59 protein-coding genes and 4 pseudogenes (1 of these 63 only partly in view) are annotated in these 54921 nt (G+C 66.7%); 27 read left to right on the top strand and 36 right to left on the bottom strand.

The annotated features are described in order from the left end of the window. The first annotated feature begins 87 nt into the window (after window positions 1–87). A complete protein-coding gene (locus CQY20_RS09710) occupies window positions 88–678 on the top strand; it encodes a Pr6Pr family membrane protein (RefSeq protein ID WP_097939877.1) in 591 nt (196 codons plus the stop codon). Here CQY20_RS09710 and CQY20_RS09715 read toward each other — a convergent pair. Both CQY20_RS09715 and CQY20_RS09720 read right to left on the bottom strand, forming a co-directional pair. Beyond that, the gene (locus CQY20_RS09715) at window positions 675–1343 is read right to left on the bottom strand and encodes a sterol desaturase family protein (RefSeq protein WP_097939878.1); all 669 of its coding nucleotides are present in this window, start codon (window positions 1341–1343) and stop codon (window positions 675–677) included. The genes CQY20_RS09710 and CQY20_RS09715 overlap by 4 nt on opposite strands. After that, window positions 1340–2059, bottom strand: coding sequence for a FadR/GntR family transcriptional regulator (locus tag CQY20_RS09720; RefSeq protein ID WP_097939879.1), 720 nt, complete (start codon window positions 2057–2059; stop codon window positions 1340–1342). Before CQY20_RS09720 ends, CQY20_RS09715 begins: the two co-directional genes overlap by 4 nt. Before the next feature lie 170 nt (window positions 2060–2229). Here CQY20_RS09720 and CQY20_RS09725 point away from each other — a divergent pair, with 170 nt between their 5' ends. Continuing rightward, window positions 2230–2550, top strand: coding sequence for a hypothetical protein (locus tag CQY20_RS09725; protein ID WP_097939880.1), 321 nt, complete (start codon window positions 2230–2232; stop codon window positions 2548–2550). Here the strand turns inward: CQY20_RS09725 and CQY20_RS09730 are convergent. After that, a complete protein-coding gene (locus tag CQY20_RS09730; protein WP_097939881.1) occupies window positions 2540–3790 on the bottom strand; it encodes a cytochrome P450 in 1251 nt (416 codons plus the stop codon). The two genes, CQY20_RS09725 and CQY20_RS09730, sit on opposite strands and share 11 nt — an antisense overlap. Window positions 3791–4027: 237 nt before the next feature. Between CQY20_RS09730 and CQY20_RS09735 the strand changes: the two genes are divergently transcribed. Beyond that, on the top strand, window positions 4028–4663 hold the full coding sequence (locus CQY20_RS09735) for a hypothetical protein (RefSeq protein ID WP_174814623.1): 636 nt from the start codon (window positions 4028–4030) through the stop codon (window positions 4661–4663). 109 nt (window positions 4664–4772) lie between these two features. On the opposite strand, the gene CQY20_RS09740 is transcribed toward CQY20_RS09735, so the two are convergent. From CQY20_RS09740 to CQY20_RS09765, 6 genes are all read right to left on the bottom strand, one after another. Next, entirely contained in the window at window positions 4773–5903 is a 1131-nt protein-coding gene (locus CQY20_RS09740) for a nitronate monooxygenase (RefSeq protein ID WP_097939882.1), read from the bottom strand. Window positions 5904–5985: 82 nt separating this feature from the next. Then, the gene (locus tag CQY20_RS09745) at window positions 5986–6240 is read right to left on the bottom strand and encodes a hypothetical protein (RefSeq protein WP_234816172.1); all 255 of its coding nucleotides are present in this window, start codon (window positions 6238–6240) and stop codon (window positions 5986–5988) included. Window positions 6241–6314: 74 nt separating this feature from the next. Beyond that, window positions 6315–6647: an aminopeptidase gene (locus CQY20_RS09750; RefSeq protein ID WP_097939883.1), complete on the bottom strand. Its 333-nt coding sequence runs from the start codon at window positions 6645–6647 to the stop codon at window positions 6315–6317. A gap of 220 nt (window positions 6648–6867) precedes the next feature. Further along, window positions 6868–7602: an HAD-IB family hydrolase gene (locus tag CQY20_RS09755; protein WP_097939884.1), complete on the bottom strand. Its 735-nt coding sequence runs from the start codon at window positions 7600–7602 to the stop codon at window positions 6868–6870. Between the two features lie 288 nt (window positions 7603–7890). Beyond that, a complete protein-coding gene (locus tag CQY20_RS09760; protein ID WP_097939885.1) occupies window positions 7891–8754 on the bottom strand; it encodes an LLM class F420-dependent oxidoreductase in 864 nt (287 codons plus the stop codon). A gap of 10 nt (window positions 8755–8764) precedes the next feature. Then, window positions 8765–9157 (bottom strand): PaaI family thioesterase, encoded by a 393-nt coding sequence (locus tag CQY20_RS09765; RefSeq protein WP_097939886.1) that lies wholly within the window; start codon window positions 9155–9157, stop codon window positions 8765–8767. 71 nt (window positions 9158–9228) lie between these two features. On the opposite strand from CQY20_RS09765, the gene CQY20_RS09770 reads away from it, so the two are divergent. The 3 genes from CQY20_RS09770 to CQY20_RS09780 are packed head-to-tail and all read left to right on the top strand — an operon-like array spanning window position 9229 to window position 12430. Further along, window positions 9229–9708 (top strand): MSMEG_6728 family protein, encoded by a 480-nt coding sequence (locus CQY20_RS09770; RefSeq protein WP_097939887.1) that lies wholly within the window; start codon window positions 9229–9231, stop codon window positions 9706–9708. A 41-nt stretch (window positions 9709–9749) separates the two neighbouring features. Continuing rightward, window positions 9750–11144 (top strand): cytochrome P450, encoded by a 1395-nt coding sequence (locus CQY20_RS09775; RefSeq protein ID WP_097939982.1) that lies wholly within the window; start codon window positions 9750–9752, stop codon window positions 11142–11144. After that, window positions 11141–12430, top strand: a complete 1290-nt coding sequence (locus CQY20_RS09780) for a competence/damage-inducible protein A (RefSeq protein WP_097939888.1) — start codon at window positions 11141–11143, stop codon at window positions 12428–12430. The genes CQY20_RS09775 and CQY20_RS09780 overlap by 4 nt, the downstream gene beginning before the upstream one ends. A 1-nt stretch (window position 12431) precedes the next feature. Here the strand turns inward: CQY20_RS09780 and CQY20_RS09785 are convergent, their stop codons facing one another. From CQY20_RS09785 to CQY20_RS09795, 3 genes are read right to left on the bottom strand one after another with little or no spacing between them, the layout of a single operon-like run. Further along, window positions 12432–12929, bottom strand: a complete 498-nt coding sequence (locus CQY20_RS09785) for a macro domain-containing protein (RefSeq protein WP_097939889.1) — start codon at window positions 12927–12929, stop codon at window positions 12432–12434. A 5-nt stretch (window positions 12930–12934) separates the two neighbouring features. Then, the gene (locus CQY20_RS09790) at window positions 12935–13330 is read right to left on the bottom strand and encodes a DUF6941 family protein (RefSeq protein ID WP_097939890.1); all 396 of its coding nucleotides are present in this window, start codon (window positions 13328–13330) and stop codon (window positions 12935–12937) included. Next, complete coding sequence (locus tag CQY20_RS09795) at window positions 13327–14259, bottom strand: alpha/beta fold hydrolase (protein ID WP_097939891.1); 933 nt, start codon at window positions 14257–14259, stop codon at window positions 13327–13329. Before CQY20_RS09795 ends, CQY20_RS09790 begins: the two co-directional genes overlap by 4 nt. A 67-nt stretch (window positions 14260–14326) precedes the next feature. Here CQY20_RS09795 and CQY20_RS09800 point away from each other — a divergent pair, with 67 nt between their 5' ends. Beyond that, window positions 14327–15196 carry a hypothetical protein gene (locus CQY20_RS09800; RefSeq protein ID WP_097939983.1) on the top strand — a complete coding sequence of 290 codons (870 nt, stop codon included), beginning with the start codon at window positions 14327–14329 and terminating at the stop codon, window positions 15194–15196. A 1-nt stretch (window position 15197) separates the two neighbouring features. On the opposite strand, the gene CQY20_RS09805 is transcribed toward CQY20_RS09800, so the two are convergent. Continuing rightward, the gene (locus tag CQY20_RS09805; protein ID WP_097939892.1) at window positions 15198–15572 is read right to left on the bottom strand and encodes an ACT domain-containing protein; all 375 of its coding nucleotides are present in this window, start codon (window positions 15570–15572) and stop codon (window positions 15198–15200) included. 31 nt (window positions 15573–15603) lie between these two features. Beyond that, on the bottom strand, window positions 15604–15963 hold the full coding sequence (locus CQY20_RS09810; RefSeq protein WP_234816173.1) for a hypothetical protein: 360 nt from the start codon (window positions 15961–15963) through the stop codon (window positions 15604–15606). A 102-nt stretch (window positions 15964–16065) separates the two neighbouring features. Between CQY20_RS09810 and CQY20_RS09815 the strand changes: the two genes are divergently transcribed. After that, window positions 16066–16356 (top strand): DUF4333 domain-containing protein, encoded by a 291-nt coding sequence (locus CQY20_RS09815; protein WP_097939894.1) that lies wholly within the window; start codon window positions 16066–16068, stop codon window positions 16354–16356. Window positions 16357–16364: 8 nt separating this feature from the next. On the opposite strand, the gene CQY20_RS09820 is transcribed toward CQY20_RS09815, so the two are convergent. Both CQY20_RS09820 and CQY20_RS09825 read right to left on the bottom strand, forming a co-directional pair. Beyond that, window positions 16365–16901: a hypothetical protein gene (locus CQY20_RS09820; RefSeq protein WP_097939895.1), complete on the bottom strand. Its 537-nt coding sequence runs from the start codon at window positions 16899–16901 to the stop codon at window positions 16365–16367. 362 nt (window positions 16902–17263) lie between these two features. After that, entirely contained in the window at window positions 17264–17920 is a 657-nt protein-coding gene (locus tag CQY20_RS09825; protein WP_097939896.1) for a glycoside hydrolase, read from the bottom strand. 393 nt (window positions 17921–18313) lie between these two features. On the opposite strand from CQY20_RS09825, the pseudogene CQY20_RS09830 reads away from it, so the two are divergent. Further along, window positions 18314–18583 (top strand): annotated as a pseudogene (locus tag CQY20_RS09830) (ArsR/SmtB family transcription factor); the annotation flags it as partial. A gap of 41 nt (window positions 18584–18624) precedes the next feature. Here the strand turns inward: CQY20_RS09830 and CQY20_RS09835 are convergent. Continuing rightward, entirely contained in the window at window positions 18625–19764 is a 1140-nt protein-coding gene (locus CQY20_RS09835; RefSeq protein WP_097939984.1) for an alkaline phosphatase family protein, read from the bottom strand. A gap of 28 nt (window positions 19765–19792) precedes the next feature. Between CQY20_RS09835 and CQY20_RS09840 the strand changes: the two genes are divergently transcribed. Continuing rightward, complete coding sequence (locus tag CQY20_RS09840) at window positions 19793–20377, top strand: M15 family metallopeptidase (protein WP_097939898.1); 585 nt, start codon at window positions 19793–19795, stop codon at window positions 20375–20377. A gap of 6 nt (window positions 20378–20383) precedes the next feature. Here the strand turns inward: CQY20_RS09840 and CQY20_RS09845 are convergent, their stop codons facing one another. Then, on the bottom strand, window positions 20384–21052 hold the full coding sequence (locus CQY20_RS09845) for an alpha/beta hydrolase family protein (RefSeq protein WP_097939899.1): 669 nt from the start codon (window positions 21050–21052) through the stop codon (window positions 20384–20386). Window positions 21053–21408: 356 nt separating this feature from the next. Here CQY20_RS09845 and CQY20_RS09850 point away from each other — a divergent pair, with 356 nt between their 5' ends. Next, the gene (locus tag CQY20_RS09850; RefSeq protein ID WP_097939900.1) at window positions 21409–21990 is read left to right on the top strand and encodes a hypothetical protein; all 582 of its coding nucleotides are present in this window, start codon (window positions 21409–21411) and stop codon (window positions 21988–21990) included. A gap of 149 nt (window positions 21991–22139) precedes the next feature. After that, window positions 22140–23786 carry an NAD-dependent malic enzyme gene (locus CQY20_RS09855; RefSeq protein ID WP_097939901.1) on the top strand — a complete coding sequence of 549 codons (1647 nt, stop codon included), beginning with the start codon at window positions 22140–22142 and terminating at the stop codon, window positions 23784–23786. 13 nt (window positions 23787–23799) lie between these two features. Here CQY20_RS09855 and CQY20_RS09860 read toward each other — a convergent pair whose 3' ends face one another. Beyond that, a complete protein-coding gene (locus CQY20_RS09860) occupies window positions 23800–24555 on the bottom strand; it encodes a glutamine amidotransferase (protein WP_097939902.1) in 756 nt (251 codons plus the stop codon). A gap of 9 nt (window positions 24556–24564) precedes the next feature. Next, complete coding sequence (locus CQY20_RS09865) at window positions 24565–25398, bottom strand: hypothetical protein (protein WP_133119055.1); 834 nt, start codon at window positions 25396–25398, stop codon at window positions 24565–24567. 372 nt (window positions 25399–25770) lie between these two features. On the opposite strand from CQY20_RS09865, the gene CQY20_RS09870 reads away from it, so the two are divergent. Together CQY20_RS09870 and CQY20_RS09875 are read left to right on the top strand one after the other, a co-directional pair. Then, window positions 25771–26559, top strand: a complete 789-nt coding sequence (locus CQY20_RS09870) for a peptidoglycan-binding protein (protein ID WP_097939985.1) — start codon at window positions 25771–25773, stop codon at window positions 26557–26559. Between the two features lie 47 nt (window positions 26560–26606). Continuing rightward, the gene (locus tag CQY20_RS09875; RefSeq protein ID WP_234816174.1) at window positions 26607–29189 is read left to right on the top strand and encodes a hypothetical protein; all 2583 of its coding nucleotides are present in this window, start codon (window positions 26607–26609) and stop codon (window positions 29187–29189) included. A gap of 3 nt (window positions 29190–29192) precedes the next feature. Here CQY20_RS09875 and aceA read toward each other — a convergent pair whose 3' ends face one another. Then, on the bottom strand, window positions 29193–31490 hold the full coding sequence (gene aceA / locus CQY20_RS09880) for an isocitrate lyase ICL2 (RefSeq protein ID WP_097939904.1): 2298 nt from the start codon (window positions 31488–31490) through the stop codon (window positions 29193–29195). A 57-nt stretch (window positions 31491–31547) separates the two neighbouring features. Then, the gene (locus CQY20_RS09885) at window positions 31548–32237 is read right to left on the bottom strand and encodes an SDR family oxidoreductase (RefSeq protein ID WP_097939905.1); all 690 of its coding nucleotides are present in this window, start codon (window positions 32235–32237) and stop codon (window positions 31548–31550) included. A gap of 405 nt (window positions 32238–32642) precedes the next feature. Between CQY20_RS09885 and ripD the strand changes: the two genes are divergently transcribed. The 3 genes from ripD to proS are packed head-to-tail and all read left to right on the top strand — an operon-like array spanning window position 32643 to window position 35490. After that, complete coding sequence (gene ripD, locus CQY20_RS09890; protein ID WP_097939906.1) at window positions 32643–33182, top strand: NlpC/P60 family peptidoglycan-binding protein RipD; 540 nt, start codon at window positions 32643–32645, stop codon at window positions 33180–33182. Between the two features lie 26 nt (window positions 33183–33208). Beyond that, window positions 33209–34033: an SAM-dependent methyltransferase gene (locus CQY20_RS09895; protein ID WP_097939907.1), complete on the top strand. Its 825-nt coding sequence runs from the start codon at window positions 33209–33211 to the stop codon at window positions 34031–34033. Between the two features lie 50 nt (window positions 34034–34083). After that, a complete protein-coding gene (gene proS / locus CQY20_RS09900; protein WP_097939908.1) occupies window positions 34084–35490 on the top strand; it encodes a proline--tRNA ligase in 1407 nt (468 codons plus the stop codon). Window position 35491: 1 nt separating this feature from the next. Here the strand turns inward: proS and CQY20_RS09905 are convergent. The 6 genes and pseudogenes from CQY20_RS09905 to CQY20_RS09930 all read right to left on the bottom strand — a co-directional run. Next, window positions 35492–35812: pseudogene (locus CQY20_RS09905) on the bottom strand (AMP-binding enzyme); the annotation flags it as partial. A gap of 80 nt (window positions 35813–35892) precedes the next feature. Further along, window positions 35893–37305, bottom strand: coding sequence for an MFS transporter (locus CQY20_RS09910; protein ID WP_097939910.1), 1413 nt, complete (start codon window positions 37303–37305; stop codon window positions 35893–35895). Window positions 37306–37338: 33 nt separating this feature from the next. Continuing rightward, on the bottom strand, window positions 37339–37926 hold the full coding sequence (locus CQY20_RS09915; protein WP_234816175.1) for a thiamine pyrophosphate-dependent enzyme: 588 nt from the start codon (window positions 37924–37926) through the stop codon (window positions 37339–37341). A gap of 48 nt (window positions 37927–37974) precedes the next feature. Further along, the gene (locus CQY20_RS09920; protein ID WP_097939911.1) at window positions 37975–38523 is read right to left on the bottom strand and encodes a thiamine pyrophosphate-binding protein; all 549 of its coding nucleotides are present in this window, start codon (window positions 38521–38523) and stop codon (window positions 37975–37977) included. Between the two features lie 28 nt (window positions 38524–38551). Further along, window positions 38552–39478, bottom strand: coding sequence for an NAD(P)-dependent oxidoreductase (locus CQY20_RS09925; protein ID WP_097939912.1), 927 nt, complete (start codon window positions 39476–39478; stop codon window positions 38552–38554). A 131-nt stretch (window positions 39479–39609) separates the two neighbouring features. After that, a complete protein-coding gene (locus CQY20_RS09930; RefSeq protein ID WP_097939913.1) occupies window positions 39610–40404 on the bottom strand; it encodes a GntR family transcriptional regulator in 795 nt (264 codons plus the stop codon). A 1112-nt stretch (window positions 40405–41516) separates the two neighbouring features. Here CQY20_RS09930 and CQY20_RS09935 point away from each other — a divergent pair. The 3 genes from CQY20_RS09935 (at window position 41517) to CQY20_RS09945 (ending at window position 45298) form a co-directional block, all read left to right on the top strand. Beyond that, the gene (locus CQY20_RS09935) at window positions 41517–43337 is read left to right on the top strand and encodes a fatty acyl-AMP ligase (protein WP_097939914.1); all 1821 of its coding nucleotides are present in this window, start codon (window positions 41517–41519) and stop codon (window positions 43335–43337) included. 109 nt (window positions 43338–43446) lie between these two features. Next, complete coding sequence (locus tag CQY20_RS09940; RefSeq protein ID WP_097939915.1) at window positions 43447–44832, top strand: pyridoxal phosphate-dependent decarboxylase family protein; 1386 nt, start codon at window positions 43447–43449, stop codon at window positions 44830–44832. A 58-nt stretch (window positions 44833–44890) separates the two neighbouring features. Then, window positions 44891–45298, top strand: coding sequence for a DUF4267 domain-containing protein (locus tag CQY20_RS09945; RefSeq protein ID WP_097939916.1), 408 nt, complete (start codon window positions 44891–44893; stop codon window positions 45296–45298). Here the strand turns inward: CQY20_RS09945 and CQY20_RS09950 are convergent. Beyond that, the gene (locus tag CQY20_RS09950; RefSeq protein ID WP_097939917.1) at window positions 45243–45872 is read right to left on the bottom strand and encodes a TetR/AcrR family transcriptional regulator; all 630 of its coding nucleotides are present in this window, start codon (window positions 45870–45872) and stop codon (window positions 45243–45245) included. The genes CQY20_RS09945 and CQY20_RS09950 overlap by 56 nt on opposite strands. Continuing rightward, window positions 45869–46741: pseudogene (locus CQY20_RS09955) on the bottom strand (SRPBCC family protein); the annotation flags it as partial. The gene CQY20_RS09950 and the pseudogene CQY20_RS09955, both read right to left, overlap by 4 nt. 169 nt (window positions 46742–46910) lie before the next feature. Between CQY20_RS09955 and CQY20_RS09960 the strand changes: the two are divergent. After that, the gene (locus CQY20_RS09960) at window positions 46911–48671 is read left to right on the top strand and encodes an N-acyl-D-amino-acid deacylase family protein (protein ID WP_097939918.1); all 1761 of its coding nucleotides are present in this window, start codon (window positions 46911–46913) and stop codon (window positions 48669–48671) included. 7 nt (window positions 48672–48678) lie between these two features. Here CQY20_RS09960 and CQY20_RS09965 read toward each other — a convergent pair whose 3' ends face one another. Next, entirely contained in the window at window positions 48679–49566 is an 888-nt protein-coding gene (locus tag CQY20_RS09965; protein WP_097939919.1) for a LysR family transcriptional regulator, read from the bottom strand. Window positions 49567–49719: 153 nt separating this feature from the next. On the opposite strand from CQY20_RS09965, the gene CQY20_RS09970 reads away from it, so the two are divergent. Both CQY20_RS09970 and CQY20_RS09975 read left to right on the top strand, forming a co-directional pair. After that, window positions 49720–50130: a cupin domain-containing protein gene (locus CQY20_RS09970; protein WP_163700222.1), complete on the top strand. Its 411-nt coding sequence runs from the start codon at window positions 49720–49722 to the stop codon at window positions 50128–50130. Window positions 50131–50149: 19 nt separating this feature from the next. Then, window positions 50150–51070, top strand: coding sequence for an NADP-dependent oxidoreductase (locus tag CQY20_RS09975; protein WP_097939920.1), 921 nt, complete (start codon window positions 50150–50152; stop codon window positions 51068–51070). On the opposite strand, the gene CQY20_RS09980 is transcribed toward CQY20_RS09975, so the two are convergent. The 4 genes and pseudogenes from CQY20_RS09980 to CQY20_RS09990 all read right to left on the bottom strand — a co-directional run bounded on the left by CQY20_RS09980 (window position 51067) and on the right by CQY20_RS09990 (window position 52851). Further along, window positions 51067–51279 carry a hypothetical protein gene (locus tag CQY20_RS09980; protein WP_097939921.1) on the bottom strand — a complete coding sequence of 71 codons (213 nt, stop codon included), beginning with the start codon at window positions 51277–51279 and terminating at the stop codon, window positions 51067–51069. The genes CQY20_RS09975 and CQY20_RS09980 overlap by 4 nt on opposite strands. Window positions 51280–51408: 129 nt before the next feature. Further along, window positions 51409–51921, bottom strand: coding sequence for a DUF899 family protein (locus CQY20_RS09985; protein ID WP_234816177.1), 513 nt, complete (start codon window positions 51919–51921; stop codon window positions 51409–51411). 118 nt (window positions 51922–52039) lie between these two features. Beyond that, window positions 52040–52168: pseudogene (locus CQY20_RS35420) on the bottom strand (hypothetical protein); the annotation flags it as partial. Then, entirely contained in the window at window positions 52168–52851 is a 684-nt protein-coding gene (locus CQY20_RS09990) for a DUF899 domain-containing protein (protein ID WP_097939922.1), read from the bottom strand. The pseudogene CQY20_RS35420 and the gene CQY20_RS09990, both read right to left, overlap by 1 nt. Before the next feature lie 76 nt (window positions 52852–52927). Here CQY20_RS09990 and CQY20_RS09995 point away from each other — a divergent pair, with 76 nt between their 5' ends. From CQY20_RS09995 to CQY20_RS10005, 3 genes are read left to right on the top strand one after another with little or no spacing between them, the layout of a single operon-like run. Further along, complete coding sequence (locus CQY20_RS09995) at window positions 52928–53260, top strand: ArsR/SmtB family transcription factor (protein ID WP_097939989.1); 333 nt, start codon at window positions 52928–52930, stop codon at window positions 53258–53260. Further along, window positions 53257–53694 carry an SRPBCC family protein gene (locus CQY20_RS10000; protein WP_097939923.1) on the top strand — a complete coding sequence of 146 codons (438 nt, stop codon included), beginning with the start codon at window positions 53257–53259 and terminating at the stop codon, window positions 53692–53694. The genes CQY20_RS09995 and CQY20_RS10000 overlap by 4 nt, the downstream gene beginning before the upstream one ends. Further along, a complete protein-coding gene (locus tag CQY20_RS10005) occupies window positions 53691–54074 on the top strand; it encodes an NYN domain-containing protein (protein WP_097939924.1) in 384 nt (127 codons plus the stop codon). Before CQY20_RS10000 ends, CQY20_RS10005 begins: the two co-directional genes overlap by 4 nt. Before the next feature lies 1 nt (window position 54075). On the opposite strand, the gene CQY20_RS10010 is transcribed toward CQY20_RS10005, so the two are convergent. Further along, entirely contained in the window at window positions 54076–54384 is a 309-nt protein-coding gene (locus CQY20_RS10010) for a hypothetical protein (protein WP_097939925.1), read from the bottom strand. 67 nt (window positions 54385–54451) lie between these two features. Between CQY20_RS10010 and CQY20_RS10015 the strand changes: the two genes are divergently transcribed. Beyond that, window positions 54452–54921, top strand: the 5' portion of a protein-coding gene (locus CQY20_RS10015; protein ID WP_097939926.1) for a maleylpyruvate isomerase N-terminal domain-containing protein. The gene runs 187 nt beyond the window's last position; 470 of the gene's 657 nt are visible here — the first part of the coding sequence; it begins with the start codon at window positions 54452–54454; its stop codon lies beyond the right edge, outside the window.

The raw sequence follows: 54921 nt of genomic DNA on the forward strand, positions 1-54921 counted from the left end.
GCGTACCGCCGCCGCAGGATCCATTGATGGCGCCGCCGCCACCGCCGGAGGGGGCGCCCCCGCCCCCGCCACCTGGATGATGGCCCCATGCGGGTGCTGCTGCGCATCTTGATCGTCGCCGCGGTGGCGACCGCGCTGATCGCCGTGGAACTGACGTCGCGGTCGGGTGTGCTGTGGCGGTTGATCACGTTCACCTATCAGGCCAATCTGCTCGCCGCGGGCTACTACCTGTGCACGCTGATCTCGCCGCGGGTCGACGCGCGGGCCGGTGTGCGCGGCGCCGTCGTGCTGTATGTCCTTGTGGCCGGGGTCCTTTGGAACCTGCTGCTGACGGAGTACAGCATGGGCTACACCCCCGCCAACATCTTGTTGCATGTCGTCGTTCCGGTGCTCGCGTTGCTGGACTGGGTGTGGGTCGGCCGCGATGCGCGCGGTATTCGATGGTGGCAGCCGTTGGTCTGGCTGGTCTATCCCGCCGTCTATGTGGCGTTGGCGTTGTTCGTCCTCAACCACGCAGGGCGCCGCGCTCCGTACTATTTCCTGGATCCCGACTCCGTCGGGATGTTCGTCGTCGCCGCGAACATCGGTCTGCTCGCGGTGTTCGTGCTCGGCCTCGGCTACGGGATCTCGGCGGTGGGCCGAGCCCGCCGGACCGCGAGGTCGGCGCCGCTGAACTAAGCGCCGAGCGCGTGCAGGTTCTTTGCGGTCGGCGAGGTCGGCACCGTGGCGGGATCGGGGTAGGTGCCCAATACCCGGTCCGCCGTGCCTGCGCTGGTAACGGTGAACCAGTAGTGCTCGTTCTTGTAGTGGTGTTGCCGGTGATTGCGCCAGATCGCCCGGTAGACAGCGTTTTTCGGTTTGTAATCGGTGTGGATCAGGTAGTGCGTCCACTCGTAGCACAGCCCGAGCGCCACGATGAAGACCAAAAACGTCAGCCCCATGCCGGCGCGCGGGAAGGCAAGCAGCGCAACGGCACTCGCGAGCGGCACCACCCACAGCAGCGCCCGCCACGGAATGAAGATCAGCCCCACCCGGCGCGGATCGATGTGGTGACGCCGATGCTCACGCGCCAGCAGCGGGTCGATGGTGAGCCGACCCACCCGCTTTGGCCGCCAATGCAGGATGAACACGTGCACCAACCATTCGAAGAAGGGGAAGACCGCCAGCATCGCCGCGGGCACGAGCGCGTCGGTGACCTGCCAGTCGCCGACGAGGACGCGCACCATGACGGCGACGATGAACGTGGTGCCGAGCACCCACGGCGACGGATATTTCCAGAAGTGGCGCGCGGCGTCGCGCAGCGTGAACGCCTTGCGTGCCTGCCTTTCGGTGGCGATGGTCATGCTGTTTCCAGGCGCTCGAACGCGGCGAGCATCGCCGCAGTGGTGGGTTCGAGAAGGTCGATCGCCGCCTGCTTGGCGGCGGCGGGATCGCCGACGGTGATCGCATCGGCGAGTCGGCGGTAGGCCTGCGGCCGACCGACTTCGGCGGCCATCACGGTGGCCAGGGCAGGCAGGGCGGGCTCGTAAGTCGCCCGAAGCGTGTTGTACATCAACCGGAACACGATGGAGTCGGCGCCGTCGACGACGTGGTCCCAGAACATCAGCGCGTGACGTTGCCGCTCGACGGGATCCTGTTCGGACTCCAGCGCTGCCACCGCGTCGTGCAGCTGTGCGGGCAGCTCTGGCTGGCGGCGTTGGGCGGCAAGTTCGGCGACCTTCGGCCCGTTGTGCAGTCGGGCCTCGAGGATGCTGCGCACGACGGAAAGATCGAGTTCACCGGCCCGCATCAGCAGCCGGGGCAGCAGGTCGAGGCCCGCGTGCCGGCGAAAATCGCGGACGGTGGTGGCATCGCCCTGGCGCACCTCGACCAGCCCCGCGGCCGACACCCGTTTGAGCGCCTCCCGCACGGCCGGACGCGACACCCCCAGCACTTCGGCCAGGCGGCGCTCGCTGGGCAGCGGCTGACCGGGCTGCATCTCGCCGCTGAGGACCTCGCTGACGATCTGCTCGAAGACATCTTCGGGCACGGAGCGCCGATTCACCGGCTGAAGGGGCATGCGACCACTCTGCCGCACTATTGGTAAGAGGTCAAGTGGTCATACCAGTGCTATCCCGCGTACAAGGTTGCTGAGAGGTACAGCTCACGCCGAAGTCGCATTACCTGGCAGGTAATTGCCTTCGTTACCGCGGCGGCGCACCGTGAAGGTGTCAGCGAAAGGAGACGGAGGTGACGAACGCCGACAGCCGAGACGGTAAAACCGCGGGTCCGCCGATTCCGCGGTGGCTGCGCTTCGTGCTGAAGTCCGACCGCGCCGGGTCGGCCTGGTACATCGGGGCCGGCTTCTTCTTCGCGCCTGCGCTGGCGATGGTGTCGCCGTGGCCGACGGTCACGGCCGTGCTGTGGGCGATCATCGCCATCGCGGGGTTGTGGCTCGGCCTGCTGGGGATCGCGATGGCGACAGGGCTGGCGATCGTGTTGAAGTCGGGGGAGGAGATCCCCGAGGACTACTGGCGCTCGATCATCGACTATCCGCGAACTACGCCGTGACCGCCGACTTGCCCGTGTAGTCGACCTGCCAGTGCTTGATTCCGTTGAGCCACCCGGACCGTAGCCGCTGCGGCTTGGAAATCGGTCTGATGTTCGGCATTTCGTCGGCGATGGCGTTGAAGATCAGATCGATCGTCATCCGCGCCAGGTTGGCCCCGATGCAGTAGTGCGCACCGGTACCGCCAAATCCCAAGTGCGGGTTGGGATCTCGCAAGATATTGAAGGTGAACGGGTCGTCGAACACCTCTTCGTCGAAGTTCGCCGACCGATAGAACATGACGACACGCTGATCTTTTTTGATCTGGACGCCGGAGAGTTCGGTGTCCTCCAACGCCGTGCGCTGAAACGACGTGACCGGCGTTGCCCAGCGCACGATTTCGTCGGCGGCCGTCGCCGGGCGCTCCTGCTTGAACAACTCCCATTGATCGGGATGCTCGGTGAACGCCATCATGCCCTGCGTGATCGAGTTGCGGGTGGTCTCGTTTCCCGCCACCGCCAGCAGGATCACGAAGAAGCCGAACTCGTCGTCGGTCAGCTTGTGTCCCTCGACGTCGGCTTGCACCAGTTTGGTGACAAGGTCGTCGCCGGGATTCTTGCTGCGCTCGGCGGCCATCTGCATGCCGTAGGTGATCAATTCGATCGACGCGGCCATCGGGTCGTTCGTCGCGAACTCCGGATCCTGGTCGCCGACCATCTGATTCGACCAGTCGAAGAGCTTCTTGCGATCCTCCTGCGGTACCCCCATCAAACCGGCGATCGCCTGCAGGGGCAGTTCGCACGACACCTGTTCGACGAAGTCACCCGAGCCCTCCGCGGCGGCCGCCTTGACGATCCGCTGCGCCCGGTCGCGAAGCTCGTCGCGTAACGACTCGATCGCCCTCGGCGTGAACGCGCGGGAGATGATCTTGCGCAAATGGGTGTGATGCGGGGCGTCCTGGTTGAGCAGAACCACCTTCCCGCGCTCCAGGCTCTCCGGGTCGGCGTCGTCGCGATACCGGGGCAGGGCCGTCTTCCTGTTGCTGGAGAAGACGTCGCTGCGCCGCGACACCTCGCGGACGTCCTTGTGCTTGGTCACCACCCAGAAGCCGTCGTCGCCGAACGCGCGGTTGCCCTTCGGCTGGGCGTTCCACCAGATCGGCGCCGCCCGCCGCACCTCGGCCAGTTCATCGACCGGCAGCCGTTCGGCGTAGATGTCAGGGTCGGTGAAGTCGAATCCTGGCGGGAGGTTGGGAGTTGGCATGGAGGGACTCCTCGTACGACGTTGTCTAGTGCCCGTATGGCATTGCTACACCACAGATGAGAGCCGGTGAAGGGGGTTTGGAAACTTCAGCTGAAGTCGCAAGTGAAACGTGTTCTGGCCGGCGTCCCAAGAATCTTCACAGCGGATTCGCCTTGGTCACTCTGGACCCAGGTGTAACAATCGGAGTGCCACGGCTGAAGCACCCATTAGCACCGGGAGAAGCGAAGGGGGCATCGGGTGAGGAAACGCGACACGGTTTTGACCCTGTCCGCCACGACCGGCGCGCTCGGCGCGGTCGCGGCGGCGATACTGGCGGCCCCGGCCGCGTACGCAGATCCCGCGATACCACCGCCGGCGCCCCCGGCACCGGCTCCGGTGCTTCCGGCGCCGACTCCGCTGCCTGCCGAGCAGTCCATCGCGACTCAGGCCGCCGGTGAGCCCGCACCCGCCGCGGTACCGGCGCAGCCGGCCGAAAGGCCCCATCTGAGCAGCCCCGAGAACCCCCCTCCGGGCTCCACCGACGTGCCGGTCGGCCCGCCCGAGAGCCGCGGGATGTCGTATCTGCGCGACCTCTGGCATGCCGTGCAGACGCAGGAGATCAGCGGGCGCGACGCGCTGCTGCTGTTGACGCAGCGGCCGCTGGATCCGAACGCGGTGCCGTTCAACGGACTGCCGCCAGGCCCGCTGGCCGCAGCACCCGCGCCTGCGCCGGAGGGCACCCCGCCGGCACCTGCGCCGGAGGCCGCACCGCCGGCACCGCTGGCGCCTGCGCCGGCTCCTGGTGAACCCGCACCACCCGCACCGCCGGCGCCGTTGGCGCCCCTGCCGCCCGCGCCTGCCGGACCCGCCGTTCCGCCGCCGCCGGCGCCCTAGCGTCCTGATCGCGCGCCGCGGCGCGTGGATATTGCGCGCAGGGTCGTGCCCTGCGCAATTCACGACCGTGGCCGCAGAGTCGACGCGGCGAATGCAGGCCCGCGGCGCCCTAAGCCGTGGCGGCCGCGTTGAGCTCGTCGAGCCGGTTGGTGGCTTCGAGATACTCCTGCACCCAGCGCTGGATCACCGTCGCGGACTTCTCCACCTTGTTGAGCTGACCGACGACCTGGCCGACAGGGTTGAACGCCACGTCGACGCTTTCGTTCGGGTACTTGTGGGTGGCCGCGACGGCCATGCCGGAAACCATGTACTGCAACGGCATTCCCAACGGCTTGGGGTTCTCCGGCTTCTCCCATGCCTCGGTCCAGTCGTTGCGCAACATCCGCGCCGGCTTTCCGGTGAACGACCGGCTGCGCACGGTGTCGCGGCTGTCAGCCTTGGCATAGGCCTGCTGCTGGACCGGGGTCTGCTCGGCTTCCTCGACCATCAGCCACTGCGAACCGGTCCATGCGCCCTGCGCGCCCAGCGCGAGAGCCGCGGCGATCTGCTCGCCGCTGGCGATGCCGCCCGCGGCCAGCACCGGCACCGGCGCGACCGCCTTGACGACCTGCGGCCACAGCACGATGGAGCCGACCTCGCCGCAGTGGCCGCCGGCTTCGCCGCCCTGGGCGATGACGATGTCGACGCCCGCATCGGCGTGCTTGCGGGCCTGTGACGGGGACCCGCACAGCGCGGCGACCTTACGGCCCTCGTCGTGAATGTGCTTGATCATGTCGACAGGGGGAGTGCCGAGCGCGTTGGCGATCAAGGTGACTTTCGGATGCCGAAGCGCGACCTCGACCTGCGGCGTCGCGGTGGCCTCGGTCCAGCCCAACAGCTGGAAGGCGTCAGCCCCGCTGTCGTCGGTCGGCACCCCGTGGTCGGCGAGGATCTTGCGGGCGAAGTCGATGTGTTCCTGGGGCACCATGTCCTGCAACGTCTTGGTCAGTTCGTCGGCCGACAGGTTGGAGTCCATCCCCTCGTATTTGTTCGGGATGACGATGTCGACGCCGTAGGTGTGGTCGCCGATGTTCTCGTCGATCCAGTTGAGTTCTATCTCGAGCTGTTCGGGCGTGTAGCCGACAGCGCCGAGCACGCCGAAGCCGCCGGCCTTGCTCACCGCCACCACAACGTCGCGGCAGTGGGTGAAGGCGAATATCGGAAACTCGATGCCGAGGTCGTCGCAGATGGGCGTGTGCATGCCAGCTCCTTGGGCGCCGTGAGCGAACTGAAACGTGTTCTAGTTTAGTACTCACCGGCCCGGCGACCGCCATACGGGGTCACTACGACTGGTCCGCACCGCCCTTGGACTCGTCGGAGAATTTCGGATTTCCGTCGTCGTCGAGCCATTCGTTGACCGCGGTCCCGGAAACCGTTCCGTCGCTGCCCGGCATGGTCACCGTGGGGCGTTCTTCGTGGTACTCCTTGGCCATTTCCTTGGCCTTCTGTCTGTGCTCGTCTGTGACTTCCGGCTTCGGAATGATTTTCTGCTCGTCTTGCTGCTGGTCCTGCTGGTCCTGCTGCGGTTCGCTTGCCACGGTGCACGCCCCTTCTGAGTCACTGGCTTGTCAATAACTTCCCGACGTGCACGCAGACTGCCCGCGCCGGCGAATTACGAAACAGCCTTAGACCGGGGAACCAACATCGAACCCGCGAGCGCGAGCGCACCGATCACCGCCAGCGGAATCGACCACGACCGTCGACTGGACACCGCGTCCTGGCACATGGCCACGTAATCGGTGTGCGGAACGATCTGATTGAGAATCGGCACGCCGGCCACGGTCTTGCTGTTGGCGGCCTCGGCCTGCGAAGTATCGGCGGCGATGGCGTTGCCGCAGCTGATCGATTGTCCGTCGCCGGTCACCGAAACCGGTACCAGCAGGGCGATTACACCGGCGACCAGAACGATCGCACCGATTAACAGGACCAGGCGTCGCGCACTCACGTTGTCTCCTCACTTCTCGACCGGGGATCGCGTGATCGCGTGATTTGGGTGCCCCGGAATCGGCTGGAGTAATTGCCCGTCGCGGCGATCGCCAAACCGCGCACCGCTACGACACGCGCCAGAAGGGCACGGCGGCGTCGTACAGTCGGCGCACCAACCCGCCGGCGGGCAGCGCCCGCGGGCGCGGCCGCTGCCGAGGTGGCGAGGCAGACCAGCGCCGTCAGCCTCGGCGCCCGGGGACCGCGACCCGCAGCACCGGCCAACCGTTGCTGGCGGCCGCGGCGGCCAACCTCGAACGCGGGTTGACCGGGCGGGGATTGCCCACCATCGACATCAGGGCCACGTCTTCGTCACCGTCGGCGTAGAAATAGCTGTCCGCCAGCTCGATGCCGTTGTCACCGCAGAACCGTTGCGCCGCATCGGCTTCCCTGACGCCCCAGATGATCGGACGGACGATGTCGCCCGTCAGCCGACCCTGTTCGTCGACCTCGAAGTGGTTGCACAGCAGCCGGGTGATCCCGAGCGCGCGGGCGACCGGTTCGGCGTGGATGGTCAACGCCGACGAGCACAGCGCCACCGTGTGTCCGCGCTGCTGGTGGGCGGTCACGATCTCACGCATGTGCGGGTACACGCGAGATGCGATGTGCCGCACAAACAACTGCTCGCCGAGTTCGTCGAGCTCGCACAGCGACTCACCCTTCAGATAGCCGGCCGCACGCACGATCAGGCGCTCGAACTGCATGCGGCCGAGCCGGTATCGAATGGACGCTTCCAGCACCCCGAGAATCTCTCCGATGCGGGCTTGCCTGCGCCGGATCCGGTCGCCGGCATGGGCCGTCGCGGTGAATCCGGACACCAACGTGCCGTCCAGGTCAAAGAACGCACCCACTTCGGGTCCGGGCGGGCTTGCGGCGATCTCGGCGATCCGCCCCGACGGCTCCACGATCATCGTCATCAGACTACGTTCTTGAACTCGAGAGCCATACCGAGAGGAGAGTGCAGGGTGATCCGCGACTCCGCGGTGTGTTCGTGCGCTGCGAGGTCGTCGGCGACGAGGATCCGTTCTCGCTGAGAGCGTTTACGGGCGATCCCAACAGCGCGACAACGTCGGTGATCCGGAAACCGGACCCAGGTCGGTTGGGCGGATATGACCGCATTGAACAACGGCGTGGTGGTTCGCCTGACTAATCCGACGGAGCGGAACCGTCGAACTGCACAGCACCGTGTCGATGAGGTAGCGCGGTCAGGGCAGCGCCGTCGCGATGCGCCGCCACTGCTCGAAGGGGTAGGCGTTGGAGTCGGCGGTCAGCACCTGGATGCAGATGTGGTCGGCGCCTGCGGCCAGATGCTCGTTGACACGGTCCATCACGGCCTGCTCGTCACCCCACACGATGATGGCGTCGAGCAGACGCTCGCTGATCGAGGTGACGTCGTCGTCGGAGAACCCCAGCCGGCGCATGTTGTTGGCGTAGTTCGGCATCGCCAAATACCGTTTGATCCAACGCCTTCCGATCGCGTGCGCTTCGTCGGCATCCTCGGTGAGGATGGCCGTCTGCTCGGGCAGCAGCAAGGGGCCCTGGCCCAGCACCTCACGGGCACGGCGGGTGTGCTGCGGGTTGACGAGGTAGGGGTGCGCGCCCCGCGAGCGATTCGCCGCCAGCTCAAGCATTTTCGGGCCGAGTGCGGCCAGCACCCTCGAAGCAACGGGCACCGGCGGCTCGGCGCTGTCCAGCGCGTCGAGGTAGGCCGCGGTCGCCGCGAGCGGTTTGCGATAGCGACCGGACTCGATCGAGTCGATCAACGGAGCGTGGCTGACGCCGATGCCCAGCAGGAACCGTTCACCGTGAGCAGCGGTCAGCGCAGCATAGGACGCCGCAACGTCGGCGGGTTCGTTCATCCAGAGGTTGAGGATGCCGGTGGCGATCACCGCGTTCTTCGTCACCGACAGCAGGTGTTCGACCGACTCCAGCACCGGGGTCTGCCCGACGTCGGGTATCCACAGCGCGCTATACCCCAGCTCTTCCAATTCCGCTGCGGCCTCGGCCGATTGCGCCTTGTCGCCGTAGCGCAGCTGATGACTCCAGATACCTACACCCGATAAATCCATGCTCTCCCTACTACCCAACTGCGGCGAAATTGACCGTCGCCGTGGCTCCGAGTTCGTTGTCATCGCTTCGGTAGATGTCGACCTGGATGACGACCGATCGCTTCCCGGTGCGCAGAATCCGCGCAACGGCGCGTGCCGGCCCGTTCTTCTCCTTGATCGGTCGCAGATAACGGATGAACAGGTCGGTGGTGGCGATGGCGTGACCGAACGGTGTGCTGCGCGCCGCCAACTGCCCGGCCGTCACGTCGGCCATCGTGGCGATCAACCCGCCCTGCAGGCCACCGGCGGTATTGGTGACGCGCTCGTCGACAGGCATCTCCATGATCACGGAGCCGTCGTCGGCGGGCACCTCCTGCAAACCGATCTGATCGAACAGCTCCCTGAGGGATCTCGGCGCCGTCACGGGCAACGACCTTACGGCAGGGGCTGCGCTCGGTGGTGTGCCCTTCTGCCCGGCCGGGTATCCCGCAACGGATGCAGACCTTCCTCCCGCGTCCGGGGTTCGTCGACACGGCGCGGCTGCTCGACATGCGCCGCCTGGGCAAGCAGCGCGTCGAGACCATCCAGGTGCTGCGCGCTCTCACGGTGCCCGGCTACGGGTGGCGGCACCACCCGGCCGCGGCGATGTGGGCCGGCTACGAGGAAGCGCTGGTCCGGTACGGCCTCGACGTGTGCGAGGTGTGGTGCGAGAGCGGCAAAGCCGACACGTGTGCGACCACGCTCGTCACCGATCTGGCCGGCGCGACGGGCCAGCGGGCTGTGCGCACCCAGGACCAGCTGGCGGCGGCCGGTGAACTGCCTCGGTGGCTGGGCGATCAGGACTTTCACCGCAGCCACCAGTCGGCGTTGGTGCGCAAGGATCCGGAGTTCTACCGGCGGGTGTTTCCCGACGTTCCCGACGATTTGGCCTACGTGTGGCCGCAGTCGGATCGGACGCGACGCGTGCCGGTCTGAACCGGGACATCGCGGCGCCGACGGGCTCGTATGCTCGGGGCATGTCCGACAGCCCACGCACCGGACTACCCCCTGGACCGCGGTTACCGGCCCTGGTTCAGGCCGCGCTGATGGCCCGGTACTGGCCGCGGTTCATCTCCGCGTGCAGGCGGCGCTACGGACGCGTGTTCACCATGCGCATCGCCACCATGGGCACGCTGGTGTACCTGGATGACCCGGGCGAGATCAAGAAGGTGTTCGCGGGCAGCCCGGCCGTCTATCACGCCGGGGAAGCCAACAAGATGCTCGGCGGCCTGCTCGGCGACAGCTCCGTGCTGGTGATCGACGACGACGCACACCGCGAGCGGCGCCGCCAGATGCTGCCGCCGTTCCACCGCGACGCGGTCGCGCGGCAAGCCGCCGTGATGGCCGAGATCGCGGCCGACAACATCGCGACATGGCCCGTCGACACCGAGTTTCCGGTCGCCCCGAAGATGTCGGAGCTCACCCTCGAGGTGATCCTGCGGACGGTCATCGGTGCGTCCGACCCTGCGCGGCTCGCTGCGCTGCGGGCGGTGATGCCCAAGCTGCTCAACGTGACCCCGTGGGCGTCGCTGGCGCTGGCGAACCCCGCGCTGCAGCGGTTCGGGCCGTGGCGCGGTCTGCACCGCCGAATCGCCGAAGCCAACCGGCTGCTCTACGCCGAGATCGCCGACCGCCGTCGCGATCCCGACCTCGCGACGCGCACCGACGCGCTGGCGATGCTCGTTCGCGCGGGCGGGGAGGACGGCCAGGACGGCACGCCGATGACCGACCGCGAGCTGCGCGACCAGTTGATGACGCTGCTCGTCGCCGGGCACGACACCACCGCCACCGCGCTGTCGTGGGCGCTGGAGCGGCTGACCCGTCATCCCGCCATCCTGGCGAAGGCGGTGCGTGCCGCCGAGGCCAGTGCGGCCGGCGACCCCGAGGGCGATGAGTACCTGGACGCGGTGGCCAAGGAGACACTGCGGATCCGACCGGTCGTCTTCGACGTCGGCAGGATCCTCACCGAACCGGTCGAACTGGCCGGCTATCACCTGCCCGCGGGTATCATGGTCGCCCCGGGTATCGGCCTGGTGCACAGCAGCCCCGGGCAGTATCCCGACCCCGACCGGTTCGACCCGGACCGGATGGTGGGCACGACGCCGGGACCCACCACGTGGTTCCCGTTCGGCGGCGGCAACCGCCGCTGCCTCGGCGCGACGTTCGCCATGGCCGAGATGCGCATCGTGCTGCGCGAGGTGCTGCGCCGGGTGGCGTTGTGCACCACCACCGCGGCGGGCGAACGGCAGAAGGTCAAGCACGTCATCCTCGTGCCGCACCGCGGCGCACGCATCCGGGTGCGGGCCGTCAAGGACGTTCCGTCGGCGGCTGCGGCAGGCGCCGGCGCGTCGTCGTGTATGCATAGATCGTGAGCGCACGCGCCGGAATCGTTGTCACGGGAACCGAAGTACTGACCGGCCGAGTCACCGACCGCAACGGGCCGTGGCTGGCCGACCGGCTCCTGGAGCTCGGCGTCGAGCTGGCCCACATCACCATCTGCGGAGACCGGCCCGACGACATCACCGCTCAATTGCGCTTCCTGGCCGACCAGGGCGTCGACCTGATCATCACGAGCGGTGGGCTCGGACCTACCGCCGACGACATGACCGTGGAGATGGTGGCGAAGTTCTGTGGGCGCGAACTCGTGCTCGACACCGAACTCGAGGAGAAGATCTTCGCCATCCTCAAGCGGCTGCGGGCCCGCTTCACCAACGTCGATTTGGACGCGGTGCGGGCCGCCAACCGCAAGCAGGCACTCGTGCCCGCGGGCTCGGAGATTCTCGATCCGGTGGGCACCGCGCCGGGCGTGGTGGTGCCGGGTAAGCCGACGGTGGTGGTGCTGCCGGGCCCGCCGCGCGAACTGCAGCCGATGTGGCACACCGCGCTGCAGACCGCCCCCGTGCAGGAGGCGATCGCCGGTCGGACCATCTACCGGCAGGAGACGGTGCGGATGTTCGGGCTGCCAGAATCGGGGCTGGCCGAAACCTTGCGGGAGGCCGAGCAGCGCATCGACGGTTTCGACCGACTCGAGATCACCACCTGTCTGCGCCGCGGGGAACTCGAAATCGTCACCCGCTATGAGCCCGACGCCGCCGATGTGTACGCCGAGCTGCTTGCGGTGCTGCGTGAACGCCATGCGCGGCAAATCTTTTCGGAGGACGGCTCGCTGATCGACGATCAGGTGGCAGCGCTGTTGGCCGGTCGCCGGATCGCCACCGCGGAGTCCTGCACCGGCGGGCTGATCGCCGCGCGGCTGACCGATATCCCCGGCTCGTCCGCGTACGTCGCCGGCGGCGCGGTGGTCTACGCCAACGAAGCGAAGTCGGAGGTGCTCGAGGTCGACCCGGCCCTGATCGAGGAACACGGTGCAGTGTCCGAGCCGGTCGCCGAGGCGATGGCGCAGGGGGCATTGCGGCGCTTCGACGCCGACACCGCGGTCGCGACCACCGGGATCGCGGGTCCCGGCGGCGGAACGAAGGAAAAACCGGTCGGCACAGTGTGCTTCTCGGTGCAACTTGCCGACGGTCCCTGCCTCACCCGCACCCTGCTGTTGCCGGGCAATCGCTCCGACGTTCGCGAGCGCTCAACCACCGTGGCCATGCATCTACTGCGTCGCGCCTTGCTCGGCGCGAAAGACCCTGCGCTGCTTGAGGATTGATTCAGGATTCGACAGCCGCGCGGAACGCCTGCTCGGCGGCGTCGCCGTGCACGGCGAAGATCACTCGCTCCAGCGTGCGCGGCTGGTAGGCCTGCACCGCACCGACCATCAGCTGCGCGGCCTGATCGAGCGGAAAGCCGCCGACACCGGTGCCGAACGCCACCAGCGCTAGCGAACGGCACTGCAGTTCGTCGGCGACGGCGAGCGTCGACCGGGTGGCCCGCTCGATGATCTCGGCCGACGTGGGCCCACCGAGTTCCATTGTGGCGGCGTGGATCACGTAACGAGCCGGCATGTCGCCCGCGGTGGTCGCGACCGCCTCGCCGAGACCGATCGGCGCCTTCTCGTCGGACTCCCGCTGCACGTCCGGGCCGCCCGCCCGAGCGATCGCGGCCGCCACCCCGCCGGCGTGTTTGAGTCGGGTGTTGGCCGCGTTGGCGATGGCGTCGACGTCGAGCTTCGTCACGTCGGCCTGCCGGACGTCGATTTCCATCGCCATATTCCCTAATCCTCGGTGACGGTGAAGCTGGCCAGCCAGTCCTCGTGCATTTCGTCGTTGATCGACACCCGCCACTGGTAGCGCTCACCGGCCTTGAGCTTGAGCGAGGGCACGGTGGCGGTGAACGGGATGGTGACCGGAGTTCCCTTGGGGTGCACCGGCTTGTGTTTGGCCTTGATCACCCCGTCCTCGGTGCTTGCGACGCGCACGCCGTCGCTGTCGACCAACTCGGCGCGGATCGGGAAGGTCTTGCCGAGCTCCGACCACTCGACCTCGACGAAGATGACGAGCGCGTGTTGGGGCACCGGGGTCGGGCTTGTCGTCCAGCCCAGACCGAGCGCGTGGATGGTGCCCGCCTGGTCCAGTTGAGCGCTTTGCGCCAGCAGCACGATGGCTCTCATGGTTGAGCGGATGCTACCCCTTCGCCGCGGTCCCAATCCTGCAGCAGCGAGCGCAGGATCTCGCGGGCGCGGCCGAGTCCGCCGAGATGGCTTTCGCCCGGCATCGAATGCAACTCGGCGTCAGGCAGCCGCGAGACCACGTGCTGGCCGTGCTCATAGGGAACGATGTGGTCGGCATCGCCGTGCCACCACCGCACGTGGACTTTGACCTCATCGAGGCGGAAACCCCAGTCGCGGGCGAACACGACGATGTCGTAGAACGGCGCCGCTAGTTGTCGCCGGCTCCCGTTGAGCAGGTCGTCGAGGAACATCGCCTTGATCTCGGGGCGCGCCAACAGCGCCCGGTCGGCCGGCGGCGACACCAAGCCGTACAGATCGACGGCCGGTCCGCCGATCGGGCGGATGAGCTTGATCAGGGTCGTGGCCGCCACGCCGATCGGGACCTTGGCCACCTCTAGCAGCGGCGCGACCCGCGTCCCGAGGTTGCCCATCAATCCGCCGCCGATCGCGTCGGGGCCACTGACCGGCGCCACCCCACCGACCACACCTGCGGCCACGACGCGCTCCGACATGGCCGCCGCGCAGGCCAGCGTGTACGGACCACCGCCGGACAGACCGACGATGGCGAACTTGTCGATGCCCAGCGTGTCGGCGATCGTGCGCAGGTCGCCGGCGAATTCGAAGACGTTCTGGTACTGGTACGGCGTCGACGAGCCGATGCCTGGGCGGTCCACGCCGATCAGCCGGATGCCCGCTTCCTCGGCGTACGCCCGTGCCTCGGTGGGGATCTGCCTGCGCGCGCCCGGCGTGCCGTGCAACCAGAAGATGGCGCGGCCCTGCGGCGCGCCGAACTCAGCGAACCCGATCCGCCGGTCCTCGCCTACGGCGATGTTGCCCTCGAGTTTCGGGCGATCGATTGCGACAACCATGCCAAAAGTGTCTCATGCCCGTTGTGGCGGCCATCTCAGTACGGTCGCGATGGCGCATGATGGCGTCATGGCCGCCGACGAGCTCGACGAACTCTACGAGGTCAAGCCGGAGGAGTTCACCGCCCTGCGGACCAAGCTGGCCGCGGCGGCCAAGAAGCGCGGTGACGACGCGGCAGCGAAGCGCATCGGTGCGGCCCGCAAGCCGACCACCGCGGCCTGGGTGGTCAATCGGCTCGCCCACCACAACCCGGACGCCAAGGCGTCGCTGGTCGACCTCGGCGAGCGTCTCAGGGCGGCCCACGCATCGATGGACGGTGCGACCATTCGCCAGCTGTCCGCCGGGCAGCGAAAGCTCGTCGACGAACTCGCCCGCGCGGCGTTCGACGGCGCGGAGTTGACCAACCCGTCGGCGACGCTGCGCGAGGATGTCACGTCGACGCTGCAGGCCGCCATCGCCGATCCCGACGTCGCCGACCGGCTAGGTCGGCTGACCAAGGCCGAACAGTGGTCAGGCTTCGGCGATTTCGGCGCCAGCGCCGCCGTCTCCACCGCGACGCGCGGAGGCGGGGGAAAGACGAAACCGAAGCCGAAACCGGAGAAGGCCCCGCGGAAGGCGGCTGAGGACAAACCGCCGCAGGACGACAAAAAGCAAGAAGCGGCGCGCGAACATGAGCGCGCAGTGCAGGAGGCCAAGGCCGCGTTGAGCGAGGCCGAACGCGCCAAGGACGACGCCGACAGCGAATTATCGGACCGGCAAACGGATTTGGCAGTCGCACGGCTACGCCGCGACGAGATGCGCCAGCGTCTCGAGGAGGCCGAGCGCGCCCTGCGCGAGGCCGACGAGGCCTACAGCGCCGCCAAGCAGGCCAGCCGCGATGCGGCGAAAGCGGTCAAATTCGCCAAGGATGGACTGACCCGGGCCAAAAGCGCGAAATGAGTCAGCCGACCGCGGCTTTCGCGTCGGCGAGGTTGTCTGCGGCCAGCACCAGCCTGGTGTCGGTGGCCAGATATGCCAACGTCAGGTTCACCCCGGCGTCGGCGAGCTTGCGCGCGGTGCGCCCGAGCGCGCCGGGCCGGTCCTCGATGTCGAGCACCAAAACCTCTTGTTCGGCGGCGATCCGGATGTCGGCGCGCTGCAGTGCTTCGAACGCAGCCGTCGCATCGTCGATGAGGATGTGCACCTCGGCCTGCCCTCCGCCGCAGGTTACCGCGCACAAGCCGGCGATGTTGGCGCCGGCCTGGCCGAGGATGTCGCCGACGCGCGCGAGTTCGCCTGGCTGATCGTCAAGGTAGAGCGTCAGGTCTGTGGCCATGGTCGGCCCCTTTCATCCGGCCTACCGACGATCATGCTCCAACGGCGGCGCCGTAGCCCATGCCGCCGAGAAAAAAGGTGACCACGCACAGCAGTAGGGTGGCGACGGCGAACGGCCACGCGGGCCTGCGCCGCGTCAGTTGAACGATCGTCACCATCAACCCGGACGCCCCGATGACGGCCGCGACGGCCAACGCCGTTGCCACAGCGGTGAATGCGCCTTCGGCGCTGCAGGTCTCCGGCGGGCAGTGGTCGAGGAAGGCCAGCAGAAACACCCCGAACACCGCCGCAGCGAGGCCGAGTAGGACAGTCAACAGCAGCGCGACGATCGACGCGGCGAGGTCCAGCCCTGACACCGGTCGCCGGGCGGGTGGGCCGACAGGATAACCCATGCCCGGCATGCTATCTGGGGCGTGTGCACAGTGAAGCGGCATTGCCGGCCTTACCTTCTGGGCCATCTGGTCGCGGCCAATCAGGGATGCCATACTGCGACGATGCGAAGCGCAGTGCTGGTCATCGCCGGCGCACTCACCGTGCCCCTCAGCGGGTGCGCTTCAACGATCAACCCCGACGACGCCGCGAAATCGGTGGCCGCAATCGTGTCGCGGCAGACCAAGTTCACACCGACCGACATCACCTGCCCGTCCGGCGTTCCCGCCGAAGTAGGGGTCGAATTCGACTGCGCGTTCACCGGACCCGAGGGCAAGGAGTACACCGCGCACGTAAAGGTGACGAAGGTTCAGGACGGGGAGGCGGAGTTCTACGTGGTGTCCGGGCCGCGGTGATCAGAGCGTCAGCGCGCCACCTCGCGGTATTCGACCATCGGCTCCTGCTTGATGACCGTGCTGCCCGCCGTGACCCTCAACTCGGCGGCGGAGACGGCATAGACCACGCTTCCGCGCTGCGCGAAAAATCCTCGCTCCGCGTCGGTTTCGGCCTGAGTCCGCAGCAGCGCCGCATCGCTGAGCCGAACACCCAGATATTCGTATCGTCCGGTCGGCTCGCCACAGATGACGACGAGCGATCCGTTGGTGCGGCCGATCGCGTACGCCGCCTGCGTATCCTCACAGCGCGCCGATGAGTGGATGAAGCCCTTGTCGTCCGACGGGAAGGGCGTCGCAGGTGCGGCGGCCCTCGGCGCGTCGGCTTCCTGGCTCGACGGCGGCTGGGCCGGTGTGCTCGGCGTCGGCGTCGGCGTCGGTGCGCTCGGCGCCGGTTGCTGGTTCGGGTCCGACTGTGGCGCAGCGTCCTGCGTCCGCCTGCTGTCGATCGCGCCGACGAGCACCAATGTCCCGACCAGCACCGCGATGACCGCGCCGACCGAGATCAACCTTCCGGACGAAAGGCGTTGACGCCCAAGCCGTTTTCGTCGTGCCGGCTGTTTACGGTGTCTGCCCCTCGTTCGCAGCCGACCTGACGAAGTCACAGGTTTGGCGACCAAAGTTGCTCCCGTCATGCAGCATCGTCACGAGCCGTTAGCCATTGCAGGCGCGGTGACTATTCTGCATGACGCGATTTCGAGGTCCGCCCGGCCTTCGCGGCATTCGCTTGTCGTCGTCGACCCGTTAATAGCTCGACAGCGACGACGCGAATGCGTTGGCGTGCACGGTTGATCACGAGTGCACCCGTGATGCTCACGGATTCCTGGCTACAGCCAACCGGCGAGCCTTCGCTGCCGGCGTGGGATGCGCGTTATGCCGCGACCGGCGGGGGCGGCAGCGGCGCGCCAGGGGACGGCGGCGGCACCTCAGCACCCGGCGGCGCGGGCGGCAGCGGCGCACCAGGGGGAGGCGGCGGCACTTCGGCGCCGGGCGGCACCGGGGCACCCGGCGGAGGCGGGGGCAGCGGAGCACCGGGCGGCGGTGGCAGCGGCGCATCAACCCCGACCGGAACCACGGGGCCCGGGGGAGGCAGCGGCGCACCAGGGGGCGGCGGCACGACACCCGGTTGCTCCGGTGCTGGCGCCTCGGCCGGCGCCACGTCGAGATACATGTGCTTGGTGAATTGCTTCTGGAAGGCGCCGCCGCCGCCGACCTTCACGCCACCGCCCTCGCCGGACGAAACAGGCGTGCCGTCGGGCAGGGTCGCGGCGGTGTGGCCACCGTTCCACCCGACGTTGAGGGCGCCCGGCTTGGTTCCGTACTGGAAGCCACGCGCCTTGAGTGCGCCTTCGATGTTGCCGGTGTTGAAGCGCTCTCCGTAGATCGGACGACCGGTTGCAGCGTTGGTCACGAACGACACGAGGCCCGAGCAGTCGGTTCCGGCGGGTGAGTTCCCGCCCGAGATGTACGGCGTTCCCGACAGCTGGTGCACAAGCGTCAACAGCGATGCAGTTGCGACAGCAAACATGGCGACGGACGTTAACAGAGGGGGGTCTACACACTCAAAATCTGTGAAGGCCTTCACATTTCCGCTGGTCAGTGACAGGGTTCACTCAGTCCGTAAAATGAACTCCGTTGCGTATCAATAAGTTTCAAACATGCTCAACCATAAGACTTTTGCCGTATATGCCCGCGGTCGATCTGAAAATATGCGCGCTGCACTGTATTTCAGCGGAAGGAGCGGTGTCGAGTCATCCGACAGCACGCCGCTGTCGACAACGTCTGTCTGACAAGTTCTTTCACATCGCGACATCTTGCGGATTCAGCAACGCCATCGCCCGTGACCACCGATACGTAGCCAAACAGCTGCATAAGTCGACTTACGCAACCGGCAAGCTGCATGTGTGCCAGACTGGGGTCAATGGACGAAGTGCTGAAGGCGATGGCGGATCCGAACCGTCGGCTGCTGCTCGACAGCCTCAACGCCCGCGACGGGCAATCGCTGCGCGAACTGTGCGCGGCCATGCCGATGGCTCGCCAGTCGGTGAGTAAGCACCTTGCAGTCCTCGAGGCGGCCAACCTGGTCACCATCGAGCGGCGCGGCCGGGAGAAGCTGCATCACCTCAACGCCGAACCGCTCCGCGACATTGCCGAGCAGTGGATCAAGCGCTACGAGCGCGCTGCCGCGCAGCCGTCGGTGCAGTGGGTGCACCGTTATGGCGGCGCGTCGGATCAGCCGTAGGCAAGCAGTAGGGGGATGTGCTGCTCGGCACTGGTCAGGGAGCCGTGGTGGCCGACCAATGACGACTCCATGGGCTCCACCGTGCGCCTGACGATCGTCGCCCTGCGGCGGGCCGCCGCAACCACATCGCCGATCCGGTCGCGAACGTCGTCGCGGACCCGCTCACCGAACCAGCCCGCGGCGATTGCTTCCTCGCGCGAGGCCACCCACGCGGAATCGCCCAGGATCTCCCGCCACGCCGCGAGCACGGAGTCGGCTGCGCCGTCGTCGACGTAGACGTGGCGGGCTCGTGGCTCTCCGCCGACGGCCTGCACACCATCGAGCAGGTCGGGGGAGGCGTCGATGTCGAACACATCGTCCGAGTCCACCGCCATCATGCCGTGGTCGGCGACGATGGCGAGCAACCCGCCGGGCGGCAACCCCTCGACGATCGACTCGACCAGCCGGTCGACCTCACGCAACTGCATGCGCCACGCCGGCGAGCCGGGCCCGTAGATATGGCCCAGCAGGTCGACCTCGCCGTGATAGCCGTAGCAGAGCCCGCCATCGGCGATGGCCGTCGACACGCCGACTGCGAGATCGCCGAGAGCGCGGACGCCGACGTAGCGGCCTCCCCGCAGGACCGCGCGGGTCAAACCGGAGCCGGTGAACACCGCGCCGGACACCACACTCACCGCGACACCCGCCGACTCCGCCCGCTCGAACGTCGTCGGCATCGGTTGCAGCCGTTCCGGCGGCACCGTGTCGCGCAGGTCGTCGCCCCACGGATGGGGACGCCAGCGCAGCGGGTTCATCACGCCGACACCGGGCACCCGGAACGACAGCCCGACCAGGCCGTGTTCACCCGAACGGCAGCCGGTGCCCACCGCGGCCAAACCCGCGACCGTGGTCGACGGGAAACCCGCCTGCAGCGTCGGTCCGCGCAGCGCGGCCATCACGGGCGCATCGGCGGCGTGGGCGTCCAGCAGTTCGGCCCCGAGGCCGTCGATCAGCAGGACGCACGCGCCCCGCACGTCGGTGCCCAAGTCGATCCGCCGCTCGAACTCCTCCTCGACGCCCATGGCGGCCAGCACCGAGGGCACCACGTCGGCCAGGTGCGGCGTGTGCGGGTCCGGTTGCGGCAGGTTCACATCGGCAGCCTGCCATATTCTTTTCCTCATGCCGCTGGGGAGGAAGACGGTCGCGGGCATCGGGTTGATCCTGCTGCTCGGTGCATGCTCGACGTCGCACGCGACGCCCGCCGCCCCGTCGACGACCGATGCGGCCCCCACTGTGGGCCCGTTCTCCATCGGCGGCGCCAGCACCGACACCGTCGGCGGATATCTTCCCGACGGCAAGACGCTCTCGCCGTTCGATGTGGCCGACCCGGTGATCGGCCGGCTCGACCCGGCACTACTGGCCGCCGTTCAAAACGCCGCCCGCGACGCGGCTGCCGACGGAATCGAGATGGAGATCAACTCGGGCTGGCGCACGGAGGGGTTCCAGCAGCGGTTGTTCGACGACGCGGTGCGCACCTACGGCAGCGTCGCGGCCGCCGCGGAGTACGTGGCTTCACCGCAGACGTCGCGACACGTGACGGGGCAGGCGGTCGACGTGGGTCCTCCGGAAGCCGATAACTGGTTGATACGCAACGGATCTCGATTCGGGCTCTGCCAGATCTACGCGAATGAGATATGGCACTTCGAATTGGCAGCCGACCACAACGGCAACTGCCCGCCGTTGAAACCCAACGCGGCGGGCTGACGGCACTCAGCGACAGACTGAGGCGATGCGGTCTGCCACGTCGGCGGCGACGGCGAGCGTGCCGGGATCCTCGGCCGGGAAGTACCGCCCGGCCACCGGGTCATAGCCGGCGCCGGCGATCGACGCGTGGTCAGCGTCGAGCTCGGCGCTCTCGACCGGCCACTGATGCTTTTCCAGCACAGCGGCGAACTCGCGGCTGGCCGACACCGGCACGACATCGTCGCCGACCCCGTGCAGCAGTGTGAACGGCGACGGCTCGGCACTGCCCGGCATGTCGGTGGCCGGCACCCGGCCCGAGATGGGGTCGGCGGCCATGAACGCCCCGGCCAGGCAGACCGTGTGCCGGATGCGGACATCGTGCTGTGCGGCGTTGATGGCAAGCCCCGCGGCCGCGACACCGCCCATCGACCAGCCCACGACGACGAGACTGTCGTTCTGAGCACGGTCCTGCGCGAACCGCACCGACGCCAGCAGGTCGCCGCGTCCGTTGTCGTCGGCCGCCGAATTCCAGTCGGGCGCCAGCACGGCCAATCCGTGCTCGGCGATGAGGCTGGCCAGCGGCCGGACCGACGCGCGGGCGTTGGACTGCATTCCGTGCCAGACCAGCACGACAGGTCGCCCAGCCTCACCGAAGACATCCACAAATCGGCCGGGTGCGTATTCGACGGTCTGCATGCCCTCGAGGCTACGAGCCAGCCCGGCGGGCGCCGTCGCCGCCGTACGCCGACCACCGCTGGCCCTCGCCAGGAAGGGGGAGATAGGTATGGCCGCAGTCCAAACGCCAAGCGCCCGAACCGGCCACGCTTACCAGCCGGAACCGGTTGCAATACCGACAGTGGGCCATCGCTGCCCTCCTTTCCTGGTCCCTTTCCGAAACCGCTGCACGATACCGAAACGGTATGCAGCCGCGGCGACCGCCATAACGGGGCGAGCTCCCCGCTCTTGCGCCCCACCCGGGGTAGGGGATTAGGGGTTTCGCGCCTACGGCTGCGGTGTCTGACACTTCAGGCACCGCCGGTACGATCGCCCCCATGCCGGGAGAGGACGACCTCTCGAGTCGGTTCGACTACCTCTTCGAGCCCCTTCCCCACGAGGAGTCGACCGGCGATGCCGCCGACACCGAACCGGCCGACGCCGTGTCCGAAGACCATCCATCCTCACCGAGCACCACCCCCGTGCGGCTGGCCTTCGCGGCCTTCATCCTCACCGTCATGGCGGCGGCCACGGTGGTCGCCGCGTTGCTGCTGCAACGCCCCGACGACGCGACCGATTCCATCGACGTGTCGCCAGATCCCGCCCCGCTTTCCACGACGGCGCCCGGTCTGCCGAGCCAAGCCGCGCCACCGCCGCCTGCCCCGCCGACCGAAACCTCCGAGGGCGTCGAAACGCCGACCGTGCAGCTCGCCCCACAGCCCGAGCGACAGGAACCGACGACGGCACGCCGCAAGCCCGCGGCGGCGGTGCCCAAGACACCGAAGACCAGGGCACCGATCAGCGTCGCGCCGACCAAGCGCGCGCCGTTTCCCAGTCAGCGCACCGGCGGCAATGAGGAAACCGAAGGCGGCGGGCTGCTCGGCGGGCTGCCCGGACCCGATCTCCCGGGACCGTTGTGACGCACCCGCGCCACCTGCATCGGCAAACACACTGACCTGCAGAAGTTTTCGCAAACGTCGAAGACAACCAGGCCGAAGCCCCTTCACACCAGTCGAATAACGGATAACTTGAACCTGTCGCACCGCAGGAACGGAGAAGCCCGAACCAGATGCCTGAGGAATTGAGAGGCCAAGCCAAGCTGTTCGACCCGTTGACCACCAAGGGCACGGCGTTCACCCGCGAGGAACGGATCAAATACGGTCTGCTCGGGCTGCTTCCAACTGCGGAGAAGACACTCGAGCAGCAGGTCGAGCACTCCTGGCATGAGTTCTCGACGCGCCGCGACGACCTCGACAAGCACATCTATCTCCGCGCACTGCAGGACCGCAACGAAACGCTGTTCTACGCGTTGCTGCGCGCGCACATCGCCGAGACCATGCCGATCGTCTACACACCCACTGTCGGCGTTGCATGCCAACGCTTCAGCGAGATCTACCGACGGCCCAGGGGCCTTTTCGTCTCGTACCCCGACCGCGACCGGCTGGCCGAAGTGATCAACAACCGCCCGCATCGGGACCCCGCTGTCATCGTGGTCACCGACGGTCAGCGCATCCTGGGGCTTGGCGACCAGGGCATCGGCGGCATGGGCATCCCGATCGGAAAACTGTCGCTGTACACGTTGATCGGCGGCATCAACCCGGCTCGCACCCTGCCGATTGTGCTCGACGTCGGCACCGACAACGTCGAACTGCTGCAGGATCCGCAATACCTCGGCTGGCGCCACCGCCGGATCAGCGACGACGAGTACTACACATTCATCGACGAATTCGTCACGACGGTGCACGGGCAGCTGCCTAATGTGCTGCTGCAGTGGGAGGATTTCGCGACCGCGCACGCGATGCCGATCCTCGAGCGCTACCGCGACAAGATGCTCACCTTCAACGACGACATCCAGGGCACCGCCGCGGTCACGCTAGGCGCGCTGCACGGCGCCTCGAAGATCGCCGGTCGTCCACTGTCACAGCAGCAGGTCGTGATGTTGGGTGCAGGCTCGGCGGGCATCGGCGTGCTCAACATGGTGCAGCGCGAAATGGTCGCCCAGGGATTGTCCGAAGCCGAAGCGGCCGAACGGATTTGGGTGGTCGACGTCGTCGGCCTGCTCACCGATGATCGAGGAGACCTGTCGGAGGAGCAAGAGAAGTTCGCCAAGCCCGCGGACAGGATTGCCGGTTGGGGCCTGTCCGGGCCGGCGCAGCTGGCCGACGTGGTGCACCACGTCGATGTCGGCATTCTGATGGGCTTGTCCACCGCGGCCGGTGCCTTCACCGAGAGCATCGTGCGGGAGATGGCGAGCAAGGCTGAGCGGCCGATCATCTTTCCCTTGTCCAACCCGACCAGTCACGCCGAGGCACACCCGCAGGAGCTGGACGAGTGGACCGGTGGGCGGGCGCTCATCGCTACGGGTTCACCGTTTGCGCCGCTGCGCCGCGACGGTGTGGAACGGCCGGTCGCGCAATGCAATAACGTCTACATCTTCCCGGCGATGGGATTGGCGGTGACGGCCGCTGAAGCCAGGCGGGTCACCGACGACATGATGCGTGTTGCGGCGGCGACGCTGGGGGACACGTCACCGGCACTGTCTGATCCCAATGCGCCGCTGCTGCCTGCATGGACCGACCTGCCCGACGTGGCCGTGCGGATTGCGCACGCCGTCGCCCGTCAGGCCGTTGCCGACGGCGTGGCGCCTGCACGCACCGACGAGCAGATCGCCGAACGCATCACACAGGTGCGCTGGATCCCCGAGTACCCGGACTGATCCCGCCTTGCGGTCAGCGCCGCCGCATGTAGCGTTCGACGAAGCGGCGCAGGATCGTCGGCGGATACTCGATATGGTGTTGCCGCGCATCCCGTTTGAGCGACTCGGCCGATTCCGGCGCGAAGTAGCCGTAGTGCTTGTAAACGTCGATTCTGGTGCAGACGCCGTCGACGTCGAGCTCGGGATGGAACTGGGTCGCATAGCAGTTCTCGCCGACCCGGAAGGCCTGAATGGGGCAGCCGGGAGAGGACGCCAGCCGGACCGCATTCGAGGGCAGCGCGCTGGCGGCTTCCTTGTGGCCGCCGAACGCGTCGAACACCTCGGGAAGGTCGGCGAACAGCGGCTCTTTCAGACCCTCGGCGGTCAGCGTGACGGTGACAGCGGCCACCGGCTCGGGGTGACTTCGGTCGACGGCCGCACCGATCACCGAGCCGAGTACGCCCACGCCGTAACAACATCCGAGGAACGGGAAGTCTTCTTCCACGGCCCGACCGACGAGCGAGAGCAATTCCGACTCGACCCGTCGTTGGGTCGGGCTCTTGGACTCCGGTGGATCGCTGACGTTGTAGGGCCCGCCGCCGAGGATCACCCCGGACCAATCGTCGAAGTCGATGTCGCCTAATTCGGTGTGCGTCAGCCGGATTCGCCGCATCCCGGATTCGTCCAGGCCGGCGAAGCGCCTCATCGCCTGGTACTCGTCGTCGGCCGCGGCATCCTCGCCGCGGATGGAAAGCAGCAGAAACGGTTTGTGGCGCTCCGGTGTCGACATGCTGGCGCGTTAGCAGAAACCAAAGCAGCCGCGACGGCGGCCGCCGGGCGTGTCACCAGGGGTGCTGGATTTGCTGCCGGGCACCGGTTTCGGAACGGGTGCGACGCTCATCGGCGCCCTCGTGACGTCCACTCTGGGCTTCGAAGTGGGCGACGGGCGACTGTAGCGGGGCTCCGAATATTGGCGTTGCGGAGCCGGCTTTGACGCACTGGCCGCCGTCGGGGCGGGCTTGCTCGGCGCAGGCGGGGCACTGGTCGGCGCCTCGATCGTCGACCGCTCGGCGCTGGTGCTCGGGCTGCGGAACATCAGCCAACTGCCGGCGACAAGGCCGGCGATCACGACCGCGGCTGCCGCTGCGGCAGCGGGCTTGGCCCGGTACCACGGCTGCGGACGATACGCCGGTATCGCCATGCCGACGGCCGGGTACACCATCGCGGTTTCGTCGAGCGCGCGCGTGCTCAGCGGCGGCGGGGTCGGCGCGGATCGTTCGGCGTCGTACCGGCCGGGCTCCTCGGCTGCAAATTGATCGGGATGATCCGGGACCAGGTCGTAGATGTCGACCGGGTCAGCGGGCGCCGGGATCGGATCCTCGACATCAGGTTCGTCGACCGTATCGAGCGCGGGCGACTCGGCCTGAATGACGCGGATCGGCTCGGTGATCGGGTCGTGCGCGACGGTAGCGGTGGTTGCAACCGGTTCGGCAACCGTGTGCGTGTACTCGAAGTCGCGGTCCGGGGCCCCACCCGGCTGTGTCAGCGGTGCACTCCCCAACGACGTCAGCAGTGCTTGATCAGCGGCGCGGCGAAGGACCCGACGCTCCATCAGCCGATTCACACGCCCCACGCAGACAAGCCTAATGGGACGCCGAGGTACCAGGTACGCCGATGTGAGAAGGCGTGTCGTCGCCGAGGAACGACACCGCATCGACGGCGGGTACTTGCAAACACAAATACCTACCAACTTTTTGCTGCTGTCGATCAGTTACCGTTGCGCCGTGCCCGGATCAGCCGACGTCGACCAGTTGACCAGGTTGTTTGCCGGAACGTTTTTGCCGTGGCAGTTAATTAGATCCGCATAAGTGTCAGCGGCAGATTTGCGCGTGATCGCGTTTTCTTGTGTTGAACCTCACTGATCTTGGGTTCTGCCGGGTACTCGGTCGCCACGAAATGCTGAGTGCTCGGAGTCGGGGCCGGGCTGGACCACGGAGACACGAACATGCGTGACGACGGATTGACACCCGAGGAACTAGCCGCGGAAACAGCGACCGCGCTACCAGACAAAGAGGTTGTCTCGATTCTGGACCTCAATGCCGACGTCGACGTCTTCATCGACGCCGCGGCACCGATCGACCTCGCCGCGGCGGCCCAGCTCAACGTGGCGGCGCCGATCGACGCCGCGGCGGGCGCAAACGTCTTGTCGACGGGCTCCACCGCGGTCGCCGAAGTGCAACAAACCGCTGCTGTAGACCAGACGCTGACCGCCGATGCGATCGCCTTTGCCGACCAGGACAGCGTGATCGACCAGTCCGACGAGGCCGACGGCGATCCGGCACCGCCGCCGTCCGACGACGACGGAACCGTCGAGGTCGGCGATCTGGCCACGCTCGAGGGTCCGCTGCTCAATGTGGACGTCAATGTCGACCTCGACACCGACCTTGCCGCACCGATCGCGGGCGCCGTGGCGGCCAATGCCAATGTCGCAGCGCCGATCAGCGCGAGCGTCGCCGCCAACGTGCTGTCCGACAACTCCGTCGCGAGCGCGTTGTCGGTCCAGGACGCGACGATCACCCAGTCACTCGACGGCGAAGCCAATGCCACGTCGCTCCAGGAGTCGTCGATCGACCAGGGCACCACCCAACCAGACAGCGGTGATTCCGGCACAACAACATCCGGCGCAACGGCATCCTCGGCGAGCACCTCGGCCGCAGACAACGACGGTGGCGGCTCCGGTGATTCCGGCGGATCCAGTAGCGGCTCGGGCGATTCCGGCGGCTCCGACAGCTGACCCGCTGACCGCACTGCTGAACCGCCGACACATCGGAGAGCATTCCTGTGACCACCGCGGCTGTGGCCAAAGAGGCTGGGGCGCAACGACACATCACCCTGCAACGCGCCGACGGCGTGCAGTTGATCGGGGAGATGCGAAGTTCGGGCTACCGCGTCGCGCCCTGCCTCGTCCGGCGCGCCGACGGGCAGACCATCCAGCTCACCCCGCTGCTGTACGCGCTGTTGAGCGAAATCGACGGTGACCGCGACATCGCGGAACTCAGCGCCGCGGTGTCGCAGGCCACCGGTCGACGGGTCAGCGAAGACAACGTCCACCAACTCGCCCAGCAGAAGCTGCGGCCGCTCGGCCTGCTCGTGCGGGCCGACGGCAGTCAGCCCGACGTGAAGAAGCGAAACCCGTTGCTGGGCCTTCGGTTCCGCTATGCCGTCACAGATCCAGATCGCACCCGCAGACTCACCGACCCGTTCCGATTCCTCTTCTACCCGTGGATGGTCGTTGCGCTGCTGGTCGCGTTCGGTCTCGTGTGCTGGTGGGTGTTCTTCCGCAAGGGGCTGGCCTCGGCGGCATACGACGCGTTCGAACGGCCTGGCCTGCTTCTGCTTGTGTTCGCGGTGACGGTGCTGTCCGCGGGCTTTCACGAATTCGGGCACGCCGCGGCGGCGCGCTACGGCGGCGCCACACCAGGGGTCATGGGAGTCGGGCTCTACCTGGTGTGGCCGGCGTTCTACACCGATGTCACCGACTCGTACCGGCTCGGCCGTGGGGGGCGGTTGCGCACCGACCTCGGCGGGCTCTACTTCAACGCGATCGTCGCGGTCGCAATCACCGGGCTGTGGATGTGGTTGGGATACGACGCGCTGCTGCTTGTCGTGGCGACACAGATCATTCAGATGCTGCGCCAACTCGCGCCTTTGGTGCGGTTCGACGGCTATCACGTGCTGGCCGACCTCACCGGCGTGCCCGACCTTTACGGGCGCATCAAGCCGACGCTGCTGAGCATGCTGCCGTGGCGGTGGGGTGACCCGCAGGCGCGGGCGCTCAAACCGTGGGCGCGCATCGTGGTCAGCCTGTGGGTCGTCATCGTCATTCCCCTTCTGCTCTTCGCCATTTGGACCGCTATCGTCGCGCTGCCCCGGCTGATCGGCACCGCATGGGCCAGCCTCAACAGGCAGCAGGACGTGCTGTCGACGGCATGGGCCGACGGTGACATGGTCCAGGCCGCTGCCCGTGTGTTGTCGATGCTCGTCATCCTGATCACCGCCGCCGGCGTCGTCTACATGCTCGTCCGCTTCACCCGCGGCAGCGTCCTAGCGGCGTGGCGGGGGACCGCGGGCAAGCCCGTCATGCGCGTTCTCGCAGGCATTTTGGGCGCCGGAGTGCTCGCCTCGATCGCCTACGCATGGTGGCCCAACGACGACAACTACCGACCGATCCAGCCGTCCGAACGCGGCACCATCGGCGACATCGTCTATGCGTTGCGGACGGAATCGACCGCAGTTTCGCGCACGGCCAGCGACACGCGCCCGCTGTCCGCGTCCAAGCCCCTCGCCGCGGGGCAACGCGGTGTCATGCAAGCCGTTTGGGACATGCGGACCCCACCGCCGACGATCCGGTCGCCGCAACTGGCGGTCATCCTGGTGCCAAGGACCCCGTCCGGGACCGGCGTTGGAGGCGGCGGCGGCGGTGGCTACATCGCGGCCGCACCGGCCCAGGCTCCCACGGCCGACGACGGCTGGGCCTTCCCGGTCGACAAGCCACTCGCCCCGGAAGAGGGCGACACCCAAGCGTTAGCGGTCAACACAACCGACAACACGGTGGTGTACGACGCCGCCTTCGCCATGGTGTACGTCACCGGATCAGAGGCGATGAACGTCAACGAGGCGCACGCCTACGCGTCCTGCGAGTCGTGCGGCGCGGTCGCGGTCGCCTATCAGGTGGTGATCGTCATCGACACCGACACCACCGACAACAACATCGCCGTACCGCAGAACCTCGCCGGCGCACTGAACTACGAATGCGTCAACTGCCTGACCTACGCGCTGGCGCAACAGCTGTTCATCACCGTCGACGAACCGCTGACTGAGGCCCAGATCGACGAACTGAACACGATCTGGGCGGAGATGCAGGCCTACGAGCAGTCGATCGAATCGGGCGACCCACCGCCGCCCGCCGAAATCGAAGCCAAACTCGACGAATTCAGCGCGCGGATCACCGAGGTGGTCGGGCCCACCACAACAGATCCGACGCAGACGTCGACGGCCCCGGTCACGGGCACGCCGAGTTCCTCGGTAACACCCACCACCGCCACAGCCTCGCAGACGCCTCCGCCTCCGACAAGCGCCGAGGCGACGGCGCCGAGTAGTACGGCGACGCCCGAATCGACCTCACCCGAGGCCACCACGTCCGCGGAGAGCACGACGACGGCCGACAACACCTCGGTGGCCACGAGCGCGCAGAGCACCCCGTCGAGCGAGCCCACCGCATCCGGCGACTCCACTTCGGGGGCAACCACTTCCGATGGTTCCGCCACGGACGGGTCGGACACGGCTGGTTCGAGTTCGGACGGCTCGACGTCCGACGACTCGTCGGGGTCGTCGGGGCCCTCAAGTGAGGGCGGAACCCCCTAGCGGTCAGTCCTCCTTGCGGATCAGGCGCATCAACGCCGCCTGGTCAGGCTCGAGCAACTGCTCGATGCGAGGATGGTTCACTTCGGCGACGATCACCTCGCCGACATCCTTGCTGACGTCGCGGAAGATGCCGTGCGACTTCATCTTCTCGGTTTGGTAGATGTTGTCCTCGGTGGGCTTGATGTAGTACACCGCGTCGGCGTCGAACCGGTGAATCAGCCACAGGTGGATCAACGTCATCAGCCGCTTCTTGCGCAGCTGCTCGGCGAACGTGTTCTGGTCGCGCACCGTGAGAATGCTGCGGCCGTTGCGGTCCTTGATCGGGTCGACCAGGACGTTGGCGAGCTTTTCCTCGCCGTCGCCGCGCGCACCGTAGATGCCGAGTTCGAGCACTTCGCCACCGGGGCGCAGCGGACGGAACTGCACGCGAAGCCTCTCACCGAGGTTGTAGTGCTCGCCCCACAGCGCCAGCCAGTCCTCGAGCAGCTTCTTGGGCACTTCGGTTTGCACGAGGTGCTGGTGCTGCGTGGAGCCCTCGCCCATGGCCTTGGTCGTGGCCGTGCGACCGGACGACGCGGACAGGGCGGCGTCGCTGCGCGGACCACCCACCAGCGTTTGCGGTGTGCGGTACGGGGATTCGACGAGACGCATCTTGCGTTGCAGCCGAGCCAGCGACAGCATGCCGTCCTGCTTCAGTGCGCCGGCGAACTCTTCTGCGGCGACGCCGTCGATCTGGTGTCCGCCGTAGGTCATGAAGTTGAAGACGAAGCCCATCTTGCCCAGTTCCTCGGGGAACCGGCGCATCTCGTCGTCGCTCATGCCGGTGGTGTCCCAGTTGAAGGACGGCGAGAGGTTGTAGGCCAGCATCTTGTCGGGGTAGACCGCGTGGATCGCGTCGGCGAACTGCTTGGCGTCGGCGAGGTCGGCGGTCTTGGTCTCCATCCAGAGCATGTCCGCGAACGGCGCCGCCGCAAGGGATTTCGCGATCGCATAGGGGATGCCGCCGCGCAGCTGGTAGTAGCCCTCGGGTGTCTTCGCCCGTTCGCAGTCCCAGCCGGCGTCGGCGCCGAGCCGCTCGGCCTTCTCCCTGGCCTCGTACAGCGACGCCGTCTTGGCGAACTCGCGCCACTCCGCGGCGCTCATCTCGAGCGGTTCGCCCTCGCGTTCCCGGAATTCGAGGAGGTCGGCGACCGCATCGCCGTAGGTCTCCAGCCCGGCGTCGTTCTGCCAGGCCTCGACCATCTGCGACTCCACCTTGTCGAACAGGCCGTCGACGGCTTCGTCGCCCTCCTGCCGCCACGTCGACACTGCGTCGGCGATCTCCGCCGAAATGCCCTGGCGGTCAAGCCAAGCGGTCGCTGCCGCGTATTCGCCCTCGGGCAGCGCGTACAGCATGTGGCCGTTGATGTGCTTCATGCCCGCCTCGTAGAAGCTGCGCACCATCGCCAGGAAGCACGCCTTGTACGACGGGATCTTCAGGTTGGTCGCGCCGAGCAGGAACGGCTGGTCGCGTTCGTCGGCGCGGCTGTCGATCAGGTTGGCGGCCTCGGCGTCGGTGCGTGCGACGATGATTCCGGGCACGCCCATGATGTCGAGTTGGAAGCGGGCGGTGTTGAGCCGCTTGATCTGTTCGTCGGACGGGACCAGGACCTTGCCGCCCTGGTGGCCGCACTTCTTGGTGCCGGGGCGTTGATCTTCGATGTGATAACCGGGCACCCCGGCTTCCACGAAGCGCCGGATCAGGTTCCGCACGTGCGGATCGCCGCCGTGGCCGGTGTCGGCGTCGGCGATGATGAACGGGCGGTAATCCACTGCGGGCGTCGCGGCGCGTTGCTCTTCGGTCATCCGCAGCCGCAGGAAGTGCTGGTTGCGGTCGGCGGTCAACAGCGCCCGCACCAGGCCGGCCGCCTCGTCGGGCACCTGGCTGAGCGGGTAGCTGGCCAGGTCGGGGCCGGGGTCTTCGTCGGTTGAGCCCTTCGCCGACGTGGCCCACCCGCCGAGGTAGATGCCCTCGATGCCCATCCGCTTCATCGTCACCGCCTGGCCGGGGGAGTACGGCCCGAAGGTGGTGATGCTCTTGCGCTGGGCAAACAGTTCGCGCAGCCGCTCATAGAACGCCTTTGCGGCCTCGCGGGCCACTGGATAGTCGGTTGCTATGGTGCCGCGTTGTTCTACGACCTGGCGGGCGGAATAGAGGCGGATGATTCCCTCGAACCGCGGACTGTCGAAGTACCGCTGCATAGCAGCGACATCTTGCTCGAACGGTGTCTGGGGCGCTGCATCAGCTTCGACGATTGCCATAGACCAACAGTACGGCCCGCGTTTCGGCGATTGTGCGGAATCCGCACGCTGCGCTTTTCAGCTTTGCGAGAGCCGCTGCTTCACCGCGCGGGTCCGCTCGTCGGCGAGGATCTCAGGCTGGCCGGCCAGCAGACCGTCGAGCGCCTGCTTGGCCACCACCGCCGGGTCGGTCTTCTGGTCGGCGGGCACGAAGCTCGCCATGTCGGTGTCCATGTAGGCCACGTGTAGCGCCGCCACGTGGATGCCGCGGGGCGCCAGCTCCTCACGCACGGCATCGGTCATGGCCCAGCCTGCCGCCTTTGCTGCCGAGTAAGCGCCGGAGCCCGCCGTGTGCAGCCAGGACAGCACCGAGAGCACGTTGAGGATCGCGCCGCCGCCGTTGGCCTCGATGACGGGGGCGAACGCGCGGGTCACCGCGAGCGTGCCGAAGTAATGGGTCTCCATTTCCAGCCGGATGTCGCTCGGCTCGCCAGTGAGCAGGCCGGCTCGCGTCGACACCCCGGCGTTGTTGATCAGAACATTCACGTCGGAGGCGGTAGTCGCGGCCCGGGCCACGGATTCCGGATCGGTGATGTCGAGCTGGATCGGCATCGCCCCGTCGACGTCAACGGTCTCGGGCCGACGGGCCGCGGCATAGACCTTGGCGCCGCGCGCCACCAATTCGGCGGCGAAGCGTCGCCCCAGCCCTCGGTTGGCACCCGTGACAAGCGCGACGATGGGACCGTCGTTCGGAATCGTGGTGGTCATTGCCGGGCCTCCTCAAGCCTCTGTGGTTGCGGCGGCTGCCGCATTCTGTACCAATCGGTCAACAACCGGCGTCCCGCGTTATTCCCGACGAAGCCGCATCTCATACGCCGTCACATTTGGCAACGCCGCGGCGGCCGATGGGTGTATCACCTACGCGCGCTGGCAGCGGTCAGCCGAACATTCGCTCCGCCCCGGCATTTCAGCTGACTGCCCGCGCGGCGCCAGGAACGGAAAACGCCAGCACAACGATCACCGTTTCGTCACGGTATGGCCACTCATTGACGATGTGCCCTCTGCTGCATAGCCGCAGGCGACGCGACGTTGTAGAAGTAACTGTGGTGACCTCCGTCCACCAACGGGTCATCCATGTGGTCGCGGTGGTACGAAAGAGAGTGAAAGCCCGGAATGAAACGCATCTACGCCTTGGTGGTCGGACTTGCCATGTTGGTGGCGACGCCCGGTTTGGCGAGCGCTGACATCACCCGACCACTGAGCAATCAGCAACTCGTCCAGTATGTGATCGCGCGCGCCCTGTCCCAGCGCGGCGTGCCCTTCTCGTTCGGCGGCGGCGACGTCAACGGCCCGACACGGGGCAGCGGCCCCGCAGCCAACGCCATCGGTTTGGACCGCGCCGGCCACGTCGTCGGCTTGAATCCGGCCGAGAGCATCGTGGGATTCGACGCGTCCGGTTTGATGGTGTACTCGTTCGCTGGCGCGGGCATCAAGCTGCCGCGCTCGTCCGGCGAGCAGTACAAGGTCGGTCGTAAAGTGTTGCCGCAGCAGGCACTTCCGGGCGACATGATCTTCTACGGGCCCGAGGGCACCCAGAGCGTCGCGCTGTTCATCGGCAATGGGCAGATGGTGGAGGCCGGCGATCCGGTCGTCAGGGTCTCGCCGGTGCGGACCAACAACATGGCGCCGTATCTGGTACGGGTCATCGGCTGACCGAATCCGGTCGGCATGATGTCGGCATGGAAGATTCTCGAAGGGCGGTAGCCAGCACCGGACTGTTGGTGGCAGCCATCCGCGCCATGGAGTCGATCCGCGACGACCGGCTTTTCACCGATCCGTTCGCCGAGAAACTCGCGGGTGAAACGGGCCGTGCGCTGTTGGAGAAGGCGCTGGCGGAAACCGGCGAACGGGCCGCCGTCCAGATCGTGATCCGCACGCGGTTCTTCGACGAGGCGATGCTGCGGGCGGTACGGACGGCCAAGCAGGTCGTGATCGTTGCGGCGGGCATGGATTCACGGGCCTACCGACTCGAGTGGCCCGACGGCGTAACCGTCTTCGAATTGGATCAACCCGCGGTGATCGCCGCCAAACGCGACATCCTCGTTGACGACACGCCACGCTGTGCGCGGGTGGCCATCGGCGTGGATCTGGCCCATGACTGGCCTGCCGCCCTCACCGCGGCGGGTTTCGACCCGACGGCGCCCACTGCATGGCTTGTCGAGGGGCTGCTGCAGTATCTCGACGAGGCCGCGGTGCGGACGCTGTTCGAACGCATTGACGCGCTTTCGGCGGCGAAATCCACTCTGCTGTACGACGTTGTCGGCAAGTCGCTGTTGGAGTCACCGATGATGGCGCCGCTGCTGGAGGCGATGGAGAAGCAGGGCTCACCGTGGCTGTTCGGCACCGACGAACCGGGGGAGTTGGCGCAGCGGCACGGCTGGTCGGCCACGGTCACCGATATCGCCGAGGTCGCCACCAAGTGGAACCGGGGGATCGCTCCACCGAACGCCGGTAATGTGCCGAACCCGCCGCGCGGCTACTTCGTCGAGGCAACTCGCCCGTAGCGGCAAAAAGGACGCGACTCGTCGAGTCCGCGGTCAGTACCCTCACGCACATGGCGGTACTGACTGCGCAACACGACGACTTCCCGCGGTGGTATCAAGACGTCTTGACCAAGGCGAAGCTCGCCGAAAACGGCCCGGCTCGCGGCACCATGGTGATCCGCCCGAACGGCTACGCCATCTGGGAACGGATGCAGGACGAGCTCGACCGGCGAATCAAGGCCGCAGGCGCACGCAACGCCTACTTCCCGCTGCTCATGCCGATGAGCTTCTTCGAGCGCGAGGCCGAACACGTCGAAGGCTTCAGCCCCGAACTGGCCGTCGTCACCCACGGCGGCGGCAAGGAACTGACCGAACCGCTGGCCATCCGGCCGACGAGTGAGACGGTCATCGGGGAGTACATGGCGAAATGGGTGGACAGCTATCGAGACCTGCCGCTGCTGCTCAACCAGTGGGCCAATGTTGTGCGGTGGGAAACGCGGCCGCGAATCTTTCTGCGCACCACCGAGTTTCTGTGGCAGGAGGGCCACACCGCGCACGCCGGCGAAGACGACGCCCGCGCCTATGCCCGCCGCATCCTGCATGACGTCTATCAGGATTTCATGCGCAATGTGTTGGCCGTGCCGGTCATCATCGGAGGCAAGACCGTGCGCGAACGGTTCGCCGGCGCCGTCAACACGATGACGTGCGAGGGCATCATGCGCGACGGCAAGGCCCTGCAGATGGGCACGTCACACGAACTCGGGCAACGCTTCAGCCGCGCCTTCAACATCAGCTATCTCGCCGCCGACGGCACCAGGAAACTGTGCTGGACGACCTCGTGGGGTTCGTCGACCCGGATGCTCGGCGGCCTGATCATGTGCCACGGCGACGATTTCGGACTCGTGCTGCCACCGGCCGTTGCGCCGGTTCAGGCGGCTGTCGTTGCGGTCAAGGAAACCGACGGCAGCGTCACCCGCGCCGCGGCGACACTGACCGACGAGCTCGCGGCGCTCGGCGTGCGCGCACAAGCCGATGACGACGTCGAGCAGGGGTTCGGTTGGCGGGCCACCGATTGGGATCTACAGGGCGTACCGATCCGCGTCGAGATCGGCCCGCGGGACCTGGCCCAGAACACCGCCGTCGTCTATCGGCGCGATACCCGCGAAAAGACCGCTGTCGCGGTTGCTTCCGTCGCCGATACCGTGCACGGCCTGACGAGCCGCATGCAAGAGGAGATGCTGAACGCGGCAACGGCCCGCCGCGACGCGTTCATCACCGACTGCACGACACTCGACGACGTGCGCGACGTCGCGCGGACCGGCTTCGCACGGGTGCCGTGGGCGACGGTCGGCGTCAGCGGCGAGGAACGGCTGGCCGTCGACGGCCTGACCGTGCGGTGCCTGCAGGCCGCGGATGGAACGCTGCCGGACGGAGACGACGACGCGGGCGCGATCGCGTATGTCGCGCGCGCCTACTGAGTCAGGCCTGCACCGCCTCGAGCGTTCCGTCGACGACCAGGGTGCGGAGGCCTTTGCGGTCAAGCTTGCCGCTCGGCAGCGTGGGGATCTGCGCACTGGTCACCAGCACCCATCGCGTCGGAACCTTGTACGTCGACAACTCTTTTCGCGTACGCGCCGATAGCGACTCTGCGTCGACGCCGTCGGCGGCGGGCACAACTACCGCGCAGACCTCCTCGCCGCGCACCGGATCGTCTACTCCGACGACAACGCACTGCACTACCTCATCGAATCGCTCGATCACGCTCTCGACCTCGAGCGGCGAGACGTTCGCGCCTGCGGCCTATGCCATGCCGCCAAAAGCCGTCGCACCACTAATGATCGCCGCGAAAGACAACACCAGACTGACCCAGGTGACGACCGTTAGAGACATCGCGGACTTCCTTCATCGTCATTTCTCAGATCGGCGCCGGGTGGTACTGGCAGCGACCGCGCCGACGCGAGGAGGCGGTCGCTGTACGAAGGCTCGCCAATGGACTCCTGCACATCGCTGCGGAACGTCTCCGGTGCCAGTGCGCCGGCGAGCGTACTTACCAGACAGATCGCGATTGCGAACACCGCGATGGCCCAGAATCGCCCATCCGCGAGAATGAGAAGTGCTGCACCAATCACGGGAGTAAACCCGCCACCAATTGCGCCTCCGAGTTGGTAGGCCATCGAAACACCGCTGTAGCGCACGTTGGTGGTGAACAGTTCGGTCCACCAAGCCGCGAGGGGCGCATACATCGCCGCCCAGCCCAGCCCGAGGCCCAGCGCGAGTGCCAGCCAGATCAGTGCCGGTGATCTAGTCTCGATGAGCAAGAACGCAGGAACGATCAGCACGGCCGAGGCGACTGTCCCCGTCAGGTACACCGCTTTGCGGCCGATCGTATCGCTGAGCCGACCAAACCCCACGGTCGTTGGGTGCATGATTACTGCGGAGATCACCACTCCGGTGATCGCGATCGAGCGTGGGACGTCGAGGTGGTCGGCCAAGTAACCCAGGATATATACGGAGTAGAGGTTGTACATGCAGGCTTCGGCCAGCCGATGCCCGATGGACAGTATTGTCGCGCGCCGTTGCGTGCGTAGTAGGCTGACCAGCGGTACGCGCTCCTGCGCTCCCTCCTGCCGAACTCTCTGGAAGGCGGGAGATTCCGAGATCGCCATCCTGATGAACAGGCCGACCAGCAGCAAGACAAAGCTGGCCAGGAATGGTACGCGCCAACCCCAGGCCATGAATGCCTCGTCGGACGTCAGCGAAGAGACCGCGGAGAACACTCCGGCGGCCAGTAGCAAGCCGCTTGCGACACCGAGTTGGGTGAAGCTGCCGAAGAAGCCCCTTCTGCGTCGAGGCGAGAATTCCACGGTGATGAGCACAGCTCCGCCGTACTCACCGCCGATACCGATGCCTTGCAGCAGGCGGCATACCATGAGCAGAATCGAGGCCAGCGGTCCCACTTGTTCGTAGGTGGGGAGCAAGCCAACCGCAACGGTGGCCAGTGCCATGATCATCAAAGTCAGCACCAGCATCTTCTTGCGGCCGATCCGGTCGCCAAAGTGGGCGATCACCATCCCGCCGATGGGGCGCGCGAGGTAGCCCACGCCAAGTGACCCCAGAGAGAGAATGGTTCCCAGGCTGGGATCGCTTGCAGGGAAGAATAATTGGTTGAATATAACGGCAGCGGCGGTACCGTAGAGGAAGAAGTCGTACCACTCGATAGTGGCTCCTACATAGCTTGACAGTGCGACCAGTTTGATCGGCGATCGGTCATCTACAGATTTTGAACTCTGCATTTTCTCAACCTTTTTCCGATGCGGGCCGGACGGCTAGGTCGATGTCCCGGCGAGCGCGGCCTGGAGTCGCCTGACTTCCTCGCCCATTCGCGTGTACTGGTTGTCGGGGAAGGGCGGCGGCGAGTTCTGCGCGGACCATGGGGCGCTGGTGTCGGGTTCGATGCGTAGGTGCACAAAGGCCGGGGCTGGGCCGGTCAGGATGCTCGGCATCTGCGCCCGCAGGCCCTCTTTGGTGTCGACGGTATAGGTCGCCGCGTATCCGGCAGCTACGGCGAGGGCGCCAAAATCGGTGCGGCCCGCAGCCGGCACCTTGAGGTTCCCGCCACCTTCGAACCACACTCCATTGTCGAATACGAAGTGCACGAAGTTCGTCGGTGCGGCGTTGGCCACAGTTGCTAGGGAACCGAGCTGCATAAGCAAGCTGCCGTCGCCGTCAAGGACTAGCACAGTGCGTGTCGGTTGTGCGAGCGCGAGGCCCAGGCCCAGCGCGGATGCCGCGCCCATCATGGGAACGGAACTGACGTTGAGCGGGCTCGGCGATGCGGGGTGAAAAAGCTTCATTGAAGTCATCGTCGACACCGAGATGGCGTCGGAATCACGGAATTCGGCAATGATGTTCACTGCCTGAGCACTTGTGAGCACTGTGGGGTCCTTTCGGGAAGGTTCGAGTCACGTCCAGGCGGTCGGTACGCCAATGACGAGTGCAGTAGGCCAGCTCTTTTCGCGCGACGTCTCGTAGGCGCGGCGCACATTACCGATGTCGCTGGGCCGCTCCAGGCGGAAGATGGGGATCTCCAGCGTGTCGAGGAGAGGTTCGAGCATCCGTACGATGCGCCGCTGCGACTTGGCGGGATCGTGACCGAAATTGGACTCCTCCCTGCCGAATTGACCGATCATCATGAAGATTGGCAGTCCACAGTCGAGTCCGATCGCGCGCAGGTTATTTACACACGCGTACAAGCCTTGGTTCTGGATGATGACGACGGGGTTTGCGCCACCCAAATGCAGTGCCGCAGCGATGACCACGGCCTCGTCCTCGGTCGAGGTGGGGATGACGTCGACGCTGGGCAAGTAACCCTCGCGCAGCTTCGCGTGTACCGACATCTGGACGAAATCAGGGACGGTCACTACATGGGTGATGTTGCACGCCGCCAACTCATCGAGGATGTGGTCTGCGCGGACTGCGAGGGGGTGGCCCACCGGAATGGTTTCAGTCACTGGTGCACTCCGTTCAAGGCTGCGGTGGTCACTTGTTGGCGGTCAGCAGAGTTCCAGATGTCTGTTCGGCGACCTTCGCCAGCGCGCCCCAGTCTTCGCTGCCGAAACCGGACTGTTGGGCCTGCACGTAGCGCTGGTAAGCCTGGCTGATCGTCGGCAAAGGAACGCGCCGGGCCGCAGCCATGTCGAGGCCGATACGCATGTCTTTGGTCGCGAGGTCGACGCTGAAGCCGGGGGTGAAGTCGCGCTGGGCGACCTTCTTCGGATAGGTGTTGCGCAGGTGCCAGTTGTCCGCGCCGGTAGCCGACAGTGCCTTGATCATTAGATCCAGCGGCGCTCCGGCGGCGGCGCCAAGGGCGAGGGCCTGGCCGACGACGTCGGCAATGGTGGACGACACCAGGTTGTTGACGATCTTGATGGTCGACGCCAGCCCGAGCGCACCACAGAAGACGACCTCAGTCGAGATGTGTTCCAGCAGGGGGCGTACGGCCGCAAGAGTGCTCTCGTCTCCGGCGGCCAGCAACGACAGGTCGCCTGCCTCTGCTGCGGCCGAACTCTTGCCCATCGGCAGGTCGAGCAGCGAGCAACCACGCTCCGCAAGTCGCTTCCCGAGCGCGATGACCGCGTCAGGACCGATGGTGCCGAGGTTGACCACGGTCTTGCCTTTGTCGAGCAATCCAGGGGTGGCAGCGAGACCGTCGGGCCCGAACAGCGCGTCCTCGGTGATAGCAGGGCTGGGCAGCAGCACGAAGACGGTCTGCACGCTGGTGGGAAGTTCGCGCGGCAATCCGACTGCGCGGCCGTGCTTCTCGGTGAAGCCAGCGCGCCGCGCCGAATCGGGGTCGCAGCCGATGACGCCGCCTGCGGCGGTTGCGAGATTGCGGGCGACGGGACCGCCCATGGCCCCCAGGCCGATGACGGCGATGGTCTCCGTGGGAGATGTGTCTGCGGACATATGTTCTCCTTCAATTTGTTAGCCAAACTCTTTTCTGGAGATGCGTACCGTGGGCACGGTCGAGCACCGGCGTGCTCGACACGTCGAGAAGCGATGATGCCGGTGCGTCGTGTCTTTGAACGCACTCCTGGCTACGTTCGACTGTTGAAGTTCATGACCGAAGCAAGACGAGAGGCGCTGGCGCTGAGGCGAATACGATGCAGTTCGGGCACCAGGTAATAGCGCCCGCACTCGATGATCTCGCCGGCGCGGTCGGTGGTGGTGCGGTCGAGCACGAGCAGCGAACTGGACGGAGCGACGCCGAGATGGCCTGCGACGTCGTCGGCGGCATCGCACGCCGTGAACGTGAAGTCAGCGGCGTGCGGAATGATGCCGAGGTCATGCTGGAGCAACTTGTATATGGGTGTGGTGGCCACGCGGTCTTGGTCGAGGCGACGGCCGATGTCGATAGGAAGCGTGCAGTCAAATAATGCATGCGCACGACCATCGATTCGATGCAGCCAACGGAAACCAAAGCCAGGTAGGTCAGGTCCACCTATCGCGGAGGGAACAGCCCAACCTGTGCGCCAGCCAATGTCGAGCAGTTCGGTGGAGCGTTCACCCGCAGTGGCCAGCGACTCCACGAACGGGCCGAACTCGCCCATTGACTGAGTAACGCGATGCGCAGCGACGAATGTCCCGCGCCCGTGCTGGACATCGAGCACGCCCTCCTCTGCGAGCGCCTTGATAGCGCGCCGCACCGTGGTGCGGGACACATCGAACCGCGCGACCAGATCCGCTTCGGACGGCAGGCGTTCGCCCGTGCCCAATTCGGTGGCCAGGTTGCGCAACCGCTCAGCAACCTGCATGTGCAATGGCTGCGAGGCGTCGGCTCGGATGTCGAATCGATCACTTTGGCTAGTAGATGTGATCTGCACGTCATTCATACCGGTCGACAGTAAGAGACGTCTGCAGACGTGTCAATGGGTTGGCAGGATATGACTAGATACGTGTGGTGGTGTCGTGCTTCTTTCCACGCCGTCCTCCGGAGGGTGCACGGCGGCGTCCGTGGAGCGTCCCGACCCGTCTCGCGATTACGCCACTGTGGCGAAACATCCTGAGAGTGAGGCCGGCCGTGACGTCGGGGCATATAGAGGTAGCTGCGGAACACACGCAGAGCACATCACCGGTGCACGCGCAATCAGGAGTGTGCGCGTTCGGGCGTGACAATCCAACCTCGGGCAGCCGCCTGGCCTATACGCTGTGCACTCCGAGGAGTCGTGCGGTGCTGGATACTAACGACGACCCCCATGGGCGGAGTTGGCTGCGGGCCGCGAAGTGTAGAAGTTTCGTGCATCACCACGTTAATTCGTCATAGTGACGAATTAACGTGGTTCGTTACGACGGTTTCGGCGGGGTGGACTCCATCTTGGTCTCTCGCGCCGTTGACGATTCTCGCCCGGCCCAATGGTTTTCGGCCTGATTCGCATTTGGCCGCTACTGACTAGATGAGACGCGAAGACTTCCGGACGGGTGCCTATACAGATCTCGGTTACAGTGACCAAACTGGTGACAACAGCCGGAGCACGACGAGCAACCGGGCACCGACACAACTACGCTTATTTGGACCAATTGCGATGTGGCACAAGGCATTTTGTCGTAATTGCGGGTTTATCAAGCGGCCAGAGCACTGACGGCTCACGCGCGGAAAGTTGGCAAACTCGGTCACCTGGTGCGCGACCGCCGACCACCCCCGATCGCCTCCCTGCCGTCGGCCGAGCACCATCGCCTCGGACACGGCGGTGTACCGCGCCAGGGCACAGAGATTAGGTACGCGTCGCGATCGCGGCGTACATCGCGGTCTGCGCGGCGACCCGGGGACACGTGCATCGCAGCTGTCACGCACCTCCCACGACGAACCGAAGTCGTGGACGCTGCGCCGCGGCAGGGCGGGTACGGTGGGCCGAGACTCACTCACAACGCGATCTTCTCCAAGCGGTGATCATGGTTACAACGCGGGGTTAGTGAAACTGAAGGTTACAGTAATTATTCTGTTCCTATGACGGTTGAGCCACGGGTCGAGGGCCTGCTGCAGATCGAGGACATTCTGGACTCCGCGGGCAACATCGCCCTGCCGTCGGATGTCACGCTGATCTCGCTGATCGAGCGCAATATCGCCAACGTCGGCGACACGATCGCCTATCGGTATCTGGACCACACGCGATCGACCGACGGCTACATCCACGAACTGACCTGGACCCAGCTCGGCGTCCGCATGCGCGCGATCGCCGCCCGCGTGCAGCAGGTGGCCTCCGCGGGGGACCGGGTGGCGATCCTGGCCCCGCAGGGGCTCGATTACGTCGCCGGCTTCTTCGCCGCGATCAAGGCTGGGACCATCGCGGTGCCGCTGTTCGCCCCGGAGTTGCAGGGCCACACCGAGCGCCTGGCGGTCGCCCTGCACGACTCCCGCCCGAGTGTCGTGCTGACCACGTCCGCGGCCTCGGCGGGGGTCGATGCGGCGCTGGCCGGAATCGGCCTGACACCCAAGCCGCATGTGATCGCCATCGACGAGGTTCCGGATTCTGCAGGCGAAACCCTGGTGCCGGTGCACCTGAACGTCGAGGACGTCTCGCATCTGCAATACACCTCGGGATCAACACGAGAACCTGTCGGCGTCGAGGTGACCCATCTTGCGGTCGGCACCAACCTGGCGCAGATGATTTTGTCCATCGACCTGCTCGATCGAAACACGCACGGCTGCAGTTGGTTACCGCTGTACCACGACATGGGTCTTTCGATGATCGGCTTCCCGACGGTGTACGGCGGGCACTCCACGCTGATGTCGCCGACCGCGTTCATCCGCAGGCCGCAGCGCTGGATCTACGCATTATCGGCCGCGTCGCGCGAAGGCCGTGTCGTCACCGCGGCACCCAATTTCGCGTGCGAGTACACCGCGCAACGCGGTCTCCCCGAACCGGGCGACGACATCGACTTGAGCAATGTGGTGCTGATCCTCGGCTCGGAACCGGTGAGCATGCGCGCCATCGAGTCCTTCAACGCCGCGTTCGGCCCGTATGGGCTGCCGCCGACGGCGATCAAGCCGTCCTACGGCATCGCCGAGGCCACGCTGTTCGTGTCGACCATCGCGCCGACCGAGAAGGCGACGGTCGCCCATCTCGACGCGGAACGGTTCGAACGGGGCGAGGCGGTGCGGGTGCCCGCCGACACGGAAGGCGCCGTAACGCAGGTGTCCTGCGGCCACATCGCGCGCAGCCAATGGGCGGTCATCGTCGACTCCGAAACCAGCCGCGAGCTTCCCGACGGCCGTATCGGTGAAATCTGGTTGTGCGGCAACAATATCGGCCGCGGCTACTGGGGCCGTCCCGAAGAGACGCGACAGACATTCGGCGCCGAACTGCTGCCACGCCCGTCCGCGGACAGCCACGCCGACGGCGCCCCCGACGACGCGGGCTGGTTGCGCACCGGCGACCTCGGGTTCTACCTCGACGGCGAGCTGTATGTCACCGGCAGGATCGCCGACGCGATCACCGTCGACGATCGTCGGCTCTATCCCGAGGACATCGAGGCGACCACCGCGGAGGCGTCGCCGATGGTGCGGCGGGGATACGTCACGGCGTTCACCGTTCCCGTCGGTAGCGGCGCGGAGTTGGTGCTCGTCGCCGAACGGGCGTCGGGTACCCGCCGCGCCGACCCCGCGCCGGCGATCGAGGCCATCCGCGCGGAAGTGTCTGACCGCCATGGCCTTTCGGTCAACGACGTGCGACTCGTGCCGGCGGGTACGATTCCGCGTACTACGAGCGGCAAGCTGGCCCGCCGGGCCGCCCGCGCCGCCTATCTCGCCGGCGACTTCGGCACCTGATCCGCTGGCGAGACTACGGAGTTTGACGGATTCGGCCCGTTTTTCATCATCTTCCGTGGTCTCGCGGACCCCGTGGCCTGTGATCGGCGGCCGTGGCTAGGGTTTCTTCATGCCCGATCGCACCGCCGGCCTCTCCGCCGCCGCGCACCGCGCGCAGCAGTTCCTCGAGACGCTCGACGCGCGCCCGGTGGCCGCGCGGGTCGACGCCGGGGGGGTGCGGGATGAGCTCGGCGGCCCGCTGCCCGAGCGCGGCGAGGATCCGGACGCCGTCATCGAGGCGCTGGCGACCGGCGCCGATCCTGGCCTGGTCGCCAGTGCCGGGCCGCGGCATTTCGGCTTCGTGATCGGCGGCGCGCTGCCCGCCGCGTTGGCCGCCGACTGGCTGGTCTCCGCGTGGGACCAGTGCGCGGCGTTTCACTCGCTGTCACCGGCGGCCGCCGCGATCGAGGAGATCACCTCCGCGTGGACCCTGGAGCTGTTCGGGCTGCCCGCCCACGCCGGCGTCGGCTTCGTCACCGGCGGCCAGGGCGCCAACACCACGTGCCTGGCGGCCGCCCGCCACAAAGTGCTGGCGGCCGCGGGCTGGAACGTCGAAGACGACGGCCTCATCGGCGCGCCGCCGGTGCACATCCTGTGCGGCGAACAGGCCCACGCCACCATCTACACCGCGTTGCGCCAACTTGGCCTCGGCGCCAACACGGCGATCCGCGTCGCGGCCGACGACCAGGGCCGGATGCGGCCCGACGCGCTGCGGGACGCGCTCGCCGCGACGACCGGGCCGACGATCGTGTGTGCGCAGGCTGGCAATGTGGCGACCGGCGCGTTCGATGCGTTCGAGCCGATCGCCGACGCGTGCGCCGAGCGCGGCGCATGGCTGCACGTCGACGGCGCCTTCGGGCTGTGGGCCGCGGCGGCACCGTCGCTGCGCCATCTGACGAAAGGCGTTGAGCGGGCCGATTCGTGGGCCGTCGATGCCCACAAGTGGCTGAATGCTCCCTACGACGGCGCGATGGCCGTCGTCGCCGACGCCGACGCGCACGTCGCCGCGATGAGCCTGGCAGGCCCGTATCTGGTGGTCGATCCCGGCCAGCGCGACAACACCAACTTCGTGCCGGAGAGTTCACGGCGGGCGCGCGCCGTTCCGATCTATGCCGCGCTGCGTTCGCTCGGCCGCACCGGTCTGGCCGAACTGATCGAGCGCAACTGCGCGCAGGCCCGGCGCATGGCCCAGCGACTGCAGACCATTCCTGGCGTGCGCATCCTCAACGACGTTGTGCTGAACCAGGTTCTGGTGCAGCTGCCCGACGGAGACGACGCGAACCGGGCGGCGGTGGATGCCATCCAGCGCGACGGCACCTGCTGGTTGGGCGGGACGACATGGAACGGCCGCTACGTGCTGCGCGTCTCGGTCGCGAACTGGGCGACCACCGACGACGACATCGACCGGTCGGCTGATGCGATTACCTCTGCCGTGCAGGCTATTTCGTCGCGGTGAGTGGCACTTGCGGCGCAGCGACTTTGCAGACAGAGCGTGTGACTCTAGGCTTGCTGCCATGCGATTGGACCGTGCCGCACTGACCGTCGGCGGAATCCGCCTTGCTTCCGGAATTTCGTTTCTGATCGATCCACTTCGCGCGAACCGGCTGTGGGGCGATCGCGACGAGCCGACCCCAACGGCGCAGTTGCTGCTGCGCTCGATGGGCTACCGCGACGCGTTGATCGGTGGCCTGCTGATGGCTGCCGCGTTGCGCGGCAAGGACACCCGCGGCTGGTTTCTGGTCTCCGGCGGCGCCGACGCGGCGGATCTGCTGGGCGGCATGGGCGTGTATCACGATATGAAGCCCGCACAGCGGATCATCGGCTTGGGCGGCGCTGTCGTGGGCATCGGCGTCGGGCTGTGGGGAGCTACCCGTCGGCCCCCTCGTCGGCGCGAGCCCGCAGCGGCGCCAACAACGCATTGAGCCCGTACTCGAAGACCGCGTCGTAGTCGGTGGGCGACTGCAGCGCCGCCACCAGTTCGCGGTCCGGCCAGGCATCGGTCCACAGCGACGGATCCTCCTCCTCGTGCTTGGCGCCGCGCACGGCCGAAAACTGCATCACCGCAGACGAGATCACGTGCATCTGAACCGCTCGCAAGACGAGCGCGGCATCGGCCCCGATGATCCCCAGTTGGGCCAGTTCGGCGGCCAGTCGCTGCTGGATCGGCAGAAAGAGCTTCGGTGTGCGGTCGCGCTCGTGTGCGATCGCCAGTAGGTGCTGGCGATCGATCAGCATCTTGCGCTGTGAACGGGCGAGGCTGGCAATGCGATCGACCGCAGTTGCGCCCTCGACCGGGAGATGGGCCATCTCGTTGAGCAGTCGCTCGACCAGGCTGTCGAACAGTTTGTCTCGCCCGCCCACATGCCAGTAGATCGAGGTGACCGCCACCCCGAGCTCCTGCGCAAGCCGGCGCATGGTGAAGGCATCCACGCCGTCCAGCTCGATCAATCGCGCAGCGGCGTCCAGAATCGGTACGGCTCCAACGGATTCGGTCAGGGTGTCTCACCTCCTGTCATCCGCTGAGACTCGGGCAGATCCAGATAGCATTCGAGGTTGCGGTGCATGTTGATGACGCGGCGCTCCTCGTTGGACAACGTCAGGTGCGTGAACCCCGGCTGGTGCAGCCCGCGTTGCAGTCCCGCCAGCACCGCGATGTCCTGGGTCAGCACCAGCTCCGGATGCGCCTCGTCGGCGGTGACGCGGACGTGTGCGGGCCGGGTGCGCGGCGCGCCGGGCGGCATCCGGGTCCACAGCAACATGGTCAGCTCGCCGTGGTCGGGGCCCGGCCCCGGCAGGGCGGTCATCATGGTCAGGTGGTCGGCGTTGACCAGCAGCGTCATGTTCGGGAACACGTTGTACTGGTGCAGCCGCATCATCTGCTCGGTGTCCGCCCAGCTCAGATCGACACCCCGGGATGCGGCGAATTCCGTTGTCCGCTGGGCGATTACATCCGCGACGGTCCGGCCGTCGGTCACCTGGTCGACCGGGTACGGCGTGTTCTCCGCGACGCCCACCAAGGCGCCCTGGGTGCGCACGTAGGCGTCCCACACCTCGGCGTCGGTGAGATTTTCCTTGATCTCCGGGCTGGCCACCCCGTAGAACTGCTCGGACTTGCCCGTGTGGCCCCAGATCGTCTGAGGGGCATGGACGTCGTCCATGCATCGGTGCAGCTCGGGATGCAGCGTCTGGATGTGATAGGTCTCGCTGTAGCCGTCGGCGATCGTCTTCCAGTTCGCATCGACCTGGACCGTCATGGTGGCATAACAGCGGAAATCGCCGAGGCCGCACCATGCGATGTCCTGCGGCACGGCCTCCAAGTAGTCGGCCAGTGGCATCGCGGCGACATCGAGGTTGACGAAGACCAGCCGCTCCGCGCATCCGCGCGATGTCGCCGACGGGGGCTCCGGTGCGCGCCGTATGCGTCATGGTTGGCCTTCCTGATTCGGCTCCACCGGCCTGTAACGGTGTTACATTGACCACGGTAGCCGCTCGATCGGCCGTTGGGACTCCAAGTTGGGCAATCAGGGAGCAACTGTGTTCGACCTCAAGATCACCGGTGGCACCGTCGTCGACGGGACGGGCGCGGATCGTTTCTGTGCCGATGTGGCGGTCAAGGACGGCAAGATCGTCCAGGTCCGTCGTCGGGGCCAGGGCGATCCACCGCTAGACGGGAACGCGGCCGAGACCATCGACGCGACAGGCAAAATCGTCGCGCCCGGCTTCGTCGACATCCACACCCACTACGACGGGCAGGTCAGCTGGGACAGCCTGCTCGAGCCGTCGAGCGGGCACGGCGTGACCACGGTCGTCACCGGCAATTGCGGTGTCGGCTTCGCACCGGTGCGGCCGGGCCGGGAGGACTGGCTGATCGGGCTGATGGAAGGCGTCGAGGACATTCCAGGCAGCGCGCTCACCGAGGGCATCACGTGGGGCTGGGAGAGCTACCCCGAATACCTCGATGCCATCGAGAAGCACAAGTTCGCCGTCGACGTGGGCAGTCAAATCGCTCACGGCGCCGTGCGAGCGTACGCGATGGGCGAGCGCGGCGCCCGCAACGAGCCTGCCTCGCCCGACGACATCGCCGCCATGGCACGCATCGTGCAGGAGGGCGTCGAGGCTGGCGCGCTTGGCTTTTCGACCTCCCGCACCCTCGGCCACCGCGCCATCGACGGTGAACCCGTGCCCGGCACCTTCGCCGCAGAAGACGAGCTGTTCGGGCTCGGCAGGGCGATGGCGGCGGGCGGGCGGGCGGTGTTCGAGCTGGCACCGCAGGGCGTCGCCGGCGAGGACATCATCGCGCCGAGGAAGGAACTGGAGTGGATGCGGCGCCTGAGCGCGGAAATCGACCGGCCCATCTCGTTCGGCATGATTCAAGTCGACGCCGCACCGGATCTCTGGCGCGAACAACTCGACATCTCAGCGGCCGCGCACGCCGCCGGCAGCGAACTCTATCCACAGATCGCGGCCCGACCGTTCGGCATGCTCTTCGGTTTCCCCGGTCACCACGCGTTCACCCATCGCCCGACGTTCCGCCGACTGAAAGCGCAGTGCAGTCGAGAGGAACTGGCAGATCGGCTCGCCGAACCCGCGGTGAAGGCGGCGATCCTCGCCGAGGACGACCTGCCGCCCGATCCGAACAAGTTGTTCGACAACATGTTTGCTTTGGTGCAGTATTCGCTGGGCCGCATCTATGCGCTGGGCGATCCGCCGGACTACGAGCCGACCGAGGACCGCACCGTCGAGAAGATCGCCAGTGAGCGTGGCGAGGATCCACTGTCCACGCTGTATGACCTGATGCTCAAGGACAACGCCACGTCGATGTTGATGCTGCCGTTTTACAACTACTTCTACGGCAACCATGACGCGATCCGGGAGATGCTGCTGCACCCCGCGGGCGTGGTCGGGTTGTCCGACGGCGGCGCGCACTGCGGGATGATCTGCGACGCCTCCTATCCCACCTTCCTGCTGACGCACTGGGCGCGCGACCGTCGCCGCGGCGAGCGGCTCCAGCTGGAGTACGTGGTGCGCAAGCAATCTCACGACACCGCGCAGTTGTTCGGGCTCTCCGATCGCGGCGTGATCGAGGTCGGCAAGAAGGCCGACATCAACGTCATCGATATGGATGCGTTGACGCTGCACCCCGCCCGCATGGCCTACGACCTGCCTGCGGGTGGTCAGCGCCTGGTGCAGAGCGCATCGGGCTACACCGCGACGATCGTCAGCGGAGTCATCACGCGCTGCAACAGCATCGACACCGGGGCGCGGCCCGGTCGGCTGGTGCGAGGGGCCCGCTGAGCGTCGGTCAGCGACCGCCGTCGGCCGCCGCGACGAGCAACTCGGCGAGTTTGGCGCTGGCGGGACCGATCCGCTCGGCCGAGGCGAGGTAGATCGTCCAGATCACCTTCGGCTGCACCCGCACCGCGCGTAGGTCGGGGTAGTGGGCCGCTTCGCTGGCCGGCATGAAGACCGACCCGAGGCCATGGCGTACCAGCGCAGCGGCTTTCGAGTAGTCAGCGGCGACCTCGTAGGGCGTGTGCGCCGAGACACCTGCTGCGCGGAAGGCGTCGTCGACGAGGCGCCGCAGCCCGAACTCGACGGGGAAGTCGATCAGGTCCTCGTCAGCCAGCTCGGTCAACGCGACCCGGTCACGTCCGGCCAGCCGGTGACCGTCCCGGCAGACGAACATCATCGGCTCCTCGGCCAGTAACTGCATGTGGATTCCCGCCGGGAAGCGGTCCGGCGCCGACACCAGCGCCAGGTCCAATGACCCGTCGGCGATCGCGGAAAGGTAGGCCATCGAACCGGTTTGGCTCTGCTGCAACCGGATTCGAACATGGGGATACGCCCGGCGGAATTCGCCCAGCACGCGCGGGATGTCGAGCGTGCCGAACGCGATGAGGGAGCCCAGTTCGACGGTTCCGGTCAACTGACCCCGATAGTCGCTCATCGACTCCTTTGCCAGTCGGGCGGATTCGATCACGCGGTGGGCATGTTGACGGAACAGTTCGCCGGCAGGAGTGAGCCGGATCTGTTGACGCGCGCGGTCGAACAGCTCCACGCCGAGTTCCTTCTCCAGCTTGCCGATCGACGTCGACAGCGCCGACTGGACGACATGGGCGCGGTGCGCGGCCTTGGAGAAGCTCATCTCACCGGCGACCGCGATGAAGTACTCCAACTGGCGCAGTTCCATCTCACCAACCTATCAATGCCATAGATGACTTTGATCAAAAACGGTCGTTGGACTTGATTGGTGGATGGAGTTGGGATGGAGACAAGCCTGAGAGAAAGACGCGAAGACCATGAGATGCGAACGAAGCCACCCGATTGTCGACGCGGTTCAGCCATGCTGAACGCCGGAAACGTCAAAGTCACGGACCTCCTGTGCGTGACGCCGCCGTGGATTCCCGAAGGTGCGCATGCGATGACACAAGTCGTAGAACTTCCTCCCGCAGACGACGGCGTCGCGCCGCATCGCCATTCCGGGCCGGTTTTCGGATATGTACTCGAGGGCCGCATCCTGTTCGAGCTCGAGGGCGAAGCGCCCCGGGAAATCGTTGCAGGCGACGCGTTCTGGGAGCCGGGCGGCGATGTCGTGCATTACCAGGTTGCGAATTTGGAGCAAAACAGCTGGAGCCGGTTCCTCGCTGTGTGCATTTGCGCACCAGGAATCGACATGATCACCATGCTCGAACCGGACGAGATCGCGGCCCGCGACCATCTTCGCCACCCGAGCGCCCGCCGACACACCCAGTGACCCAGAAGGGGAACCAGTTATGCAAGCAATCGTCGCGCGCGACCGCACCGCAGGCATTTCCGGGCTCTCGCTGGAGGACATGCCCTACCCGCACATGGCCGAGAACGACGTCATCGTCAAGGTGCACGCCGCCGCGTTCACCCCTGATGAGCTCGAATGGCCCGGCACATGGACCGATCGCGCGGGCCGGGACAGGGCCCCGACGATCCCTGGGCACGAGGTGTCCGGTGTGGTCGCCGAATTGGGCTTCGGCACAACCGGACTAGCGGTCGGTCAGCGGGTGTTCGGGCTCACCGATTGGGCCCGCAACGGCACGCTCGCCGAATATGTCGCGGTCGAGGCCCGTAACCTGTCCCCGCTGTCGGACGGCGTCGACCACGTTGTCGCGGCCGCGCTGCCGATGCCCGGGCTGACCGCGTGGCAGGGGCTGTTCGAGCACGGTCGCCTCGCCTCCGGGCAGACCGTCCTGGTGCACGGCGCGGCGGGCGGCGTCGGTTCGGTCGCCGTGCAACTGGCCCACGAGGCCGGCGCCTGGGTCATCGGCACGGGACGTGGGGGCCACCGCGACATCGTGTTGCATCTGGGTGCCGACGACTTCGTGGACCTGCAGCAGGACCGTCTCGAGGACCTCGGCAAGGTGGATGTGGTGTTCGACGTCCTCGGTGGCGAGATTCTCGATCGCTCAACGCAACTGGTACGCACCGGCGGCACCGTCGTCACCATCGCCGAGCCGCCCCGGATCGAGCCGGACGGCGGTCGGGCGATTTTCTTCATCGTCGAGCCCGACAGACGCCAGCTAGCGGATCTGGAACACCGCCTTCGTGATGGCCGGTTGCAACCCCTCGTCGGAGCGGTATTCCCGCTCGCGCAGGCGATTTCGGCGTTCGACCCGCGCAACCGTGGTCACGGCAAGACGGTCATCCGCGTCGCGGAGGATTAGCCGTCGCTCGACCCGGCGTGGATCGCGGGTTGGGCAACCGCGATTTCGGGGGTCGTCGGCGGTGTCTCCTGAGTGCTGGTGGCGCCCACACTCATCTCGCCGGAACTGACCGTGAGCGCCGGCTGCATCTGTTGCTGCGTGATCGCTACGGTCGTGGCTCCGAAGGCCACCACGGCGCATCCGCCGATCACCGCTACCAATTTGTTCACTGTCTACCCGCCTTTCGAACTCCTCCTTGAGCGGGCAAAACGTAACCTCGGCCGCTGAACGACCGCTGAAGTCGCACTGCTAGAAATCTGTAATTTGCCTATGCTTGAATTCATTTCAGGTTTGGTGGTTCACCCGGTGAGATCGTCCGACCGCCCGGCCGCCAACCGGGACAACTGCGGTATCGGTCGGCCGTCGATCCGCGTGTTGTGAGAGTCGTCCATCACCCACTGCTGCGGCCAACCGGCAGGCGAATCCTCCCACGGCTCTTGGCGTCCGTACACGGTCATATCCATCAACGCGTAGCTGTAGTCCATCGCCTCCACTCCGCGCAAAGTCGTCCAGTACGTCTCGAAAACACGATCGCCGTCGCGCAGATAACACACGATGTGCATCATCCCGACCGTGCGCCCAACCAGCAGCATCTCCAGGGAGGGGAGCGCCGAATACCACGGCACCGTCCAGCCCATGAACTCGCGGTAGCGAGCGCTTTCCGGGAAGGGGCCCTGGCAGAACACCGCGTAGGTGATGTCGCGGGAATGCAGGTAGCACAACTCGTCGACCTGCGTGGTGACCCATGTGCAGCCCTCGCATTGCTCGGGTGCGGGCTTGCCGGGGTGCCACATGTGGTAATAGGCGAGCAACTGTCGCCGCCCCTCGAACGCGTCGAGTAGTGTGACCGTTCCATCCTGGTCCGATCAGCGGTAGCTCGGCGTTCACCTCGACCATGGGAAGGCGCCGCCGAGCCGCGGCGATCGCGTCGCCTTCGCGCGTGTGCGCTTTCTCACGAACGCGCAACGCGTCGAGCTGGGCTTGGAATTCGGCTCGCTCGGCGATCGTCGGCGTGGGCGCATTCCAGACCGAATCACGATGGGGGGAAGCGTTATACATCACTTGCTCCCGTTATATTCGTCGTGCCAGCGCCACCATTCGTACGGTTTGGTCTGCGGGTAACCCTCGGGAGAGTCCTCCCAGCTCTCTTGCCGGCCCAGCGCGGTCATGTCGAGGAACGCGAACGTGTTGACGAAGACTTCGTCACCGCGGTTGTTGATGAAGTAGGTGCGATAGATACGGTCGCCGTCGCGGATGAAGGCGTTGGTTCCATGCCATTCGTCCACTCCGAAATCGGTGTCGAATGTGCCGTCGGGTTCGGGAACGATTGTGTACCAAGGGATGTCCCAGCCCATTCGCGCCTTTATTCGGGCCAGATCGGCCTGCGAACCGCGCGAGACGTAAACCAGCGCGGTGTCGCGCGCGTTGAGATGGGCGAGATTGCCGATGTGGTCGGCCATCAACGAACAGCCCACACACCCGTGGTCGGGCCAGCCGTGCACGCCGGGATCAACGAACGCGCGATAGGCGATCAACTGGCGGCGGCCCTGGAAGAGATCGAGCAGACCAACGCGTCCCTCCGGCCCGTCGAACGCGTAGGGCTTCTCGACCGGAGTCCACGGCATACGCCGGCGCATCGCGGCCATCGCATCGCGGGACCTGGTCAGTTCCTTTTCCTTCACGAGTAGTTCCTGCAGCGCGTCGTCCCATTCCTGCGCCGACACGATCGGAGGCGTATGCATGATCGACCCTAACGTTCAACATATCGGTTGAATATCTTTCTTCAGCACACCACGGATGGCCGATATAGTCAACAAGATGGTTGAAGATCAGCTCTTGGACCGGGCCTACGGCGCGCTTGCCGATCCGACCCGGCGCCGGTTGCTGCAGACCCTGCGTCAGGGCGACGCCCGGATCACCGACTTGGCGGCCCCGCTGCCGATGAGTTTCGCCGCGGTGTCGCGTCACGTCGGTGTGTTGGAGGCGGCGGGACTGGTGCGGCGCGAGATTCGCGGTCGCGAGCATTGGCTGTCGCTCCACCCGGACGGCTTGTCGGCGGCCCAGCAGTGGATCAACGAGCAGACCGACTTCTGGTCGACGCGGGCAGACGCGTTGGCAAAGCGACTGCGCAACAAACGGACTGCGCGATGAACGGCGCGGCCACGGTCCGCGTGCAGCGGGTCATGCCCGCCGATCCCGATGTGGTGTTCGACCAGTGGCTCGACCGCGAGGCGTTGCAGGACTGGATGTGCCCGCGACCCGTGCGTGTGCTGGACGTCGCCGTCGATCCGCGTGTCGGCGGGATCATGCGCTTGGACGTCGACGATTCGGGCAGCCGAGTCCTGATCACCGGGCAGTTCCTGACGATCGAGCGGCCGCGACTGCTGCGCTTCACATGGACCAACTCCGACTGGGCGGATCCGACCAGGGAAAGCATCGTGCAGGTCACGTTCGAGCCGGTCGGCCCGCAGGAGACGCTGATGTCGATCGAGCATTCCCTGCTTCCCCCAGAGGAATTCGACAGCTTCGACAACGGCTGGGCCCTCACCGTCGAGCAACTGGCCGCCGCACTGGGTAGCAAATGACGCAGCACTGGATCGTCGACGCGATGAACGTGATCGGCAGCCGCCCCGACGGCTGGTGGAAGGACCGCCGCGGCGCGCTGCTTCGGCTGGTCGAATCGTTGGAGCGGTGGGCGTCGCTACGCGACGACCGCGTCACGGTGGTGTTGGAGCGCCCGATGTCCCCGCCGATCGAATCGAGATCGATCGAGGTGGTGTGTGCACCGCGGGCAGCGGCCAACTCAGCCGACGACGAGATCGTCCGATTGGTGCAGGCGGCACACCGGCCGCATCATCTCACCGTCGTGACATCGGATCGGACGCTGGCGGACCGGGTCGGCGTCGCAGGAGCATCGGTGTATCCCGCCGCGACGTTCCGCGACGACATCGACCCGGCGGGCTGACCTAACCGCCGCTTTGTATCAGGCCGTAGCAGACACCCCAGTGCTCGGGCGTGCACGGGATGCCGTTCACGGTGTCGAACCCATTGGGATTCCGCACGATGTTCGGCCCGCCGCCCGACGGGGGCACGGGTGGGATCGGTGCGGCCGCGCCGCCGCCGGCGCCGCTGGTACACACCCCGTCGAAACGGCTCGGCTTGGTGCCCCACGGGCATGTGTTGTCGGCTGCGGCGGGTGAGGAAACCACCAACGGCGCCGCGGCGAACGCCACTGCACACCCGAGAACCATCACTCCGCGCTTCACAGTCACCATCTCTAACGTCTCCGAACCTCGCACCCGACCCGGCACAGCCTAACCCGGGCGCTGCTAGCTTGCGGCCATGAACCTCTTTTCGACTGCGTGGGCGGCGCTGCGAGCCGAGGTCGCGAACCTGCCCGACGAGGCCTTCGACCAGCCGTCGGGCTGTGCGGGCTGGCTGGTGCGCGACCTGGTCTGCCATCTCGTCATCGACGCCCAGGACGTGCTGATCACGCTGGTCACACCCGCCGACGCCGAGCCGACCAGGAACGCCGTCACCTATTGGGAGGTCAGCAGCGAAGTGCCCACCGGCGACGACCCGCTCGACGCGCTGACCGTCCGCCTGGCGGCCGCCTACGGCGATCCCGCCCTGCTGAAATTCCATCTCGACGACGTCGGCGCCGCCGCGGGCCGGGCCGCCGAACTGTGCGATCCGGCCATGCGGGTGAGCACCCGCGGCCACGTGCTCACCGCCGGCGACTATCTGTCTGCCTACGTCCTGGAGTGGACGCTGCACCACCTCGACCTGACGGCGCACCTGACCGCCGCTGG

Source organism: Mycolicibacterium agri, assembly GCF_002553505.1.
Taxonomy (GTDB): domain Bacteria; phylum Actinomycetota; class Actinomycetes; order Mycobacteriales; family Mycobacteriaceae; genus Mycobacterium; species Mycobacterium agri.

Excerpts from the sequence above, each read along its gene's own strand:
- CQY20_RS09710 (WP_097939877.1), top strand. The coding sequence starts at position 88 with ATGCGGGTGCTGCTGCGCATCTTGATCGTCGCCGCGGTGGCGACCGCG.
- CQY20_RS09715 (WP_097939878.1), bottom strand. The coding sequence starts at position 1,343 with ATGACCATCGCCACCGAAAGGCAGGCACGCAAGGCGTTCACGCTGCGC.
- CQY20_RS09720 (WP_097939879.1), bottom strand. The coding sequence starts at position 2,059 with ATGCCCCTTCAGCCGGTGAATCGGCGCTCCGTGCCCGAAGATGTCTTC.
- CQY20_RS09730 (WP_097939881.1), bottom strand. The coding sequence starts at position 3,790 with ATGCCAACTCCCAACCTCCCGCCAGGATTCGACTTCACCGACCCTGAC.
- CQY20_RS09740 (WP_097939882.1), bottom strand. The coding sequence starts at position 5,903 with ATGCACACGCCCATCTGCGACGACCTCGGCATCGAGTTTCCGATATTC.
- CQY20_RS09755 (WP_097939884.1), bottom strand. The coding sequence starts at position 7,602 with ATGACGATGATCGTGGAGCCGTCGGGGCGGATCGCCGAGATCGCCGCA.
- CQY20_RS09760 (WP_097939885.1), bottom strand. The coding sequence starts at position 8,754 with ATGGATTTATCGGGTGTAGGTATCTGGAGTCATCAGCTGCGCTACGGC.
- CQY20_RS09770 (WP_097939887.1), top strand. The coding sequence starts at position 9,229 with ATGCAGACCTTCCTCCCGCGTCCGGGGTTCGTCGACACGGCGCGGCTG.
- CQY20_RS09775 (WP_097939982.1), top strand. The coding sequence starts at position 9,750 with ATGTCCGACAGCCCACGCACCGGACTACCCCCTGGACCGCGGTTACCG.
- CQY20_RS09785 (WP_097939889.1), bottom strand. The coding sequence starts at position 12,929 with ATGGCGATGGAAATCGACGTCCGGCAGGCCGACGTGACGAAGCTCGAC.
- CQY20_RS09790 (WP_097939890.1), bottom strand. The coding sequence starts at position 13,330 with ATGAGAGCCATCGTGCTGCTGGCGCAAAGCGCTCAACTGGACCAGGCG.
- CQY20_RS09795 (WP_097939891.1), bottom strand. The coding sequence starts at position 14,259 with ATGGTTGTCGCAATCGATCGCCCGAAACTCGAGGGCAACATCGCCGTA.
- CQY20_RS09800 (WP_097939983.1), top strand. The coding sequence starts at position 14,327 with ATGGCCGCCGACGAGCTCGACGAACTCTACGAGGTCAAGCCGGAGGAG.
- CQY20_RS09805 (WP_097939892.1), bottom strand. The coding sequence starts at position 15,572 with ATGGCCACAGACCTGACGCTCTACCTTGACGATCAGCCAGGCGAACTC.
- CQY20_RS09810 (WP_234816173.1), bottom strand. The coding sequence starts at position 15,963 with ATGGGTTATCCTGTCGGCCCACCCGCCCGGCGACCGGTGTCAGGGCTG.
- CQY20_RS09815 (WP_097939894.1), top strand. The coding sequence starts at position 16,066 with ATGCGAAGCGCAGTGCTGGTCATCGCCGGCGCACTCACCGTGCCCCTC.
- CQY20_RS09825 (WP_097939896.1), bottom strand. The coding sequence starts at position 17,920 with ATGTTTGCTGTCGCAACTGCATCGCTGTTGACGCTTGTGCACCAGCTG.
- CQY20_RS09840 (WP_097939898.1), top strand. The coding sequence starts at position 19,793 with ATGCCGCTGGGGAGGAAGACGGTCGCGGGCATCGGGTTGATCCTGCTG.
- CQY20_RS09845 (WP_097939899.1), bottom strand. The coding sequence starts at position 21,052 with ATGCAGACCGTCGAATACGCACCCGGCCGATTTGTGGATGTCTTCGGT.
- CQY20_RS09850 (WP_097939900.1), top strand. The coding sequence starts at position 21,409 with ATGCCGGGAGAGGACGACCTCTCGAGTCGGTTCGACTACCTCTTCGAG.
- CQY20_RS09855 (WP_097939901.1), top strand. The coding sequence starts at position 22,140 with ATGCCTGAGGAATTGAGAGGCCAAGCCAAGCTGTTCGACCCGTTGACC.
- CQY20_RS09860 (WP_097939902.1), bottom strand. The coding sequence starts at position 24,555 with ATGTCGACACCGGAGCGCCACAAACCGTTTCTGCTGCTTTCCATCCGC.
- CQY20_RS09870 (WP_097939985.1), top strand. The coding sequence starts at position 25,771 with ATGCGTGACGACGGATTGACACCCGAGGAACTAGCCGCGGAAACAGCG.
- aceA (WP_097939904.1), bottom strand. The coding sequence starts at position 31,490 with ATGGCAATCGTCGAAGCTGATGCAGCGCCCCAGACACCGTTCGAGCAA.
- CQY20_RS09885 (WP_097939905.1), bottom strand. The coding sequence starts at position 32,237 with ATGACCACCACGATTCCGAACGACGGTCCCATCGTCGCGCTTGTCACG.
- ripD (WP_097939906.1), top strand. The coding sequence starts at position 32,643 with ATGAAACGCATCTACGCCTTGGTGGTCGGACTTGCCATGTTGGTGGCG.
- CQY20_RS09895 (WP_097939907.1), top strand. The coding sequence starts at position 33,209 with ATGGAAGATTCTCGAAGGGCGGTAGCCAGCACCGGACTGTTGGTGGCA.
- proS (WP_097939908.1), top strand. The coding sequence starts at position 34,084 with ATGGCGGTACTGACTGCGCAACACGACGACTTCCCGCGGTGGTATCAA.
- CQY20_RS09910 (WP_097939910.1), bottom strand. The coding sequence starts at position 37,305 with ATGCAGAGTTCAAAATCTGTAGATGACCGATCGCCGATCAAACTGGTC.
- CQY20_RS09925 (WP_097939912.1), bottom strand. The coding sequence starts at position 39,478 with ATGTCCGCAGACACATCTCCCACGGAGACCATCGCCGTCATCGGCCTG.
- CQY20_RS09930 (WP_097939913.1), bottom strand. The coding sequence starts at position 40,404 with ATGAATGACGTGCAGATCACATCTACTAGCCAAAGTGATCGATTCGAC.
- CQY20_RS09935 (WP_097939914.1), top strand. The coding sequence starts at position 41,517 with ATGACGGTTGAGCCACGGGTCGAGGGCCTGCTGCAGATCGAGGACATT.
- CQY20_RS09940 (WP_097939915.1), top strand. The coding sequence starts at position 43,447 with ATGCCCGATCGCACCGCCGGCCTCTCCGCCGCCGCGCACCGCGCGCAG.
- CQY20_RS09945 (WP_097939916.1), top strand. The coding sequence starts at position 44,891 with ATGCGATTGGACCGTGCCGCACTGACCGTCGGCGGAATCCGCCTTGCT.
- CQY20_RS09965 (WP_097939919.1), bottom strand. The coding sequence starts at position 49,566 with ATGGAACTGCGCCAGTTGGAGTACTTCATCGCGGTCGCCGGTGAGATG.
- CQY20_RS09970 (WP_163700222.1), top strand. The coding sequence starts at position 49,720 with ATGCTGAACGCCGGAAACGTCAAAGTCACGGACCTCCTGTGCGTGACG.
- CQY20_RS09975 (WP_097939920.1), top strand. The coding sequence starts at position 50,150 with ATGCAAGCAATCGTCGCGCGCGACCGCACCGCAGGCATTTCCGGGCTC.
- CQY20_RS09990 (WP_097939922.1), bottom strand. The coding sequence starts at position 52,851 with ATGCATACGCCTCCGATCGTGTCGGCGCAGGAATGGGACGACGCGCTG.
- CQY20_RS09995 (WP_097939989.1), top strand. The coding sequence starts at position 52,928 with ATGGTTGAAGATCAGCTCTTGGACCGGGCCTACGGCGCGCTTGCCGAT.
- CQY20_RS10000 (WP_097939923.1), top strand. The coding sequence starts at position 53,257 with ATGAACGGCGCGGCCACGGTCCGCGTGCAGCGGGTCATGCCCGCCGAT.
- CQY20_RS10005 (WP_097939924.1), top strand. The coding sequence starts at position 53,691 with ATGACGCAGCACTGGATCGTCGACGCGATGAACGTGATCGGCAGCCGC.
- CQY20_RS10010 (WP_097939925.1), bottom strand. The coding sequence starts at position 54,384 with ATGGTGACTGTGAAGCGCGGAGTGATGGTTCTCGGGTGTGCAGTGGCG.